Annotated in this window: 61 protein-coding genes (2 of these 61 running past the window's edge); 39 read left to right on the top strand and 22 right to left on the bottom strand. The window is 63.4% G+C overall.

Annotation, left to right across the window (positions count from 1 at the left end; all coding sequences use genetic code 11):
• The 3 genes from VKT51_10835 to VKT51_10825 form a co-directional block, all read right to left on the bottom strand.
• Positions 1–313, bottom strand: the start of a protein-coding gene (locus tag VKT51_10835; protein ID HLJ84658.1) for a DUF1326 domain-containing protein. It extends 332 nt beyond the left edge of the window; 313 of the gene's 645 nt are visible here — the first part of the coding sequence; the start codon lies at positions 311–313; its stop codon lies off the left edge, out of view.
• 177 nt (positions 314–490) lie between these two features.
• Positions 491–2,323: a serine hydrolase gene (locus VKT51_10830; GenBank protein ID HLJ84657.1), complete on the bottom strand. Its 1,833-nt coding sequence runs from the start codon at positions 2,321–2,323 to the stop codon at positions 491–493.
• A gap of 67 nt (positions 2,324–2,390) precedes the next feature.
• A complete protein-coding gene (locus tag VKT51_10825; GenBank protein HLJ84656.1) occupies positions 2,391–3,161 on the bottom strand; it encodes a hypothetical protein in 771 nt (256 codons plus the stop codon).
• A 72-nt stretch (positions 3,162–3,233) separates the two neighbouring features.
• On the opposite strand from VKT51_10825, the gene VKT51_10820 reads away from it, so the two are divergent.
• Together VKT51_10820 and VKT51_10815 are read left to right on the top strand one after the other, a co-directional pair.
• Complete coding sequence (locus VKT51_10820) at positions 3,234–3,638, top strand: cupin domain-containing protein (protein ID HLJ84655.1); 405 nt, start codon at positions 3,234–3,236, stop codon at positions 3,636–3,638.
• A gap of 18 nt (positions 3,639–3,656) precedes the next feature.
• The gene (locus tag VKT51_10815; GenBank protein HLJ84654.1) at positions 3,657–4,652 is read left to right on the top strand and encodes an aldo/keto reductase; all 996 of its coding nucleotides are present in this window, start codon (positions 3,657–3,659) and stop codon (positions 4,650–4,652) included.
• Between the two features lie 33 nt (positions 4,653–4,685).
• Here the strand turns inward: VKT51_10815 and VKT51_10810 are convergent, their stop codons facing one another.
• On the bottom strand, positions 4,686–5,459 hold the full coding sequence (locus VKT51_10810) for a VOC family protein (protein ID HLJ84653.1): 774 nt from the start codon (positions 5,457–5,459) through the stop codon (positions 4,686–4,688).
• 122 nt (positions 5,460–5,581) lie between these two features.
• Here VKT51_10810 and VKT51_10805 point away from each other — a divergent pair, with 122 nt between their 5' ends.
• On the top strand, positions 5,582–6,196 hold the full coding sequence (locus VKT51_10805; GenBank protein ID HLJ84652.1) for a carbonic anhydrase: 615 nt from the start codon (positions 5,582–5,584) through the stop codon (positions 6,194–6,196).
• On the opposite strand, the gene VKT51_10800 is transcribed toward VKT51_10805, so the two are convergent.
• Together VKT51_10800 and VKT51_10795 are read right to left on the bottom strand one after the other, a co-directional pair.
• The gene (locus VKT51_10800) at positions 6,193–6,543 is read right to left on the bottom strand and encodes a DUF5069 domain-containing protein (GenBank protein HLJ84651.1); all 351 of its coding nucleotides are present in this window, start codon (positions 6,541–6,543) and stop codon (positions 6,193–6,195) included. The genes VKT51_10805 and VKT51_10800 overlap by 4 nt on opposite strands.
• A gap of 12 nt (positions 6,544–6,555) precedes the next feature.
• Positions 6,556–7,368: an isocitrate lyase/phosphoenolpyruvate mutase family protein gene (locus VKT51_10795; protein ID HLJ84650.1), complete on the bottom strand. Its 813-nt coding sequence runs from the start codon at positions 7,366–7,368 to the stop codon at positions 6,556–6,558.
• Between the two features lie 138 nt (positions 7,369–7,506).
• Between VKT51_10795 and VKT51_10790 the strand changes: the two genes are divergently transcribed.
• From VKT51_10790 to VKT51_10775, 4 genes are all read left to right on the top strand, one after another.
• Positions 7,507–8,931 (top strand): alkaline phosphatase family protein, encoded by a 1,425-nt coding sequence (locus tag VKT51_10790; protein ID HLJ84649.1) that lies wholly within the window; start codon positions 7,507–7,509, stop codon positions 8,929–8,931.
• A gap of 44 nt (positions 8,932–8,975) precedes the next feature.
• Positions 8,976–9,812, top strand: a complete 837-nt coding sequence (gene rsmI / locus VKT51_10785; GenBank protein ID HLJ84648.1) for a 16S rRNA (cytidine(1402)-2'-O)-methyltransferase — start codon at positions 8,976–8,978, stop codon at positions 9,810–9,812.
• A gap of 86 nt (positions 9,813–9,898) precedes the next feature.
• Positions 9,899–11,437: a methionine--tRNA ligase gene (gene metG / locus VKT51_10780; GenBank protein HLJ84647.1), complete on the top strand. Its 1,539-nt coding sequence runs from the start codon at positions 9,899–9,901 to the stop codon at positions 11,435–11,437.
• The gene (locus tag VKT51_10775) at positions 11,434–12,216 is read left to right on the top strand and encodes a TatD family hydrolase (protein HLJ84646.1); all 783 of its coding nucleotides are present in this window, start codon (positions 11,434–11,436) and stop codon (positions 12,214–12,216) included. Before metG ends, VKT51_10775 begins: the two co-directional genes overlap by 4 nt.
• 76 nt (positions 12,217–12,292) lie before the next feature.
• Here the strand turns inward: VKT51_10775 and VKT51_10770 are convergent, their stop codons facing one another.
• Both VKT51_10770 and VKT51_10765 read right to left on the bottom strand, forming a co-directional pair.
• Positions 12,293–12,967 (bottom strand): ElyC/SanA/YdcF family protein, encoded by a 675-nt coding sequence (locus tag VKT51_10770; GenBank protein ID HLJ84645.1) that lies wholly within the window; start codon positions 12,965–12,967, stop codon positions 12,293–12,295.
• A gap of 73 nt (positions 12,968–13,040) precedes the next feature.
• The gene (locus tag VKT51_10765) at positions 13,041–13,862 is read right to left on the bottom strand and encodes a phospholipase D-like domain-containing protein (GenBank protein ID HLJ84644.1); all 822 of its coding nucleotides are present in this window, start codon (positions 13,860–13,862) and stop codon (positions 13,041–13,043) included.
• 94 nt (positions 13,863–13,956) lie between these two features.
• Between VKT51_10765 and ubiE the strand changes: the two genes are divergently transcribed.
• From ubiE to ccsB, 6 genes are all read left to right on the top strand, one after another.
• On the top strand, positions 13,957–14,694 hold the full coding sequence (gene ubiE / locus VKT51_10760) for a bifunctional demethylmenaquinone methyltransferase/2-methoxy-6-polyprenyl-1,4-benzoquinol methylase UbiE (protein ID HLJ84643.1): 738 nt from the start codon (positions 13,957–13,959) through the stop codon (positions 14,692–14,694).
• Positions 14,691–15,704: a polyprenyl synthetase family protein gene (locus tag VKT51_10755; GenBank protein ID HLJ84642.1), complete on the top strand. Its 1,014-nt coding sequence runs from the start codon at positions 14,691–14,693 to the stop codon at positions 15,702–15,704. The genes ubiE and VKT51_10755 overlap by 4 nt, the downstream gene beginning before the upstream one ends.
• A 79-nt stretch (positions 15,705–15,783) precedes the next feature.
• Complete coding sequence (locus VKT51_10750; protein ID HLJ84641.1) at positions 15,784–16,038, top strand: twin-arginine translocase TatA/TatE family subunit; 255 nt, start codon at positions 15,784–15,786, stop codon at positions 16,036–16,038.
• A gap of 9 nt (positions 16,039–16,047) precedes the next feature.
• A complete protein-coding gene (tatC, locus tag VKT51_10745; protein HLJ84640.1) occupies positions 16,048–16,788 on the top strand; it encodes a twin-arginine translocase subunit TatC in 741 nt (246 codons plus the stop codon).
• Positions 16,789–16,840: 52 nt separating this feature from the next.
• Positions 16,841–18,265 (top strand): cytochrome c biogenesis protein ResB, encoded by a 1,425-nt coding sequence (locus VKT51_10740; protein ID HLJ84639.1) that lies wholly within the window; start codon positions 16,841–16,843, stop codon positions 18,263–18,265.
• Positions 18,258–19,142, top strand: a complete 885-nt coding sequence (gene ccsB / locus VKT51_10735; GenBank protein ID HLJ84638.1) for a c-type cytochrome biogenesis protein CcsB — start codon at positions 18,258–18,260, stop codon at positions 19,140–19,142. Before VKT51_10740 ends, ccsB begins: the two co-directional genes overlap by 8 nt.
• Here the strand turns inward: ccsB and VKT51_10730 are convergent, their stop codons facing one another.
• A complete protein-coding gene (locus VKT51_10730; GenBank protein ID HLJ84637.1) occupies positions 19,143–20,288 on the bottom strand; it encodes a serine hydrolase domain-containing protein in 1,146 nt (381 codons plus the stop codon).
• Positions 20,289–20,301: 13 nt separating this feature from the next.
• Positions 20,302–21,912: a glycosyltransferase family 39 protein gene (locus tag VKT51_10725; GenBank protein HLJ84636.1), complete on the bottom strand. Its 1,611-nt coding sequence runs from the start codon at positions 21,910–21,912 to the stop codon at positions 20,302–20,304.
• 36 nt (positions 21,913–21,948) lie between these two features.
• Here VKT51_10725 and hemC point away from each other — a divergent pair, with 36 nt between their 5' ends.
• The 8 genes from hemC to VKT51_10685 all read left to right on the top strand — a co-directional run bounded on the left by hemC (position 21,949) and on the right by VKT51_10685 (position 29,495).
• Positions 21,949–22,962, top strand: coding sequence for a hydroxymethylbilane synthase (gene hemC, locus VKT51_10720; GenBank protein ID HLJ84635.1), 1,014 nt, complete (start codon positions 21,949–21,951; stop codon positions 22,960–22,962).
• Positions 22,949–23,944: a porphobilinogen synthase gene (gene hemB, locus VKT51_10715; GenBank protein ID HLJ84634.1), complete on the top strand. Its 996-nt coding sequence runs from the start codon at positions 22,949–22,951 to the stop codon at positions 23,942–23,944. The genes hemC and hemB overlap by 14 nt, the downstream gene beginning before the upstream one ends.
• A gap of 13 nt (positions 23,945–23,957) precedes the next feature.
• Positions 23,958–24,545, top strand: a complete 588-nt coding sequence (locus VKT51_10710; GenBank protein ID HLJ84633.1) for an NTP transferase domain-containing protein — start codon at positions 23,958–23,960, stop codon at positions 24,543–24,545.
• Positions 24,542–25,822: a glutamate-1-semialdehyde 2,1-aminomutase gene (gene hemL / locus VKT51_10705; GenBank protein HLJ84632.1), complete on the top strand. Its 1,281-nt coding sequence runs from the start codon at positions 24,542–24,544 to the stop codon at positions 25,820–25,822. The genes VKT51_10710 and hemL overlap by 4 nt, the downstream gene beginning before the upstream one ends.
• A gap of 65 nt (positions 25,823–25,887) precedes the next feature.
• Entirely contained in the window at positions 25,888–26,508 is a 621-nt protein-coding gene (locus tag VKT51_10700; protein HLJ84631.1) for a redox-sensing transcriptional repressor Rex, read from the top strand.
• A 62-nt stretch (positions 26,509–26,570) separates the two neighbouring features.
• The gene (gene hemA, locus VKT51_10695) at positions 26,571–27,902 is read left to right on the top strand and encodes a glutamyl-tRNA reductase (GenBank protein HLJ84630.1); all 1,332 of its coding nucleotides are present in this window, start codon (positions 26,571–26,573) and stop codon (positions 27,900–27,902) included.
• A gap of 25 nt (positions 27,903–27,927) precedes the next feature.
• Positions 27,928–28,656: a uroporphyrinogen-III synthase gene (locus VKT51_10690; GenBank protein HLJ84629.1), complete on the top strand. Its 729-nt coding sequence runs from the start codon at positions 27,928–27,930 to the stop codon at positions 28,654–28,656.
• Positions 28,653–29,495: a DUF92 domain-containing protein gene (locus VKT51_10685; GenBank protein HLJ84628.1), complete on the top strand. Its 843-nt coding sequence runs from the start codon at positions 28,653–28,655 to the stop codon at positions 29,493–29,495. The genes VKT51_10690 and VKT51_10685 overlap by 4 nt, the downstream gene beginning before the upstream one ends.
• A 132-nt stretch (positions 29,496–29,627) precedes the next feature.
• Here VKT51_10685 and VKT51_10680 read toward each other — a convergent pair whose 3' ends face one another.
• Genes VKT51_10680 through VKT51_10670 form a run of 3 tightly spaced genes read right to left on the bottom strand, consistent with a single transcriptional unit; the run spans position 29,628 to position 33,155 of the window.
• A complete protein-coding gene (locus VKT51_10680) occupies positions 29,628–30,800 on the bottom strand; it encodes a branched-chain amino acid ABC transporter substrate-binding protein (protein ID HLJ84627.1) in 1,173 nt (390 codons plus the stop codon).
• Positions 30,781–31,665, bottom strand: a complete 885-nt coding sequence (locus VKT51_10675) for a UbiA-like polyprenyltransferase (GenBank protein HLJ84626.1) — start codon at positions 31,663–31,665, stop codon at positions 30,781–30,783. Before VKT51_10675 ends, VKT51_10680 begins: the two co-directional genes overlap by 20 nt.
• Positions 31,662–33,155, bottom strand: a complete 1,494-nt coding sequence (locus VKT51_10670) for a menaquinone biosynthesis decarboxylase (protein ID HLJ84625.1) — start codon at positions 33,153–33,155, stop codon at positions 31,662–31,664. Before VKT51_10670 ends, VKT51_10675 begins: the two co-directional genes overlap by 4 nt.
• Positions 33,156–33,277: 122 nt before the next feature.
• On the opposite strand from VKT51_10670, the gene VKT51_10665 reads away from it, so the two are divergent.
• Genes VKT51_10665 through VKT51_10655 form a run of 3 tightly spaced genes read left to right on the top strand, consistent with a single transcriptional unit; the run spans position 33,278 to position 35,722 of the window.
• Positions 33,278–33,718 carry a hypothetical protein gene (locus VKT51_10665; protein ID HLJ84624.1) on the top strand — a complete coding sequence of 147 codons (441 nt, stop codon included), beginning with the start codon at positions 33,278–33,280 and terminating at the stop codon, positions 33,716–33,718.
• 53 nt (positions 33,719–33,771) lie between these two features.
• Positions 33,772–34,269: an STAS domain-containing protein gene (locus VKT51_10660; GenBank protein HLJ84623.1), complete on the top strand. Its 498-nt coding sequence runs from the start codon at positions 33,772–33,774 to the stop codon at positions 34,267–34,269.
• 40 nt (positions 34,270–34,309) lie between these two features.
• On the top strand, positions 34,310–35,722 hold the full coding sequence (locus VKT51_10655) for a TolC family protein (protein ID HLJ84622.1): 1,413 nt from the start codon (positions 34,310–34,312) through the stop codon (positions 35,720–35,722).
• Positions 35,723–35,836: 114 nt separating this feature from the next.
• On the opposite strand, the gene VKT51_10650 is transcribed toward VKT51_10655, so the two are convergent.
• The 4 genes from VKT51_10650 to VKT51_10635 form a co-directional block, all read right to left on the bottom strand.
• Complete coding sequence (locus VKT51_10650; GenBank protein ID HLJ84621.1) at positions 35,837–36,370, bottom strand: hypothetical protein; 534 nt, start codon at positions 36,368–36,370, stop codon at positions 35,837–35,839.
• Between the two features lie 120 nt (positions 36,371–36,490).
• The gene (pnp, locus tag VKT51_10645; protein HLJ84620.1) at positions 36,491–38,614 is read right to left on the bottom strand and encodes a polyribonucleotide nucleotidyltransferase; all 2,124 of its coding nucleotides are present in this window, start codon (positions 38,612–38,614) and stop codon (positions 36,491–36,493) included.
• Between the two features lie 147 nt (positions 38,615–38,761).
• Entirely contained in the window at positions 38,762–39,031 is a 270-nt protein-coding gene (gene rpsO / locus VKT51_10640; GenBank protein ID HLJ84619.1) for a 30S ribosomal protein S15, read from the bottom strand.
• A gap of 139 nt (positions 39,032–39,170) precedes the next feature.
• Entirely contained in the window at positions 39,171–39,464 is a 294-nt protein-coding gene (locus VKT51_10635) for a LysM peptidoglycan-binding domain-containing protein (protein ID HLJ84618.1), read from the bottom strand.
• Positions 39,465–39,684: 220 nt separating this feature from the next.
• Between VKT51_10635 and lexA the strand changes: the two genes are divergently transcribed.
• The 4 genes from lexA to VKT51_10615 all read left to right on the top strand — a co-directional run bounded on the left by lexA (position 39,685) and on the right by VKT51_10615 (position 43,714).
• Positions 39,685–40,302 carry a transcriptional repressor LexA gene (gene lexA / locus VKT51_10630; protein ID HLJ84617.1) on the top strand — a complete coding sequence of 206 codons (618 nt, stop codon included), beginning with the start codon at positions 39,685–39,687 and terminating at the stop codon, positions 40,300–40,302.
• An 81-nt stretch (positions 40,303–40,383) separates the two neighbouring features.
• A complete protein-coding gene (locus VKT51_10625) occupies positions 40,384–41,145 on the top strand; it encodes a gamma-glutamyl-gamma-aminobutyrate hydrolase family protein (protein HLJ84616.1) in 762 nt (253 codons plus the stop codon).
• A gap of 12 nt (positions 41,146–41,157) precedes the next feature.
• The gene (locus VKT51_10620) at positions 41,158–42,456 is read left to right on the top strand and encodes a PTS transporter subunit EIIC (protein ID HLJ84615.1); all 1,299 of its coding nucleotides are present in this window, start codon (positions 41,158–41,160) and stop codon (positions 42,454–42,456) included.
• On the top strand, positions 42,446–43,714 hold the full coding sequence (locus tag VKT51_10615) for a methionine gamma-lyase family protein (GenBank protein HLJ84614.1): 1,269 nt from the start codon (positions 42,446–42,448) through the stop codon (positions 43,712–43,714). The genes VKT51_10620 and VKT51_10615 overlap by 11 nt, the downstream gene beginning before the upstream one ends.
• Here the strand turns inward: VKT51_10615 and VKT51_10610 are convergent.
• Positions 43,711–44,136, bottom strand: coding sequence for a hypothetical protein (locus VKT51_10610; protein HLJ84613.1), 426 nt, complete (start codon positions 44,134–44,136; stop codon positions 43,711–43,713). The genes VKT51_10615 and VKT51_10610 overlap by 4 nt on opposite strands.
• Positions 44,137–44,188: 52 nt before the next feature.
• Between VKT51_10610 and VKT51_10605 the strand changes: the two genes are divergently transcribed.
• Positions 44,189–44,542 carry a PilZ domain-containing protein gene (locus tag VKT51_10605; protein HLJ84612.1) on the top strand — a complete coding sequence of 118 codons (354 nt, stop codon included), beginning with the start codon at positions 44,189–44,191 and terminating at the stop codon, positions 44,540–44,542.
• Positions 44,543–44,632: 90 nt separating this feature from the next.
• On the opposite strand, the gene VKT51_10600 is transcribed toward VKT51_10605, so the two are convergent.
• The gene (locus VKT51_10600; protein HLJ84611.1) at positions 44,633–44,842 is read right to left on the bottom strand and encodes a hypothetical protein; all 210 of its coding nucleotides are present in this window, start codon (positions 44,840–44,842) and stop codon (positions 44,633–44,635) included.
• Between the two features lie 153 nt (positions 44,843–44,995).
• Between VKT51_10600 and VKT51_10595 the strand changes: the two genes are divergently transcribed.
• The 7 genes from VKT51_10595 to VKT51_10565 are packed head-to-tail and all read left to right on the top strand — an operon-like array spanning position 44,996 to position 51,123.
• Positions 44,996–45,301, top strand: coding sequence for an FHA domain-containing protein (locus tag VKT51_10595; protein ID HLJ84610.1), 306 nt, complete (start codon positions 44,996–44,998; stop codon positions 45,299–45,301).
• Between the two features lie 7 nt (positions 45,302–45,308).
• Positions 45,309–46,160, top strand: a complete 852-nt coding sequence (gene panB, locus VKT51_10590; protein ID HLJ84609.1) for a 3-methyl-2-oxobutanoate hydroxymethyltransferase — start codon at positions 45,309–45,311, stop codon at positions 46,158–46,160.
• A 3-nt stretch (positions 46,161–46,163) separates the two neighbouring features.
• Positions 46,164–47,000, top strand: coding sequence for a pantoate--beta-alanine ligase (gene panC / locus VKT51_10585; GenBank protein HLJ84608.1), 837 nt, complete (start codon positions 46,164–46,166; stop codon positions 46,998–47,000).
• 42 nt (positions 47,001–47,042) lie between these two features.
• The gene (gene coaBC, locus VKT51_10580) at positions 47,043–48,266 is read left to right on the top strand and encodes a bifunctional phosphopantothenoylcysteine decarboxylase/phosphopantothenate--cysteine ligase CoaBC (protein ID HLJ84607.1); all 1,224 of its coding nucleotides are present in this window, start codon (positions 47,043–47,045) and stop codon (positions 48,264–48,266) included.
• 3 nt (positions 48,267–48,269) lie between these two features.
• On the top strand, positions 48,270–49,118 hold the full coding sequence (locus VKT51_10575) for a type III pantothenate kinase (GenBank protein ID HLJ84606.1): 849 nt from the start codon (positions 48,270–48,272) through the stop codon (positions 49,116–49,118).
• Positions 49,115–49,699: an NAD(P)H-dependent oxidoreductase gene (locus VKT51_10570; protein ID HLJ84605.1), complete on the top strand. Its 585-nt coding sequence runs from the start codon at positions 49,115–49,117 to the stop codon at positions 49,697–49,699. The genes VKT51_10575 and VKT51_10570 overlap by 4 nt, the downstream gene beginning before the upstream one ends.
• Positions 49,696–51,123: a CoA-acylating methylmalonate-semialdehyde dehydrogenase gene (locus VKT51_10565; GenBank protein HLJ84604.1), complete on the top strand. Its 1,428-nt coding sequence runs from the start codon at positions 49,696–49,698 to the stop codon at positions 51,121–51,123. The genes VKT51_10570 and VKT51_10565 overlap by 4 nt, the downstream gene beginning before the upstream one ends.
• 7 nt (positions 51,124–51,130) lie before the next feature.
• Here the strand turns inward: VKT51_10565 and VKT51_10560 are convergent, their stop codons facing one another.
• Positions 51,131–51,697 (bottom strand): hypothetical protein, encoded by a 567-nt coding sequence (locus VKT51_10560; GenBank protein HLJ84603.1) that lies wholly within the window; start codon positions 51,695–51,697, stop codon positions 51,131–51,133.
• Complete coding sequence (locus VKT51_10555; GenBank protein HLJ84602.1) at positions 51,694–52,878, bottom strand: M20 family metallopeptidase; 1,185 nt, start codon at positions 52,876–52,878, stop codon at positions 51,694–51,696. The genes VKT51_10560 and VKT51_10555 overlap by 4 nt, the downstream gene beginning before the upstream one ends.
• 101 nt (positions 52,879–52,979) lie before the next feature.
• Between VKT51_10555 and dusB the strand changes: the two genes are divergently transcribed.
• The 3 genes from dusB to VKT51_10540 all read left to right on the top strand — a co-directional run bounded on the left by dusB (position 52,980) and on the right by VKT51_10540 (position 56,074).
• Positions 52,980–54,005, top strand: coding sequence for a tRNA dihydrouridine synthase DusB (gene dusB, locus VKT51_10550; GenBank protein HLJ84601.1), 1,026 nt, complete (start codon positions 52,980–52,982; stop codon positions 54,003–54,005).
• A gap of 125 nt (positions 54,006–54,130) precedes the next feature.
• Positions 54,131–54,733 (top strand): hypothetical protein, encoded by a 603-nt coding sequence (locus VKT51_10545; GenBank protein HLJ84600.1) that lies wholly within the window; start codon positions 54,131–54,133, stop codon positions 54,731–54,733.
• 93 nt (positions 54,734–54,826) lie between these two features.
• On the top strand, positions 54,827–56,074 hold the full coding sequence (locus VKT51_10540) for an MFS transporter (protein HLJ84599.1): 1,248 nt from the start codon (positions 54,827–54,829) through the stop codon (positions 56,072–56,074).
• Here the strand turns inward: VKT51_10540 and VKT51_10535 are convergent.
• Positions 56,058–56,240: the 3' end of a hypothetical protein gene (locus VKT51_10535; protein HLJ84598.1), read on the bottom strand. It continues 1,443 nt past the right edge of the window; the window shows 183 of its 1,626 coding nt (coding positions 1,444–1,626); its start codon lies beyond the right edge, outside the window; it ends in the stop codon at positions 56,058–56,060. The two genes, VKT51_10540 and VKT51_10535, sit on opposite strands and share 17 nt — an antisense overlap.

Raw genomic sequence — 56,240 nt, 5'->3', positions numbered from 1 at the left:
CATCCAGCAGAGCTTGCTTCTGTTCCGGCGTCGCCGCGCCGTCGATGTACGTGACGCGAGTCCACGATTTCGGTACGAGGACGTTGCCCGGGATTTTCACCACTTGCACGTATGTGAGCCCGGAGACGTCGATGCCGTTGATCTCACCTTTGTCGATGTGGTATGCGTTGAATGCGTCGCACGAGCCGCCATCGGGGTCTTCGCCGATCCAGCATCGGCACAGCGTCTTGCACGAGCATGCCTCGAGCAGCGTGCCCTTCAGGGTGTATGTCTTGGCAGCAGTCTTTGACTGCGGTTGGGTCTGAGTAGCCACTTGATCATTTCCTCCGCGCATGGGAGCAATAAGGAATCAACGACCGGTCAGGCGCGCTCCCGAGTAAGTCACTCGCCTTGGTCAGTTGACTAAATACCACATTTACCGGCCCGTTGTCAAGTAGCTTCACTGAGCAGACACCGGCAGCCGGAGCAGTTCTCCGGCGCCGTTCTGCGGTCAGTGACGGATGGCGGGGATGATTCGCTCAGGCACCAAGCGGCTGCGGAATTGGCTCCATATGCCGCCCTGCCCGAAATTTCCGGCCGTGAACACGACAGTCATGTCGAGCTCCGGAACGACGATGAGCAGCTGACCGCCGTTGCCCGTGGCACCATATTCCCGATAACTATGACCGCCCGCATGCAGCCAGTCGAGATGCCACGCGAAGCCGTCGGCGCCTACGCCGTAGAAGTTAGGGAACTCGTCGGCGCTCAGACCGGTGGTCGCTGGGGTGATCGCTACGTGCTGCGACGTCGAGCTTGCGACCCACGCCGATGAGACGATGCGTTTACCGTTCCAGACGCCGCCATTCAAGTACAGCTGGCCGATCTTGAGCAGATCGCGAGGCCGCACGAAAGCGCCTCCGCCGAGGTATCCTTCGCCCGTCGGCATGAGGTTCCAGTAGTAGCGCCCGAAGTGGAGCGGCTGCGCGACAGTCCGGTCAAAATATTCCGGCAGCCATGTGTTCGTCGCTGTGGTGAGCGCCGCGCCCACGAGATTCATTCCGCCGGAGCAGTACGCATAGATCGCGCCAGGTTCGTGCGCCATCGGCAGATCGAGGGTATACTTCCACCAATCCGGCTGTGCCGTTTGGCCCTGCATTGCGTCCTCGCTGCCGGGCGAACGGTCGCTGTTGTCGTCACAGGCCAGACCGGAGGTGTGCGTCATGAGCTGTCCGATCGTGATCTCGTTCTTGCGCGCGTCCTGATGCGCGAACGGGCCCATGGCGGAGAGCAATGGGTAGATGTGCGTCTGCGCGCTCACACGAATGCCTTGCAACATCGCCGTCCCCAGCATGACCGCCGCAAAGGTCTTGCCTGCCGACCGCAAATCGTGCGGCTCATCGCGATCGAAGCCGAAGAAGTATTCCTCGAGCACGAGCTTGCCGTGCCTCGCCACGAGGAGAGAATGGATGAGGGCCGGGCGCCTAACGGAAGGATCGGACGCGGCCAACTGCTGCACGAGCTTCGCAAGCAGAGCTTCATCCATGCCCACGTCGCGCGCGCGGGCCGTCACCCATCCGTCGCCGATGTTCTGAGGCTCGCGGTAGCTGATCGGCGCTGAACCCGGCGGCCGCGGGTAAAATGCCGCTGCCTCTGCTTTCGAAAGCCGCTGTAACTGCAGCACGCTCGCCGCATCCGGCCAATAGATCTGAAGACGATCCGGCGCGCTGAGGAGATCAGCGCCAAGTCGGATCGGCGGCTGCGACGGATCGGGCTGTGCGGCGAAATGCACCACGCCGCCGGACTGTGTGACGCTGAACTGGCTCGCGCCGCCGCGAGAATTCATCTCGGGATTGCGAAATGCGCCGGTGAGCGAGCCATCGGCGTTGCGGAAGATCCTGAGATAAAGAGTGAAACGCCCATCGAGCGGACGTACGAAACCGCGCCAGACGTTAGAGGCCGAGCGCATGAGAACGACCGGAGACGCGAGCGCTTGGTTCGCGGCCGTCGCCGGTTGGCACCAGAAGCCGGCGATCGTCTTTCCATCCGGATTCACACGGCCGCGAAATTGACCCAGTCCGCTCGGGAATACAAATTGAATCCGATTGTCAGGCGAAGAAGCGGCCGCGCTCACGCCTGAGATGAGAGCTTTCCAATTCGCACCGGCGCGCGTCACCGTGAGCTCGCCGCGCAATGTCGGCATAGCAACGCTCGTGCTTCCCCAGATACCGACGAGCGAGACGCCCGCAGGCTGGGTTCGCGCCGCTTGGGGCGTTGCGCAGAGCGCGACGAACAGACAAAGACCGCTCAGTACGCGAGCCGAACGCGTGCTTTGAAGACGTGTCATCGAGCAAATCTTACGGCAGATCTGCAGAGGGTGCCTTTGCGAAGGCTACGACGCCTTCCGCGATTTTTCAGATTGCTTGGGCCGAGTCGTTCGAACGAGGTCGCCCGAGATACTCGGCGACCATCCACGTTGAGCCGGCGATGCCGAACGTCTCCACCGTTTCGGTCCAACTGAAAAAGTCATGGGGATTGGCGACAAGCGCCGGCGCCCAGACTATCAGCCCGAAACCGATGAGCATCGCAGTGGTCAATCCGGACGCGAGCCGCGCTTTCAACCCCGTGAGCAGCGCGACGGCGGCAAGCCCAAATGCGATGGTGGTCGCGATCGCCCAGAACATCTGTCCGGGCGGAATCCATTTCGGAACGAGACTTGCAGTGGGAGCAAGATAGAAAAGTTGTTCCAGCCCGAACGAGAGCACACAGAGGCCGAACGTGTAGTATCCGAACACCGTCAGTTTCGAATCGCGAGTCGCGGCGACCGGAGGGGAAATCGCGTAGAGGATTATAGCGCCCGCGACGAACGAGAATTGCTCGAAAAAGTTTCCGTAGCTATTGTAGACGAGCGGCTGCTTGATGATGAACGGTACCGTGAACAGTGCGAAGACGAAGTACATCGCACCGAGCACGATCGCGCCTGCCCGGGCCGTCCTCGGCCAAAGAACCGCTGCGCCTCCGAGTATCTCGATGATCGCCACGACGGAGGTGATGATCGTGTTGTGGGCAAGGTCGCCGGGCGCCTTGATTTGCAGCCAGTTGCTGATGTCATGCCAGACAAGGGCGCAGACGCCAAAGCCAATCGCCGCCACGCCATAGACGTAACGCCCCAGCGAATGTTTCATCATGGCCGCTTAGCGGTACACAGTTCAGATTCCTTAGCACGAACTGTCGAACTCAAGTCCGAAAGGAAGAAGATGGACATCAAGCGCGCAGGCTCGCAGCCTTCCGGTAAGGGACCGGCGGAATATTTCACTGGGACTGTCCGTATCGATCCACTTTTCGATAGGTCCGATCCGGCGCGCGTGAGCGGCGCGAGCGTCACGTTCGAGCCGGGCGCACGGACGGCGTGGCACACGCATCCGCTCGGGCAGACGCTGGTCGTGCTCGCCGGTTGCGGACGAGCGCAGCTTTGGGGCGGGCCCATCGAAGAAATTCGCCCAGGCGACGTCGTCGTGATCGCCCCAGGCGAGAAACATTGGCATGGTGCGGCTCATGCAACGGCTATGACGCATATCGCCATCCAAGAAAAGCTCGACGGCAAACAAGTCGAGTGGATGGAGAAGGTCAGCGACGAGCAGTATCAAGCAGCGATCGACTAGTCGAAACGGAGCGGCACCATGTTGAGCACTCGCAAACTCGGTTCAGAAGGCTTCACTGTTTCCGCGCTCGGCCTCGGATGCATGAGCATGAGCGCCTCCTACGGCAGCCCCGAGGAGCGAGACGAGCGCGAATCTGTTGCGACGCTTCATCGCGCGATCGAGCTCGGCGTGACACTCTTCGACACCGCGGAAGCGTACGGACCATATACCAACGAGGAGCTGATCGGTCGCGCACTGCACGGCCACCGAGATAAGGTCTTCATCGCCACGAAGTTCGGCTTCCGTTTCGGCGAGGAAGGTATCGTCGGCCAAGACAGCCGGCCAGAACATGTGCGCGAAGCCGTCGAAGGTTCATTGCGCCGGCTCGCCACGGATCGCATCGATCTTCTGTACCAACATCGCGTGGATCGCGCGGTTCCGATCGAGGAAACGGTCGGGGCGATGGCCGAGCTCGTGCGCGAAGGCAAGGTCCGCTTCCTCGGTCTATCGGAAGCCGGAGAGAACACGATCCGGCGCGCGCACGCCGTGCATCCGATAACCGCGCTGCAGAGCGAATACTCGCTGTGGGAGCGGAACCTCGAACCACGGATCATTCCGCTCTTGCGTGAATTGGGCATCGGCCTCGTGCCTTTTGCGCCGCTCGGCCGCGGTTTTCTCACGGGCTCGGCCAAGCGTGCGGAGGAGTTGGTCGACGGCGATTTCCGCCGCGACGACCCGCGCTACCAAGGCGCCAATTTCGACGCGAACATGCGAGCCGCGTCCACCGTGCGCGAACTTGCGGCGCGCAAGAACGCCACGCCCGCTCAGATCGCGCTCGCGTGGCTCCTGCATAAAGGCCCGGATATCGTTCCGATTCCGGGAACGAAGCGGCTACGTTACCTCGAGGAAAATGTCGCTGCGGAAACGGTGAAGATCACGTCTGAAGACATGACCGAACTTGAGACCGCGCTCTCGCCGGATAAGGTGGCCGGACCGCGATACAACGAGAGCCGCATGGCGCAGGTTGACCGCTAGTCCGGACAACTCGGCGCGACGACGCTCGGCGCGCTACTGCGGCTGCAGCACTCCGAACGCAGCGCCCTGCGGATCCTTTAATATGGCGAACGAAAGCATCTCTGGAACCACAGTCGTTCCCATCATCACTTTCGCGCCAAGGCGCTTGGCCTTGGCCACTGCCTTCGCGCAGTCAGCGACCTGAAAGTAGGTCACCCACGACGGAGGAAGGTTCTTCAGCGGGGTCGGCCACATGCCGCACTCGCGCGACTTGCCGATGACGAACATCGAGTACTTCATGCCGCCGGCTTCGGTGGTCGTCGTCTTCCATCCAAAAGTCTTCAAGTAGAATTTCGACGAGACGGCAGGCTTCGGCGTATTGAGATCTTGCCAACAGACCGTGCCGGGTTTGCCATCGATGCCGGCGCCCGGATTCTTGTCGGCTTGCCAGAGCGCGATCGCAGCGCCGGTCGGGTCGAGGAGAACGGCCATCTTGCCCATTTCCCCCATCTTCTCCGCGGGAACGATGACTTTTCCGCCCGCCGCTTTCGCCTTCTTGATCGTTGCGGCGATATTTCTTACGTTGACGTATGGAACCCACATGGGCGGCGCTTTCATCTTTTTCTGTTCGGCCGACATGGGATAAAAACCGCATACATCTTTGCCGCTCACGGTCGCGATCGTATACTTCCCGCCAGCGGGGGATGGATAATCGGTCAGCTTCCAACCGAGCAGGCCTTTGTAGAATTTTTTCGCGCCGGCAGTGCTTGTCGTTCCAAGATCGGTCCAGCAGATCTCGCCGGGCTTATAGTTCTTGACCGCAGCCATGTGAAGCTCTCCCTTTCACCTTCGAGCAAAACGCTCGGGGCACTTGACTCTGCCCAATGCACAATCCCTCCAGGGTCGAAGCCCCTTAAGCCGAATGGCCGCGGCGAGAAAGGACACGAAGCGTGTATCGAACCGTTTCGCCGGCAGACGCGTTGCAGCGGCTCATCGACGGCAATCGCAAGTATGCAGCCGATGTGGCGCCGGAAACCATGCACGCGCACGCTGTGAAGAGGCGGCATTTGATCGCCGAACAGCGACCGTTTGCGACGGTGCTCGGCTGCTCCGATTCGCGCGTGCCGATCGAGATCGTATTCAATCAAAGCCTCGGCGATCTGTTCGTCATCCGTGTCGCCGGCAACATCCTCAACGATCACGTCATCGGCTCGATCGAATACGCGGTCGAGACTTTCGGATGCTCGCTCGTGATGGTGCTAGGCCATTCGAACTGCGGCGCAGTCACCGCTGCGGTGGACGCGGTCGTGCATCAACGGACGGCCAAGTCCCGCATCGCGACGATCATCGACGCTATCCGGCCGAGCGTCGCGCGCGCGCAAGGCCGAGATGATCTGCTCCAAGCGGCGATCGAAGAAAACGTGCGCAGCGTGACGGCTGCTTTACAGCAGTCGGAGCCGATCGTCACCGCGGCGAGGTCCGAAGGCAGACTCGCGGTCGTCGGCGCGGAGTACCATCTTTCCACAGGTATCGTCTCCACGCTCTGCGGAGATCTCGTCGCCTAGCCGGTCACGCCTTCCTCGCGGTCCTGGCGATCGAGGTTCTCGATATACTCCGCCAACAGCCATGAATTCGCGGCATCGCGTTTGGCTTCGGGAATCGTCGCCTGCGCCCACGCGAGAACGGCAGCGTCGTCGGCGTTCGCGCTGAGCATCGCGTCGAATTGCGCAGGCTTCACGCCCCACTGCGCCATCATGCCGCGATCGATCGGACATGGATAGTAGTAATCGTGGAGCGTGCCGGCGGCCGACGCGCGGCCTTTGTCCGTCAGGCGGGCAAGCCAGTAGAATCCCCCGAGCGGCGTTCGCCCTCTGCGCGGGAATGTTCGTCCGTCGCGAAAGTCGGTCGACACGAGAGCCGTCTCCTATTGAAAGAGTGCGTTCATCTCGTCGTACGTCACGCCGCCCGGATGAGCGACCGCCTCGTCGCGCGATTCGTCGCGCATGAACGCGCGCGCCGCGGTGCGTGCAGCGCTCAGAGCGACTTCGGCAAGACGGCCACCCGCGCTCAAGCGGCGAACGCCGAGCTTATAGAGCGTATCCGTTGGCGCCAACCCCGGCCATACGAGCGCGTTCAGCGGCAGCGGGACCGACGAGGTTATCCGTTCGATCGCGCCGTTCTCGGTCAGAGCCGGTACGAAAAAACCGTCGGCGCCCGCATCTTGGAATCGCTTTCCTCGCTCGATCGTCTCGCGTACCGCATCCTCTCCGGCTGCGAGTTCGCGAAGATAGACGTCGGTACGCGCGTTGATGAAGATATCACCATGACCTGCGACAGCGCGCTTGATGGCGATGATCTTTTCGGCAGTCAGTTGTGGTCGATCGGCGCCGTCCTCGAGATTGATGCCTGCCACGCCGATCTCGCGCAGCTGCAAGACCGCGTCTGCGACGGCGCGCGGATCACTCGAATAACCGCTTTCGAAATCCACCGAGACGGGTGTGCCGCGCGCCACGCGACAGATCGCGCGAACGGCGAAGAGCATGCTGTCTTGCGGCAGCATATCGCCGTCCGGGTATCCGCATGACCAGGCGAGACCACAGCTCGTCGTGGCGATCGCCTGAGCGCCGGCGCTTTTGAACACGGCCGCCGAGGCCGCATCCCAAACATTGGGGATGACGAGAACACGGTCTTGGGCGTGCAGCGCCCGAAAGGCCGCGACGGAATCGGTCGAGTTCATCGCTCGTTCATTCTCCACGATCGCTTGTTTCGCGTCTCGGTTTGCGGCGCAGCGCACCGCGAACCTTCTGACGGTCAGCGGATTGCTCCAATCCGCCTTTCATCCCAAGTGCGGCAGTTTTGGCGTATAATGTCCATCATGCATGCTCGTCAATTTGCACCCATCACGCTTGCCGCCGTTCTGGCCGCCATTCAAGGCGGTGCCGCGCTCGCGCCGTCGTCCTCGGCATCGGCGGCGACCGACGCGGGCGGGATCCAAAAGATCAAGCATATCATCGTGATCATGCAAGAGAACCGCTCTTTCGATAGTTATTTCGGGACGTATCCCGGCGTCAACGGGATCCCGATGCGCAACGGGGTGCCGACCGTCTGTGTCACCGACCCGGCCAGAGGCAAATGCGTGGCGCCCTATCACGATTCAGCGGACATCAACTACGGCGGTCCGCACGGTCAGAAAGACGCCGTCGCCGACATCGATGGCGGACGGATGGACGGCTTCATCGACCGATCGGAACACGGCGACATCAAGTGCAAGGGCTTGAGTCACGATCCGCGTTGCCAAGGCGCGACGGTTCCGGACGTCATGGGCTACCACGATCGTCGCGAGCTGCCGAACTATTGGGACTATGCGGACAATTTTGTTCTGCAAGACGCGATGTTCGAGCCGAACGCGTCGTGGAGCTTGCCGGAACATCTGTTCATGGTCTCCGAGTGGTCGGCGCATTGCGCCGTGCCCGACGATCCTTCATCGTGCACGAACGCGTTGCAGAGTCCGGGCATGCCGCCGGACTTCGGACCGCCGCGGCTGCGCACGCATGCGCCGCCCAACTATGCGTGGACCGATCTCACGTACCTGCTGCACGCACACGGCGTGAGCTGGGCGTACTACATATTCGCGGGATCCGAGCCGGACACAGAAGATGATTCGCTGACCGGCCGGCAAGGCCGGCTCGGCGCGCGCACGCCCGGCATCTGGAACCCCCTGCCGTTTTTCACGACCGTCCGCCAAGATGGTCAGCTGAGCAACATCGAGAGCATCGACGAGTTCTACGCGGCGGCCAAGAACGGAACGCTTCCGTCGGTCGTGTGGATCTGCCCGAACAGCCGCGTGAGCGAACATCCGCCGGCAGCGGTCAGCGCGGGGCAACAGTATGTCACGGGCGTCATCAACGCAGTCATGCAAGGGCCGGATTGGAAATCGAGCGCCATCTTTCTGGCCTGGGATGATTGGGGCGGCTTCTACGACCACGTCAAGCCGCCGACCGTCGATCAGAACGGCTATGGGTTGCGCGTGCCGGCGCTCGTGATCAGCCCGTATGCGCGACGTGGCTATATCGACCACCAGACGCTCTCGTTCGACGCGTACGTCAAATTCATCGAGGACGATTTCCTTAGCAGCGAGCGCATCGACCCAAAGACCGATGGCCGTCCGGATCCTCGACCCGACGTGCGCGAGAACCAGCCGATCCTCGGTGACCTGCGCAACGATTTCGACTTCAGCCAGGAACCGCGCGCACCGCTCATCCTCGATCCGTCAAAGGCCTTGGTGAACTCGGGCGGCTAGCGCGCAAGAGCGATTCGCCGGCTGCCCGCGGAATGCACCGCGCTATGGCCGGACGTTTGGTTCTTTGCCCGACACCGCTCGGCAATCTGGAAGATATCACGCTGCGCGTCTTGCGGACGCTGCGTGAATGCGACGTGATCTTCGCGGAAGATACGCGCGTCAGCGCTGTGCTGCTGCGCGCGCACAACATCGACAAGCCGGTGCAGTCATTCCACGAACGCGTGGCGGCACGCAGGATCGATGCGCTCCGTACACTGCTGGCTGCAGGGAAGACCGTGGCCATGGTGAGCGATGCCGGCATGCCCGGCATCTCCGATCCGGGCATCGAGATGATCCGCGCCGCGCGCGCGGCGGGTGCCGCAATTGAAGTGCTTCCCGGTCCAAGCGCGGTCCCGAGCGCGGTTGTCCTCTCGGGGTTTGACGCGTCGCGTTTCCGCTTCGACGGTTTCCCGCCGCGCAAGCCGGGACCGCGTGCCGCCTACCTCGCCGGCCTCGTTCGAGAGCCCGCATGCACGGTGCTGTACGAAGCGCCCGTCCGCATGCGCGCGCTGCTCGACGATATCGAGCGCGAACTGGGCGACCGGCGGATATTCGTCCTTCGCGAATACACCAAAAAATTCGAGCAGCAAGTGCTCGGCAGCGCAGCCGAAGCTCGCGCAGCGATCTCGTGGCCGGCGCGCGGCGAGTTCACGGTTGTGATCGAAGGCGCGCCGAACGACGCGCCATCCGCGGAAATATCGCCCGCGATACGGTCGGCGGTGCGCGCGCTTCTCGCCGGCGGCGCGAGCGTGAGCGCGGTCGCTCGAGCGCTGCACGGCATCACGAGCGTTTCGAAACGCGCACTGTACGAGCTCGCGCAGGAAGAAGCAGATCGCGAATAGGGTGGGCCGACTGACGTCGGCCCCTTCGAATAGCATCGCGCCGACGCGGCAGGGGTTTTGGCGTCTCCGAACGCACATGAGCGGATATGGCCAAGGATACTTTTTACCTCACGACGCCGCTGTACTATACGAACAGCACACCGCATATCGGCCACGCGTACAGCACGATCGCCGCAGACGTGCTGGCGCGGTACCATCGCGTCGCCGGGAAGGGCAAATCGCATTTCCTGACCGGCACGGATGAGCACGGGCAGCGCATCGCCGACGTCGCGGCGGCGGCGGGCATGACGCCCAAAGCGTTCTGCGATCAGATCGTCGAGCGCTGGAAACAGCAGTGGCGGGATATCGATATCTCGTACGACCAATTCATCCGCACGACCGATCCGGATCACGAAAAGGCCGTCCAGCGCATCTTCACGATGCTGCGCGAGAAAGGCGACATCGTGCCCGGGCGCTACGAAGGTTGGTATTGCCGCAACGATGAGACGTTCTGGCCGGAGAGCAAACTCATCGACGGCCGCTGTCCGAATCCCGAGTGCAGGCGAGAAGTGGAGTGGGTTTCCGAAGACGCGCTGTTCTTCAAGCTCTCGGCGTACCGCGATCGCCTGATCGCGCACTTCCGCGACAATCCTGGTTGGGTGCGCCCGCAAAGCGCATATAATGAGATGTTCTCGCTCCTCGAAGGCGGCTTGGAAGATCTCTGCGTGTCGCGCGCGACGGTTGGTTGGGGTGTGCCTCTGCCGGGCGGCGGCGGAACGATCTATGTCTGGGTAGATGCGATCTGCAACTATATCACCGCTGCCGGCTACCCGCTCGATCTCGATCGGTTCTCGCATCTCTGGCCGGCCGACGTGCATCTCATCGGCAAAGAGATCCTCCGCTTCCACACGATCATCTGGCCGGCACTGCTCATGGCGCTCGAACTTCCGCTGCCCGCGCTCGTCTTCGCCAACGGCTGGATCACAATGGAAGGCGAGAAGATGAGCAAGAGCAAGGGCACCGTGGTCCGGCCCGCCGACCTGATCGCGCAGTTCGGCGTCGACGCTATGCGCTACGTCCTCTTCGCGCAAGCGACGTTCGGATCCGACTTCGGATTCAGCGAAGAGCAGACGCTGCGGCGCTACAATGCGGACCTCGCAAACGACCTCGGCAATCTCGTGCAGCGGACGCTTTCGATGCTAGCACGCTACCGCGATGGCGTCGTGCCCGAATCGCACGTCAACGATTCGTTGTCTGCGGCCTTCGACGACGCGCGGGCGGCGTACGAAGACGCTCTCGCTCGCGTGGATTTCCGGGGCGCGCTGAGTAGCGCTTGGGAGCGGGTGCGCGCGCTTAACCTGTACGTGGAACAGACGAAGCCGTGGGAGTTGGCGAAAAAAGCAGACCGGGCTGAGCTCGACCGGGTCCTGTACGATCTATGCGAAGGGTTGCGCTGGATCGCGGCATTCGTGTATCCGTTCATGCCGACGAGCGCCGACGTCATGTGGTCCTCGCTCGGCCTGACGGGCGTTCCGGGTGCGCCGTGGACCGATACGCTCCGCTGGGGCGCGCTTCCCACGGGTTCGCATACGACGGTGCCTCCTGCGCTCTTCCCTCGGGTTGAAGCCGCCGCTGCCGCGTCGTGACGCTCGATCTCGTCGACACGCACGCGCACCTCGATGGCGAAGCGTTTGTCGAAGATCTTGACGCCGTGCTCGACCGGGCCATGCAAGCCGGAGTGCGCCGCATCGTCTCCGCCGGACAGGACGAGGCGACGAGCGCCGCGACGATCGCTCTTGCCGCGGCTCACCCAGCGCTTGCGCCGGCCGTCGGCGTTCATCCGCACGAAGCCAAGAACGCGGGCGATCTCACGTGGCTTGCGGCAGCGGCACAGAATCCGGCCGTGGTCGCCGTCGGCGAAATGGGTCTCGATTATCACTACGATTTCTCCGAGCGTTCGATTCAGCGCGATGTGTTCGCGCGCCAGCTCGATCTCGCTGCGCGGCTCGATCTGCCGGCCATCATCCACTGCCGCGAGGCGGAAGACGACGTCGCCCTGCTGCTGCGCGAACACTTCGATCGCAGCCGCCGCGCCGTGATCCACTGTTGGACGGGCGATTGGACGAGTGCCAAGGCGTTTATCGATGAATTCGACGTGTATCTGGGCATCGGCGGCGCTGCCACGTTCAAGAACGCCCTGCAACTGCACGACACCATCGCGCGCGCGCCGCTCGATCGCCTCGTGCTGGAAACCGATTGCCCGTACATGACGCCGACGCCGTTTCGCGGCAAGCGCAACGAGCCGGCGCATCTCGCGTTGACCTGTAGCAGAGTGGCAGAACTGCGCGGCTCGAGTGAAGCCGAGATCGCCGCCGCCACGACCGCGAATGCAGCGCGCCTCTTCCCCCGATTATCGCCGCCCTAGTAGCGCAAGCATCGCGTAAGAACCGACCGAAAGGGTAAGAACGGACCGAAGGGGCCGACGCCAGTCGGCCCGCGCCTCAATGCATTCCGAGGTAGGCTCCCGTCAGCGTAGCTGGGCGGTGGCTTACGTTTATGTCCCAGAGCGATTTGACATCGGCGACAGTCTCGCGTACTTCATAACCCGCCATCATGCTATCGCCGTAGGCGCCCCAATCGGGCGTTCCCACGCCGACCGCGTCGATGCCGAGCATCGTGCAGTCATACACCGCGCGCGGCAGATGATAGCGCTGCGTCACGAGTATCGCCGAAGTCACACCGAATATCGCGTGTGCGCGATAGCAGCTGTCATACGTGTCGAATCCCGCGTAGTCGAGCGTGATCGCGGATCCCGGAACACCGCGTTCAACCGCGTACTTGAACATCGCGCCGACTTCATTATATTCCGGCCGGCTATTGTCACCGGAAAATAACAGTTCCATAACTTTTCCCGCGCGATAGAGTTCCACCGCCGCATCGACCCGGTCCGCCAACATCGGTGTCGGCGAACCATCGGGAAGCAATCCGGCGCCGAAGACGAGAGCTACGTGGCGCGCGGGCACGGTTGCAATGACGACGTAGCGGCGCTGCGACGTAACCGCCGAGATATAGAGCCGCGCGCACAGCGGCGCGATGCAAGCGAGCGATACAAAAGCCGCGAGAACCCAGACTAGACGGATGTTACGAACTGTGCGAACTCGACGTGTTATCCGCATGTCGGCGCACGCTTCCACCTCGCGCGCGGGCGCACCCGCGAGAAAAAACCCAGGCGGACCATAAAGGTCCGCCCTACACAGGGGACGAGGAGGACCAGAGCGCGTCGAAATTCGCGCGCAATCGGGCGGCGCCGATTCCGAAGTCGCCGGCGGGCGCTACCACGCCGATCTCTCGGCCCTCGTCGAGCCCGTTGCGCGTGAGGTTGGCTGAGCCGATGTAGATGCGATCGCCATCGTCGACGTATTTCTCGTGCATGTACGCGTCGACCGGCGCGCGTACGGCGATGCCGGCGCCATTGAGCCGGCAAACGGTTCTCCGTTCTTCGCGGCTGAGCGCGCCTCGTTCATTGATCAGCACGCGATCGTGACGGCCTGCGGCGCGGCGGGCGATCAACGCTTCCACAACACTTTCGTCGGAGAGATCTTCCGATGCGATGCGCAAGTCGGAAGATGAACTGAGGAGCGTTGCGATGGAAGCGCGCAGAGACGAGCCAGGACCAGCCGCGATTCTTTCGTCGGGCAATGCCGGATCGGGGAAACCGGCGATCGCGGCGGAAAGCGCGCGAACGTCGTCCGGCCGATGATCGACCACGCACACTTCGCCGGGTGAGTCGAAGCCGGAACGCGTAACATTGGCAGTGGTGATGATCGCCGTGCGTCCGTCGACGACTGCGGCTTTTGCATGCAGGACGGCATGCGAAGTGAACGCGTGGCGATGGTGCTCGGTGCGGACATCGACGGCGACGCCGCGCGCTCGCGCGCGGGCAAGAGCTGCTCTGACGGCGCCATCTTTCAGGTCGTAGAATTCTGCGCAGATCGATTTCGTGGCGTGGTCGAACGCTTGGCAGATGACGACACGCGCGGCAGGTCCGAAGCAGACGGCAAGATCGCTCATGCCTCATCCTCACCGCTCCCTCCATGCGAGTCTAGTTGACCGGCGCGAAGCCGTTCCCAGGAATCGTTTTCCGGCCATCCGAAGCGCGAAACACATGGACAAAGGCGGCGTCGTGCGCGAGATGTTCGATCGCATCGCGCGGCGATACGATCTCACCAACTCCGTGATGACCGCGGGTATCGATGCATCGTGGCGCCGCAAGGCGATCGACATGCTCGCGCCCGCGAACGATGCGCGCCTTCTCGACCTCTGCTGCGGCACCGGCGTGATGACGCGCGATCTCGCACGGCGCGTCCCAAATGGCCGTGTCACCGGCGTGGATTTCAGCCCCGTTATGCTCGAGGTCGCCCGAGCAAAGAACGCGGCGCCGAACATTGAGTTCGTTCAGGCAGATGCGCTGCGTCTGCCGTTCGAGGACGCGAGTTTTAGCGGCGCGACGATGGGTTTTTCCATGCGAAATCTCGTTGACGTCGCCGCTGGTCTCCGAGAGATCTGGCGCGTCCTTCGACCAGGGGCGTCGTTCGTCAACCTCGAGATCTCAAAACCGCCGAATCCGTTGTGGCGGAAAATGTTCTATCTTCACTTCTACGGCGTCGTGCCGCTGCTCGGCCGGATCGTCGGCGGCGATGCGGCTGCGTATCGCTATCTCCCGCAGTCGCTCGTCAACTTTCCCGACGCGGATAGGCTGGCCGGCATTTTCGCAGCTGCCGGTTTTGAACATGCGCGCTACGTCCGGCTCCTCGGCGGCATCGTGACGATCCATTCCGGAACGCGGCCGTCGACCGCGGTGACGGCGGACAGCGGCCGGCTCGAGCAGGCGGGTGTCGCGTGATCACGAGTTCGCCGCAGTCCGCGATTCAATCCGTCGTCGAAGAATTCGTCCGCGAAGAACTGTCGGCCGAGAACGCGCACATCGCCGGTGCGGTCTGGAACATGTTGGATGCCGGCGGAAAGCGGCTGCGGCCGCGGATCACGATGCTCGCGGCGCGCGCGTGCGTCGCCGCTGCCACCGAAGACCCGGTCCTCGCGTCGTACATGGAGCTCATCCACGTCGCCACGCTCATCCACGACGACGTGCTGGACAACGCCGACATCCGCCGCGGCCGCGAATCCACAAACCACGCCCTCGGCAATCGTTTCTCTGTCCTCGCCGGGGATTATCTCTTCTCATGGGTCTTCAAGAAGGTGACCCAAGGTTACCAAAATCCGGTCCCGACGATACTCGCTGCGATGCTCGCCGAGATCTGCAACGGCGAGGTGAAGCAGCTGCGGGCCGCCGGCAATCCGGATCTCGCACCCGACGTATATTTCGATATCATAGGAAAGAAGACGGCGGAGCTGTTCGCTGCATGTGCCGAATGCGGCGCGATCGCTGCGTTGCTCCAGACAGGCTCGACCGCAGGTCCGCAACTGCGCGAGTCGCCCGCGGTGCAAACGCTTCGCGAATTCGGACGGTCGTTCGGCATGGCGTTCCAGATCCGCGACGACATATTGGATTATACCGCGACGGAGGCGGAACTCGGTAAGCCGGCCGGCTCCGACCTTCGCGAAAAGAAGATGACGCTGCCATTGATCTACGCGCTTGGCGGCGGTCAAAGCGCGCTTCGGCCGGCAATCGCAGAGCTCTTCGCGTTTGACGATCCCGACACAGTTGAAGCGGTCGCACAGCGTCACCGCACGATCGACCTCGTGCGCACGAGCGGCGGCATCGAACGGGCAGCCGCCAAAGCCGCCGAGTTCGCCGCGCATGCCGAGTCTGCTCTCGGTCGTCTTCCGGCCACGCCCGGGCGCGACGAACTGCAGCGCATCACGCGCGGTTTTACGGGATTTTCATCGGTCTAAAGCAGGGCGCGAGCGGAGTTGCCGCAATAGGTACAGAGACCTAAACGGCCGCCTGCGCCGGATAAGGAGCCAACGCTCGATGATACCGGTTTTCGCCATCCTTGACACGCCCATCATTCTCGCGATCGTCGGTGTGGTCGTGCTGCTTTTCGGCGCGGACCGACTCCCGAAACTCGCGCGTTCGATGGGCCTTGCGAAGAAAGAATTCGATACCGCACTCCATCCGACGGCAAGCGTGGCCGAACCGCAGCCTCCGGCAGAACCGCCGCCGCTACCGCCGCCGCCGCAAACCCCGACCGCCCCGCATCAGAACCCGCCTCCAGGCCAGACGTAAGCGGGTCAGTTGCCCGACGACGTTCGCGACGACGATGTAGAGATGACGTTCACGCAGCACCTCGCGGAGCTGCGTAACCGTCTGCTCATCTCGATCGCCGCCGTGGTGGTCGTCTCAGCCGCAGCGTTCCCATTGATGCCGCGGCTGTTGGCATGGGTGCAGATCCACTTCCTCAACGGCATCCAACTGCACGTCTTCTCACCCGCCGAGGTGATCACCGTCGAGATTAAACTCTCGTTGCTGAGCGGTATCGTCATCGGCATGCCCATCGTTCTCTATCAGGCGTATGCGTTCGTCGCGCCGGCGCTGGACAAACGCGTGCGCAAGAAGATCGGCTGGTATGTGATCCCATCCTTCGCGATGTCCGCAGCCGGCATTGCGTTCTGCGGTTTTATCATCTTGCCGTTCGTGCTGCACGCGCTCTTCGGTCTGACGCAGTCGGCAGGTCTCGTCGGGACGTATCAGCTCGATCCGACCATCGGCTTCGTCGCGATCTTGCTCGCGATCTTCGCCGTGATGTTCCAGCTGCCGATCGTGCTGTCGATCCTCGCGAGCGTGGGCTTGGTCAACGCGAAGATGCTGGCAGATAAATGGCGCCACGCGACCGTGGTCATCTGCGTGCTGGCCGGCGTGGCGGCGCCCGACGGCAACCCGCTGACGATGGCGCTGCTGGCGCTGCCGCTGGTCGGCCTCTATCTCGCGAGCATCGTCGTCGTGCGCCTCACTCAGCCGAAAATCGCAGCGGCGTGAACAGGCGGTCTAGGTATGCGCGAAAACGCACAAGAAGCGCGCGCACGAAGACATGAGCACGACAGTTCGCGGCCGCCCACAAAAACCGATCGTCGACGAGATCCTCGACGTCTTGAGCAACGTGCTCTTCCCAGTCGGAGTTTTCTGCGTCTGGGCGGCGGCGACGACCATCGGCACGATCATAGACCAGAATCAGACGGCCGACCACTACTACGCCGAGTACCCGGCGCCGGTCGCCAATCTCATCGTGCGCCTGCATCTAGACGGCGTCTTCCACTCCGTGCCGTACATCGCTCTCGTCGTGCTGCTGCTCATCTCGATGACGGTGTGCACGTTCCGCCGCGTCATTCCGAAGCGATTCCCGCCGGATCGCGCGGTACCGATCGATCATTTCGCGCTCCACGCGAGCTTCTCGACATCTCAGCCACGAGAAGATGCGGCGCGCGCGTCGGATTCGTACCTGCGCAAGCGCGGTTTCGTCATCCGCACGCAAGAGATCGACGGTGCGCACTGGACGTTCGCGCACTCGAGGAAATGGGCGCGATACGGCGTTTTGATCGCACACCTCGGCTTCGTCGTGCTCTGCCTCGGCGTGTTCCTCGGCTGGCGCTACGGATATCGCGGCGCGATTCAGGTCTTCGAAGGTCAGACGCTTGCGATCGAGCACACGCCGGTTCAGCTCACGCTCGATAAGTTCACCGCCGAATTCGAGCCGGTCCGCACACCGACCGGTGTTCTCTATCAAGCATCGAAATTTGAATCCGACGTGACGGTGGCCGGCCCCAACGACCACGCGGCGCCGAAGATCATCGTGAATCATCCGTACGTCACAAGCGGCGGCGTCTATATCTACCAAGCGTCGTATGGCTTTGCAGGCCGCATGGCCGTGACGCATAACGGACGAGCGGTCGCTTTGGACGGTACGCAGCGGCTCATGCCGCAAGATGAACTGCTCTTCCCCGGCACGAGCCGCGGGTTCCAGTATATGACCATGGCCGGCCCGAGCGACCCCTCGCAGGTTCCACCCGGCGCGCCGCTGCCGGCACACGATGAATATATCTTCTGGGCATTTCACGATAACATCCCCACGACCGACAAGCCGATCTTCTTGCCCGTGGGGAAGAGCGTCGATGTCGGCGATGGTTACCGTCTGACCGCGCTCTCGCCGATCGCGTGGTCCGGTCTCACGTATAGAAGCGATCCGGGAGAATCGTTCGTCGGCGCCGGCGTCGCGATACTCATCGCGGGATTCGTGATCTCATTGTTCTTTCTGCCGGTCAAGTTATATGCTCGCATCCGCGACGGTGTGCCGGGCACGCTAGCGGACGTCGCCGTCACGACCACGAAGGGGAACGCGATGTATGAAGACGAGTTCGCCGACCTCGTCGCGGGTTGGCGCTCAGTGCTCTCGGCTGACGCGCCGACCCTGACGGCACATGCGCAGCCCGGCGTGAAAGCGGTGAACGCAAATGTCTGACGGGGGCGCATACTCTCAGTACAATTCAAACGCCGCGGCTGCGCTGAGCGCGCACTCGCTGCAATACATGGAGTGGTACCTCGCGGCCGTCATCATCTACGTGTTCGCGTTCGCGATCTTCGTCGGTTGGCTGTTCTTCCGCAATCGAGCCGTGCTGATCGGCGGCGTCGCGCTCGCAAGCGTGGGCGCCCTGTGCCAAGTCGTCAGCTTGAGTCTCCGCTGGTTTTACAGCGGCCACGTGCCGTGGAACGATCTCTACGGGTCGCTCTCCGTGGTGGTGCTCTGGACGGTCGTGCTCTTTCTGATCTTCGGCGCGCGTTTTTCGATATGGTATGCAGGCCCGATCGTCTTCGCAGTCGCCGACGCGCTGCTCGCATACGCGAGCGGCTGGAACAAGGGTCTCGAACCGCTCGTCCCTTCGCTCAAGTCGTATTGGATCGTCTACCACGTTCCGATCGTGCTCGCCGCGTACGCAGCGTTCTTGATCTCGTTCGCGACCAGCGTCCTCTACTTATACAAGAGGCGCGCTGAGCGAGCCGGCACCACGCCGCGCTGGCTGGCCGACGTTCCGCCATCTGCGAAATTGGACGTCGTGACCTATCGCGTGGTCGCGGTCGGCGAGATACTGCTCACGATCGGCATCGTGCTTGGCGCGCTCTGGGCGCACGACGCGTGGGGCTCGTATTGGCAGTGGGATCCGAAGGAGACCGCAGCGCTGGCGTCATGGCTCGTCTATGCGGCGTACCTGCACATGCACACGCGCCCGTCTTGGCAGGGGTTCAACTCAGCGGTCACGTCGATCGTGGGCTTTGCCAGCATCTTGTTCTGCTATTTCGGCGTCAACATCTGGATCAGCGGCCTGCACTCCTATAAGTGATCAGCGCAGCGCATCCACCGCGATCACGAGATGGTTCCAGATGGCGGCAGCCGGATCGTTGTTGTCCGTGCGATTCGTCAACACCGTGACCGTCATGCGACGCGAGAAATCGTAGAACGTCTCTGTCGTGAATCCTGAGTAGAACCCGTCGTGGCCTTGCCACGTGTGGCCGTCGAAGCGCAAGCGCAGGGTGCCGAGCCCGTACGAACCGTCGGGACCGGCCCGCAGCATCTGCGCAAGCGTGGCGGCCCGTAAAATCCTTCCTCCGTATAGCGCGTCAGTGAACCGAGCAACGCCCGCCGCGCTGGCCACGATGCCGCCGTCCGTCCATACCGGTCCCCAGTCGCCCGTCGGAACGCCGAGGTCGCGGGCGCCGCTGAACGTGTCGAGGAGCTTATTGTTCTCGACGTCGTACCCGTGCGCGATGCGCGGCGCGAAGCGCGCGAGCCGGGCAAAATCCGCGTCGCCTTCTAGTGCAAGCGGCTTCGCGATCAGCCGATCGAACAGCACGTCGACGGTCGTGCCGCCGGCGTGTTCGAGCACCGCGCCCAACATGACGTAGTTCGTGTTCGAATATTCGAATTTGGAACCGGGTTTGAAATGCACCGGCTTGACGCGGCGCAGCACGATGTCCCTGCGCCAGTGAAAGTTCGGATCGTTGAGCATGCGGATGATGTCTGGATATCCTTCGACGTCATCGTAACCGCTCGTGTGGCCAAGCAGTTCGCGGATCGTGACTCTGTCCGTGCTCGGGATGTACGACGGCACGTAGGCTTCGATCGGGTCGTCAAGTCTGAGATCGCCTCTTTCGTAGAGCCGGAGGACCATCGTGGAGACGAACATCTTCGTCACGCTTGCCAGCGAATAGAGCGTTCCCGCCACGATGGGCTGACGGCGGCCCGAATCGGCGTATCCGCTTTGACCTTGCCAGACGACGTGCCCGTCGACCATCACGGCCGCACTCACTCCTGGCGTGCCGGTTTTGCGCCGGCTCTCGTCGAGCACCGCTTGCAGCTTGTCCGACGCCGCTCGATCGATCGTCGGCGCCCCTGCGGCTCGCGCGGATGCCTGTGCGTGCAGCACACATGCGACGGCTGATGCAGCGGCGAGAAGCCAAAGGCTTGACGGGAGCCGGCGAACGTTCATGAGCGTCGTTCCTTCATCGCCGCGCGGCGACCAATACCATTTTTGGATCGCGTGCGATCGGGGTGAGCCGAATGTCCGCTCGTTGCAGATCGGCGAAGCGTGAAGGCGCCACGACGCACAATGCGCGCCGTCCGCCCGCGAAATAGCGTGCCGGGAGCACGTCGGTCGGGTTCGTTCCCACCGACGTGACCGGCCCGGCCTCGGTATAGAAGAGCAGAGAAAAGCCGCCGCTCACGCCGTCGAAGCAGACGCTTTCATCGTCGCGCCGCGCCGCCATGAGCCGTTCGGCCATGCCCTTCATGGGTTTGAGCGCGTCGATCTGCGGCAAGACGAAGAAAGCCAGCGCGACGATAAAGCCCGTCATCGCTGTGATTAGTCCTACGGGTGCGAACCACGCGCGAGGCGAGACGACCGCCATGAGCGCGAATATCGCGCACGGCAGGCCCGTGAACACGGCAAGCAGCGCGAGCGACGGCGACAACGCACGCAGTTCGCCGCTCAAATGCGGTGGCACGGCGATGGCTGCAGCTGCAAGAATGATCCCAAGCACAGCAACGGTGGAGATATACGCCCAGCGGACGCGCCGAGCATCATCCGATTGGATCGCGGGCGCAAGCGCGCGGCCGACGAGCACGCCGAGCGCAGGGAACATGACGGCGATGTAGTTGGGCAGCTTCGTCTGGGCTATGGTGAAGAAGACGAACGGCAGCACCGCGAAGAGCAGCAAGAAAAGTTCGTCATCGCCGCGCTCGCGCCACGCGTCACGCAACGCCTGCGGCACAAATGCGATGAACGGAAAGAATCCCACGAGCAGTACGGGCACGTAATACCAAACCGGCCCCGGCTGGTTCTCAAAGGGGTGCAGGTATCTCCCGACGTTGGAAGTTCCGAAATAGTCCACAAGAAATGCGGGGCCGAACTTCACGGTTGCAGCTGCGAACCACGATCCGGCCAGCAGCATATAGGCGATCGCCGCGCCGATGATCGGCACGTTCGTCAGCGCGCTCCACCGGCCCGTCCACGCGAGCCACACGACGATGATGAGCAGCGGAAGCGCGATCGCGATCGGTCCCTTCGTCAACGTTCCGAGCGCAGCCGCGACCGCCGCGATCCATAGCGCGCGCCGATCGGCGTCGCGCACCGCGAAGTACGTCCAGAACGTCGCTACCGTCGTAAAGAAGATCAGCATCGTCTCCATCATCGCCAGTCGCGAAAGAACGATCATCTCCAGGCTGACGCCGCTTGCGAGCGCCGCGATGAGTCCGGCCGCGTCGCCGTAGAGTCGTTTCCCGGCGCGATACGTCACATAGGCCGTTGCCAAGCCGAAGACCGCGCTGGGCAAGCGGAGCGCGAATTCATTGAGGCCGAGCGCGCCGACGAACGCGCCCGCAGTCCAGAACCAGAGCGGCGGATGCGTATCCCAGGGCGCGAAGTTCAAGTGCAGCGTCAGCCAGTCGCCGGTGCGGAAGAGCTCTTTGACGATCTCGCCGTATGTCGGCTCGCTATTGTCCCAAAGAGAACCCGCGCCGATGCGAAGGAGATACAGCCCGGCGAGCAGCGCGAAACTCACATACTTCAATGAGGGCGCGACGGACGCCCCGCGTGAGACGAAGGAGCCGTTCACGCGGACGGGGTTGCGAACGTCGCATCGCATACCCTCTTGCCCGTATGGCTCGTGGGAGCCGGCCGTACGGCGGGCGAACAGCGACGCGACATGGCGGCAACGCGCACGGCAGAGCTTCGCATCGCAACACGCTCGAGCAGACTCGCGCTTGTTCAGGCCGGCATCGTCGCCGATGCGCTCAGACGCAGAGCGGACGTCTCACCTTCGATCGTCGAGATCAGCACAAAAGGCGATGCCGCACCCAACCGCTCGATCGCTGCGATCGGCGGCGACGGCGTGTTCGTCAAAGAGCTGGAAGCGGCGCTCCTCGACGATCGAGCAGACATCGCGGTGCACTCGCTCAAGGATCTCCCGACGCAACGCACGCCGGGCGTCGACGCGGGGGTCACGCTCGAGCGCGCAGACGCGCGCGACGTCCTCGTCTCGCGCGACAATCGTTTCGCCACGGTCGCGGATCTGCCGGCCGGCGCGGTCGTCGGTACGAGTTCGCTGCGAAGGCGGGCGCAGCTCGCCAACGTGCGTCCTGACCTCGACATCCGCGAGATCCGCGGCAACGTGGATACTCGCGTCCGCAAAGTGCTCGACGGGGAATTCGACGCAGCGCTGCTCGCGTATGCCGGCATGGAACGCATTGGGCTGCTCGATCTCGTCGGCGGGGGCGCACCGCTTGAGCTCGATCTCTTCGTTCCGGCAGCCGGCCAAGGGGCGATCTTCGTCCAGCGGCGCGCGCACGACGAGCGCTGTGCCGAACTGATCGCGCCGCTCGATCACGCGCCGACAACTCTTGCGACGACGCTCGAACGCATATTTTTGCGCGCCGTCGGCGGCGGCTGTCTCGCACCGGTCGGGGTGCACGCGGCCGCCGATGCGGAAGGCGGGCTCATCACGATCCACGCGTTTATCGGCTCATCGGAAGGCGACGTCGCCATTCGCCTGTCGTGCACGGTCGCCGCGCGCGACGCAGAGATGCGTGCTGCAACGATGGCGGAAGAGATGCTCGCGGCCGGCGGTCGCGAGATCATCGCGAGCCACCGGGATGCGGGAGCGTAGCGCGATGGACCTGTCGCAGCGGCCGCGCCGCCTACGCGTGAATCCGGCGATGCGCGCGCTCGTCGCCGAACATGCCGTGCGCGTTGAGAATCTCATCGAGCCGCTGTTCGTCGTGCCCGGCTCGGGGGTGCGCGAAGAGATCGCATCTATGCCGGGCGTGTGCCGTCTCTCGGTGGATGAGCTTGTCGAAGATGCGAAGAGAATCGCGGCGCTCGGCATCCCCGCGATACTGCTCTTCGGCATTCCGCCGGAAAAGGACGATGCCGCATCCTGGCTCGCGCGCGACGACGGCCCCGTGCAGCGGGCGATCGTCGCCGTCAAGCAAGCGTTGCCCAAGATGCTCGTCGTGACCGATCTGTGCGCATGCGAGTACACGTCGCACGGCCACTGCGGCGTCGTGCGCGAAGACGGCACGATCGACAACGACCGCAGCGTCGAACTGCTCGTGGGCGGTGCGCTGTCGTACGCGCGATGCGGCGCGGACATCATCGCCCCGTCGGATATGATGGACGGCCGAGTCGGAGCGATCCGCGCGGGACTGGACGCCGGCGGCTTTGTCGACACAGCGATCATGTCGTATGCCGCAAAATATGCGTCCGCGTTCTACGGACCGTTTCGCCATGCCGCTGGATCGACGCCGGCGTTCGGCGACCGGCGGACGCACCAGATGGATGCGCCGAACGCGCGCGAGGCGGTCAAGGAAGCGCTGCTCGATGCATCCGAGGGCGCCGATATCATCATGGTCAAGCCGGCGCTCGCGTATCTGGACATCGTGCGGGCGGTTCGCGACGCCGTGAACCTGCCTGTCGCCGTCTTCAACGTGAGCGGTGAGTACGCGATGTTGAAAGCCGCCGCCCGCGAAGGCTGGATCGATGAAGAGGGTGCAGTCGACGAAGCTCTCGTCTCGTTCAAGCGCGCCGGCGCAGATATCATCATCACCTATTTCGCCCGCTCGTATGCCGCCCGCGTCGCCCGGCGCTGAGCCGCGCGTCACCGTGATCATCGTGGCGGGCGGCGAGGCAAGCCGCCTGCCGCGCAAGCTCGAATTGCCCGTTCTCGGGATTCCGATGATCGTTCGCGTGCGGCGGGCGCTCGCGCCCATCGGCGCATGCATCGTGGCGGCGCGCGAGCCGTTCGCGCAATCGATCGCGGCGGCGATCGACGCGCGCGTCGTCCTCGATGACCGGCCGGGCGAAGGGCCGCTTGCGGCGCTTGTGACGGCCGCGTCGTTTGTTGAGACGCCGTACTTCTTCGCGGCCGCGGGCGACATGCCGGGTCTTGACGCCTCCTTTGCCGCTCGCATCGTGAAGGCCGCATCCGATGCATCCTGGCCGGACGCAGTTGTGCCGCGATGGCCGGACGGAACGCTGGAACCGCTCGCCGCACTCTATGCGACAGCGCCATGGTCGGCCGCGGCGGCGGCTGCGTTGCGCGCCGGCCGCCGCAACGTCACCGCTGCGCTGCACGGCTTACGCATCGCGCACTATCCGCTTGAGACGGGGGACGCTGCGACGCTGGCCAACGTCAACACTCCGGAGGATTACCGCCGCGCGCTCGCCAGCGTCGCGGCGGACGCGCGATGAACACCCGGCCACGGTCAGCGGCCCTCTTCGAAGCCGCCAACAAAGTGATTCCAGGCGGCGTGAATTCGCCGGTCCGCGCATTTCGCGCGGTCGGCGGAACGCCGCTGTTCATCGCGCGCGGCCAAGGCTCGCGCATTTTTGACGAAGACGGCCGCGAGTACCTCGACTACGTCGGATCGTGGGGCCCGCTGATCTTGGGGCACGCCGATCAAGCCGTGGTGCAGGCCATCGAAAACGCTGCGCGCATGGGCACGTCGTTCGGAGCGCCGACGGCGGCTGAGGTGACGCTTGCAGAACTCGTTCGACTCGCGTTTCCGTCCATCGAACGCGTGCGCTTCGTCAACTCGGGGACAGAAGCGTGCATGAGCGCGCTGCGACTCGCGCGCGCATACACGAAACGCGAGAAGATCGTCAAGTGCGCGGGCTGCTATCACGGGCACGCGGACGGTCTGCTCGTCGCTGCCGGGTCGGGCGCGCTGACGCTCGGCATCCCGAATTCTCCCGGCGTGACGAAAGCGCAGGCAGCCGACACGATCGTCGTGCCGTACAACGATGCCGCGGCTCTTGGCGAAGCGTTCGCGCGCTACCCTGAGCAGATCGCCGCGGTGATCGTCGAACCCGTCGCGGGCAACATGGGACTCATCCCTCCGCTGCCGGGCTATCTGCAAAAGGTGCGCGACATCTGCACGCGCGCCGGCTCGATCTTGATCTTCGACGAAGTCATGACCGGATTCCGCGTCGCGTTGGGCGGTGCGCAAAACGCGTTCGGCATCACGCCCGATCTCACAGTGCTCGGCAAGATCATCGGCGCCGGTCTTCCGGTCGGCGCGTTCGGCGGAAGAGCGGCCATCATGGATCGCCTCGCTCCGGCGGGCGACGTCTATCAAGCAGGCACGTTATCGGGAAACCCGCTCGCCATGGCAGCAGGCATCGCGCAGCTCCGCGAACTCATGCTCCCCGGCGTTTACGAGATGTTAGACGAGAAGACGGAGATGCTCGTCAGCGGCTTGCGCTCGGCGTTTTCCGGCGCGGGGGTCGCGGCGCAATTCGCGCGCGCGGGCTCGATGTGGGGCCTATTCTTCAGCGCCGCGCCCGTCACGGATCTCGCCTCCGCACAAGCCGCCGACACCAAGGCGTACGCGGCATTCTTCCACGCGATGCTCGATCGAGGCGTGTATCTCGCGCCGTCGCAGTTCGAAGCCGCCTTCGTCTCGACGGCGCATAGCCCCGACGATATACGATTCACGATCGAAAGCGCGCGCGCGGCGCTCGCATGAGGAGCGCACGCAAGCCGGCTGCAGCTCGTCCGACGCGTCGCGTTCTTCGGCCGGAAGGCGCCGCCGTGATCAACTTGCCGCGATTGTTCCTCTATCATCGCGGACTCGAAGACAGCGTGCGCGAAGGCGTCACGCTGCTGACGTCTGAGGATCTCTCCGCGCGAGTCGGTCGCGGCATCTCATCAGCGCAGGTGCGCAAGGATCTATCGCGGCTGGGGCCGCTGGGGCGCCGCGGTCAAGGCTACAACGTCATCGGGCTCATGCGAAAACTCGGCCGCCTGCTCGGACTCGATCGCGACTGGCGCATCGCGATCGTGGGGTTCGGCTACCTCGGTCACGCGCTCGCGGGTTTTCTTGAGTATCGCGAGGAGAAATTTCATATCGGGGGCATTTTTGACAGCGATCCTTCGCTCGTCGGCACTCGATGGCACGGCGTGCGCATCAGTCACGTGGACGACATGGAGAAAGTGCTTCCGGCGCTGGAGTGCTCCATGGGAGTCGTGACGGTTCCACCCGATGCGGCGCAGTCGGTCGCCGAGCGGCTGACCGCGTGCGGCATCGGCGCGCTGCTCAATTTCGCTCCCACAAAACTGAAACTGCCGGCGCGCATCGCCGTGCGCACGATCGATCTGGCGTCCGAGCTCTCGATTCTCACCCATCATCTGCGTCGCGGCCTGCGCGATTAGTCAAACTGTCCCGCTCTTTCTCGCGAGGGTTGACTTCGGACCGCGAGAACGCTTCACGCACTGTGCCTATCGTCATGCTTGGTCTGAGTCACCGCACCGCGCCGCCCCATATCCGCGACCGGCACTCGTTTCCGCCTGAGCGGGTGGTCGAAGCGCTTGGCGCGCTCCACGACTATCCGGAAATCCGCGAAGCGGCGATCGTCGCCACGTGCAATAGGCTCGAGATCTATGCGGAAGTCCACGAACTCGAGGACGGCGTCGCGCAGATCAAAGAATTCCTGACCACGTACCGTTCGATGCGCGTCGAGGATTTCGACAAGTATCTCTATACAATGCTCGGTGCGGAAGCCGTCGAGCAGCTGCTTCGAGTCTCGTGCGGACTCGATTCAATGCTGGTCGGAGAAGCCGAGATCCTCGCCCAAGTCAAGTCGGCATTGCGCGCCGCGCAGCACGCCGGCACCGCCGGAAGCATCATGGAGCGGCTGTTCCGCAAAGGGCTGGAGTCGGGCAAGCGCGCGCGCACCGAGACGGGCATCGGCGGGGATGCGGTTTCGCTCGGTTCTGCCGCAGTCGAACTCGCGGCGCGGCACATCGATCTGCGTTCGGCGCGCGCCCTCGTGGTGGGCGCCGGCAAAATGGGTTCGATCGTCGCGCGGCATCTGCGCGCTCGCAACGTCGCCGACCTCGTCATCGCCAATCGCACGATAGCACGAGCCAAACAGCTCGCTGCGGAACTAGCGGGTCACGCGGCCGAGCTGAGTGCGCTTCCGGCTCTCCTCGCAGATGCGGATCTCGTGATCAGCGCGATCGGCGCCGGCACGACACAGATCTCAAGCCACGCCTTGACCGAGCGGATGCGTGCGCGCAAGAATGCTCCGCTGCTCATCATCGACGTCGCGACGCCGCGTGACGTCGAGCCGGAGGCAGGCGAGATAGAGGGCGTATCGCTGTACGAGCTGTCCGATCTGCGCACTGTCGTCGAGATGCATCTCAAACGGCGGCGCGCGCACATGCCCGCGGTCGAAGCCATCGTGGCCGAGAACACCCGCGCGTTCATGCGCTGGTACCGCTCCCGGGCGGCTGCTCCGCTGATCGCCGACTTGCGGCGGCGCGCGGAATCCGTGCGCGCCGCCGAGATCCAAAAACTTTTCGAGCGTCTGCCCGAGCTGCACGAGCGAGAACGCGCACTTATCGAATCGACAAGTCTCGCGATCGTCAACCGCTTGCTGCATGCGCCGGTCACAAAGCTGCGCGAGAGCCTCGCCGATCGAGCCGAGGAGCAAACCGAGACCGCGACACTCCAGGCGCTGCTCGATTTGGACGGGCTGCACCGCAGCCTCGAGCGCGGGCTGCGTGAGACGCTCGCGCCTCCGCCGGAGCCGTCAGACGCCTGACACTTCTCCGTTGCGCGGGCTACGCGTGCTGCTGACGCGCGCTTCGGCCGCCGGCGATCGGACGGAATCCGATCTTCGAGAGCTCGGTGCTTCCGTCGTGACGATGCCGCTCGTGCGCATCTCGCCGCCCGCGGATACGCAGCCGCTCGCAAGCGCAGCCGAGCGCGCCGACTCATTCGATTGGATCGCCTTCACGAGCGTCAACGGAGTTGAAGGATTTGCGCGAGCTCGCGGATCGGCACAGCCGCCGCGCGCGCGCATCGCGGCTGTCGGAGACGCGACGGCGCGCGCGGTGACGCGGCTCCTCGGCCGCACTCCCGATCTCGTGCCCGGTACCTTCACGGCGGCCGCTCTCGGCAAGGCGCTCGCGGAGAGTGTCCGTGACGGCGAGGCGGTGCTCATCGTTCAGGCGGCGGATGCGCGACCGGATCTCGCTCGCGCGCTTTCCCATCTCACGCCGGCTCCACGAGTCGTCGCAGCGTACGAGACGATTCCGGTCGTTGCGCCACAGAGCCGTGCCGCGGTCGCGGAAGCAGACATCATCATCTTGGCGTCTGGGAGCGCCGCGCGCAGTCTCGCCGCGGCTCTATCACCGTCGCCGGTCGACGCGCTCTCCGACAAAATCATCGCCTGCATCGGGCCGGTCACGGCCGACGAGGCTCGGCAGAGCGGTATCCCAGTGTCGATCGTCGCGCGCGAATCGACGATGCGAGGCGTGATCGAAGCGCTTGTCGAGCACGTAACCGCATCGTGACCGAACTCGCGGGGGCTGATACCAGCGGCATCGCAGCGCGCGCCGTCGTCGGACTGATCGTCGCGGCGCTCATCGCGCTTGCGGGGCTGCGCACGCGCGCGCTGACCGGATCGGGCGCGGTCGCCGCCGTATTCGTCGGTTCGGCTGTCTACGCCGGAGCCGGGCTCGCGTGCGCGGCGGCACTCATCATGTTCTTTGCGACCGGCAGCGCGCTCTCTCATGCCGGCGCCGACGTCGCGGGCAGCGGCGCGAAACGAGACGCGCGTCAAGTTCTGGCGAATGGCGGGGTCGCCGCGCTGTGCGCACTTGCGAGCGCTGCATTCCAATGGCTCGGATCACCGTTCGCTGCGGACGGTCTTGCGCTTGCCGCGATCATCTCGATCGCCGGCTCGGCCGGAGACACGTGGGCGTCGGAAATCGGTTCACGAGCCGGCGGGCGGCCGCGGCTGATCACGACCTTCGCCGAAGTGCCGCCGCGAACGGACGGTGCCGTTACTTGGCTTGGAAGCGCCGCGGCGGTCGTCGGCGGAGCGCTCGTCGGCCTTACCGGCGGATTCTTCGGCTTTGGCGGGGCCGTCTTTTGGGGCGCCGCGATCGGGGCCATATCCGGGCTTGTCGGTTCGACGATCGACTCGCTGCTCGGCGCGACCGTTCAGTCGACTTGGTACTGTCGCGCGTGTGATGAGTCGAGCGAAGCAACGCCGCATTCGTGCGGCGCGACTGCGGCCCACGTGCGCGGTATCATCGGCGTGGACAACGACGGGGTGAACGCATTGACTTCAGCGTGCCTTGCCGGCCTCGCCGCCGCGGCGTGGTTCTTGTTCGCTCGGATCATGTAGGGCGGACCTTGATGGTCCGCCGGGCAAGCGATGCTTGCCCTACTACGAAACGTCCGCCCTCGGATCATGTAGGGCGGACCTTGATGGTCCGCCGGGCAAGCGATGCTTGCCCTATTACGAAACGTCCGCCTATCAATGCACGATCAGCGGATTGGGGTACTCCGATGACGAGTAGGTCAGCGCGCTGTTCTTATACTGATAGAAGTAGACATCAGCTCCGAGCGCGTCGCCGGACGGTTGGAACGAGTATGGGCCGAGGACGGTGCTGAACGTGCCGACCGACAGCGCGCGATCCAGCATCCGCCGCTCGGTGCTATGCGCCGTGCGCGCAGCCGCGATATCGATCTGCGCTGCGACGTATCCGAATAGCGAAAACGACGAGAGACGGCCGAATCGCTGCTGGTAACGCGTGACGAACGTGGTGGCGGTCGGCATGAATTGCACCGGCGGCACGCATGAGCTGATCGTCATGCCGTCGGCGCCGGAGGCGAGGTTTTTCAACAGCGTGTCGTTGTAGAAGCCTTGCGTCGCCAGGAACGGCACCGTGATGCCAGCGCTGCGGATAGCCGGAACGACTTTTTGCATGTCGGTTCCCGAGCCGCTCAGGAAGATGAGATCCGGCGCCCAGTCCTTTAAGGCGGCGACCTGTGCCTTGAGCGTCTTGAAGTCGACGTCGAGCGGGAAATCTTTCTCCGCGATCTTCGTCGCGGCCAAGTAGTTCACAAATCCTTGACCCGCATCCGCGCCGTAATCGTTCTGCTCGTAGACGACCGCGACGCGCTTCGATCCGAGCGTGCGGTCGGCATAGCGAGCGTCGGCGCGGCCCTCTTCGACGTCGGTCGGGCACAGACGGAAGACGTCATCGTATCCGGTCTGCGTGAGCGCTGCGTACGGCGAGGTCGGGATGATGACGGGCACTTCGTTCTGATGGTAGACGGGCAAGGCCAGCGCGGTCTCCTGGCCGCCGATATGTCCGATGATGAACGTCGTGGCGGGATCGACGAGCGCGAACTGCGCTTGCTGCTGCGCGATGCCCGGGTCGGCTTGATCGTCGAAGCTGTGCATGACCCAACCATAGTCGGCGATACCGCGCGCATCGTTGGCTTCGTCGACTGCCTCTTGCACGCCGTTGGAAAGGTCGATGCCGAACTGCTTCTGATCGCCCGAGAGGGGCGCCACCACCACGATCGATACGACCTTAGCGTACGGCGGAAAATCCGCAAGCGCAAGACCGCTCGAGCGGACGATGAGGGCGCTCGCGCAGGCGGCGGCGATGAGCGCAATTCTAGAGCTGCGAGAAGGCATGCGAGGTTTCTCCGGCGGCGATCGAAGCCAGCGTCGTGCAGAGGAAGATGACCGAGAAGAGCATGTTCGCGTTGAATACCGCGGCGTTGAGCGAGAAGACGTCGCGTCGGGACCGGATCAGGGACCATTCGAAGATACACAGCAAGAGCGCCGCCCCGACTCCGGCCCAGTACCATCCGGCGGCGCCCACGGCGACCCCGAGCAGAGCCAGCAATCCCGCGACTCCGAGATGCAAGAGTTGCGGCACGATGCGCCCACTCCCTTCGCCGAAGCGCGCGGGAATCGATGCGATGCGTTCTCGGAGGTCAAAATCGCGATCCATGAGCGCGTAGAGGATGTCGAAACCGGCCACCCACAACGTGACGGCGCCGAAAAGCAGCCATGCGCCCGTCTCAAATCTTCCGGAGATCGCGATCCAGGCGCCGAGCGGCGCCAGCGCATCGACCGCGCCGAGGAAGAAGTGCACTCCCCAGCCGACGCGTTTCATATATGGATAGATAACGAGGCCGAGAGCGGCGAGCGGCACGAGCGCCAGGCAGAGCGGGTTGAGTTCGAACGCCGCGACGACGAGTGCGACGAGACCGAGCACGATCGCCCACACCATGACCGAGGGAGCAAGTTTGCCGGATGCCACAGCGCGCGCGGCAGTGCGCGGATTCTTCGCGTCCATGCGCGCGTCGATGAGACGATTCGCGGCCATCGCAGCTGTCCGAGCTCCGGCGACCGCGACCGTGATCCAGATGAGCGCGCCCCACGACGGAAAACCGCCCCGAGCGAGCAGCGCGCCGACATACGCAAACGGCAGCGCGAACAGCGTGTGTTCGATCTTGATCTCGTCGAGGAACAATCGCAAGTTTGCGATCATGATCCGCCCGCAGGCGGGAATCCGAATTCGACCCAGCGCCGGTCTATTTCGTCTTTGACCGCGGCTGACATGATGATGTCCGGCGGCCACTCGCGTTCGTAGCCTTCTTGCGCCGACTTTCGCGTTGCGTCGATGCCGAGTTTCGTGCCGAGCAGCGGCAGCGGACCTGCGTGATCGAGGACGTCGACAGGACCAGGCGCGAAGACGAGGTCGCGCCCGGCGTCTACGTTGTTCAGCGCGAACCACGCGACGTCGCGCGGATTATGGACGTCGACATCGTGGTCGACGACGAGGATCGTGCGCGTCAGCATCATCATGTGGCCGAGGCCCCAGAGCGCGTACATGACTTTTTTCGCCTGACCCGGATAGCGCTTCTTGATCGAGACGATGGCGAGATTATGAAAACCGCCCTCGACCGGCAGATCGTAGTCGACGATCTCCGGCACGACCTGCCGCAGGAGCGGAAGAAAGAATCGTTCGGTCGCCTTACCGAGCCACGCGTCCTCCATCGGCGGTTTGCCCACGATCGTGGTCCAATAGATCGGATCGCGCTTGCGGGTGATGCACGTGACGTGAAAAACCGGATAGTCGTCGGCGAGTGAGTAGACGCCCGTGTGATCACCGAACGGCCCCTCGCGGCGCAGTTCGGAATTGTCCACGTAGCCTTCGAGCACGAACTCGGCGTCTGCCGGCACCTTGAGATCCACCGTACGGCACTGCACCATCCGCACGCCCTGGCCGCGCAAGAATCCCGCAAGGAGCATTTCATCGACGCCCGCCGGCAAAGGCGCGGATGCCGAGTAGACCACCGCCGGATCTGCGCCGATGACGGCCGCCACCGGCATGCGCGCGCTCGGGCCCGCGGCGTCCTGATGTTCGCGGCCGTGTTTGTGCCGCTGCCAATGCATGCCGGTGGTATTGCGATCGTAGACCTGCATGCGGTAGATGCCGATATTCTGCGCGCCGGTCGCCGGGTTTTTCGTGAAGACGAGCGGGAGCGTGATGAACGGGCCGGCGTCGAGCGGCCAACACGTGATCACCGGAATCGTGGAAAGATCGACGTCGGCACCTTCCGCGATGACTTCCTGGCACGCGCCTGAGCGCACGGTCTTAGGAAAGATCGATGCGAGGTCTTTGAGCCCGAGCAGCAGACCGAATTTGTCATCGAGCGCGCCCGGCTGCACGAATTTCAAAAGACCGCTGACCTTGCCGGCAAGCTCGTCGAGCGCTTGCACGCCAAGGGCAAGTGCCATGCGGCGCTCGCTTGCGAACGCGTTGATGAGAACGGGGTAGCGTGAACCGACGACGTTCGTGAACAAAAGCGCGGGACCACCGCCGGCGCTCTTCACACATCGGTCGGCGATCTCGGTGATCTCGTAACGCGGATCGATGCGCGCGGATATCTCGCGCAGTTCACCGTCGCGGCGCAAGCGATCGACGAACTCTCCGAGGTTGTTATACACGGCTTCGCCCGTTCTCATCGCAAACATGGAAAGCCTCGGCGCAGCGGGATTGCGCGCGCCGCGACTGTTGGAACTATCGCAAAGATGGGTACGTTATACTATCGTCTCACCGCAGAACGCCGCGAGGTTGCAGCGTTCAGAGGAGTATCATGAACAGAAAGACCATCGCAGCCGCACTCGTCGCGACCGCGATCGCAACCGCGCCCTTCGCGATGTCGGCGCGCGCGGACAATTTGCTCAACAGCGTTGTGAAAGGCGCCGCGGGCGTCTTTGCCGTGAAGGCGGTCGCCGGTCCGCTCGACCATTTCATCAACAGCATCATGCTCGCGAACAACGTGGGAAACCAAGATAAGACGAAGGTTGTGCCCATCATAGAAACCGGCTCCGCCACCTACGTCGGCGCCGCACAGGTAACCGGTCCGCAGTCCGCGATCGACCAAGTGCAAGCCGTCGGCGCGTTCGCCGCGCAGTGGAACAACGGCGTCTGGCAGGTCCGGGCCCTCATCCCGATCGATAATTTGAACGTCTTGAAGGGGTTCAAGCGGGTCTACGGGGTGGGCGTCGACGCCGTGATCAACGCCCGGCTCTAAGAAATCCCAGGCTACCGGCCGATCCAAATCGGTTTCAAAGAGCCACCCAACGGGTGGCTCTTTCTATTGCGGGACAGAACGGAAAACAACAAACAGTTAAGAAGGAGATGGTAAAGCGGTTAACAATATACGTCGTAACAATTAACCAGCACATCATTTGCGACAATATCGCGAAATCGGAGATGGACAAAATGGGCGTCGATATTGCAGTCGCCAAGAACTTTTCGCTCGACCTGGATCCCGGCGAGGTCCTCGTCACGGTCGAGGGTGACCTGAGCGGCGTTTCGGGCAGGGAGATCCGGCGGAAACTCGCGGACCTCTTAAAAGAAGGCGCCGCGTCAAGAATCGCCCTCGATCTCGGCGCCGTGAGCGGGCTCGATTCCTCCGGCTTGGCAGCGCTCATCGGCATACTGCGGCTTGTCCGCGAGCGCGGCGGCGACGTGCGCGTAATCGCAGCGAACGATCCGGTGCGCCGGATATTCGAGATAACTGCCCTGGCGCGGGTATTCAAGTATCGTCCGGCGCATTTGGCCAACGCGTCGGCTGCTTGAGGCGGGCTGCGCCCGCCCGCCGCGTGAAAGGTCAGTGTTCGTGAACGTATGTCGACTCGCCGCGTCAGCGGCAATCGCGGCTGCAGCGTTGCTGAACGCCGGCGTGAGTGCGCAAGCGGCGCCGGCTGCACCCGCCACGTCAGCGCCGGCTGCACCGGCCACGCCGGCAGCACCGTCCGCCGCGCCTTCAACCGCAAGCCCAGCGCCGCAGATGAAGTTGACGCTCGCAGACGCGCTTCAGATCGCGCAGACGAATAATCTCTCATATCAAGCGGCGGCTCAGGATGTCCAAGCAGCAGCGGCCCGGGTCATACAAGCCGGTGCCGGGCGCGTGCCCTCGCTTTCCGCGGACTATTCATTCGTGCACACGCAGAACGCGGCGTTTTTCATTTTTCAGTCGCCCGGACCGGGCGGAAAACTTGTCTCGAAAAAACTCTTCTTCTCTGCGACCGACCTCAACAACGTCAATGCGACGCTGAGCTATGCGATCTTCAGCGGAGGCGCGGTGCAGGCCGCGGTCGGCCAGGCCGCCGCAGGACTATCGTCTGCTGAGAGTTCGCTGGACGCAGAACATGCCGACGTGATCCGCGACGTGACCAACGCATATTTTGGCCTCATCGAGGCGCGGCAGTCTGCCGCGATTGCAAATCAGACGGTGTCCGTCGCGCAACAGAATCTCGGAATCGCGAACGACGGATACAAAGCCGGCACGCTCGCCAAGGCCGACGTATTGCGAGAACAGGTCGTGCTTTCGAACGCGCAAGTGCGAGACATCCAGGCCAACGCAACGGCGGCGCTCGACAACGCGACGCTTGCCAATCTGTTGAACGTCGATCTCAACAGCATCATCGAGCCGACCGAATCGTTGGGCGCTGCCACGCCGTCATTCACGCTGGAAGGCGTCACCGCCGACGCGCAATCGCGGCGCCCGGAACTCGGCGCTGCGCGCGCGGCTGTGGAGCTCGCGGACGAATCCGTGAAAGCCGCTAGAGCGGGGTCGCTTCCGAATATCGGTCTCGAAATCTCCGACGCGAGCAGCAAACCCAATTTCGAAAACGTGCCCCAACCGCAGCTCTCGGAGACGCTCGCGGTCACGTGGAAACTTTTTGACGGCGGCCTGACGCATGGAAAAGTCGCCGAAGCCAAAGCCGACGTCGCGAAGGCGAAGATCGACTTGAAGCAGCTCGGCAATTCGGTGGATCTAGAGGCGCGACAGGCCTACTTCAATTATGCCGCCGCTCAGGCCGAAGTCGGCGCTGCTAAATCAGCACAGGATTCGGCGGATGAAAGCTTACGTGTCAGCCAGCTTCGGTTTCGCTCCGGCGTCGGCACGTCGCTCGAACTCTCCGACGCGCTGCTCGCCGACGAACAAGCACAAACCCAATATGTGAGCGCACAAGCCGACCTTCGCATCGCCTTGACGGCACTCCAACGCGCCGCCGGACTATTGTAACGCCACGTTTTGTGAAGAAGGGGCCGACGTCAGTCGGCCCAGCAATAAGTTCCGAAGGGGCCGACGTCAGTCGGCCCACGCGTTTTATCGGGCGGGCAAGCTATGCTTGCCCTACTACGGATTTGTCCGGGCTGCTATGTCCATGCGATCGCACTCGCGTGCCGGATTCGGGCTCGCGCACTCCACGAATATCATCCCTTTGCTATCGGGCACGGCGCGACCCAACTCCGCGCTCGTAAAGGCGCGCTCTTGGTATTTCGAGCCCACGACTTTGTCGCCGGCGTCGGCGGCGTCGGGCGGGAGGTACGGTGCGATCAGCGCATATGCCGTCGCCGGGTCTTTGCCTTCATAAAAGTCGAGCGATAGCGACCGCGCGATCGCCGGCGGTTTGCGGTCGTACTTCACGGTGAGATAGCCGTGCTCGGTCGTGTAGATCGCCGTGCCGGGCGGCGGCGACGGAAGCGGATGGTACTTCGAACTTTGCGGCGGAGAAGGTGAGCCGAGGACGGCTTCGACCTGCGCCCGAGTGTAGCCAAGCGTTGCGCAGCATGCCGGTGGCGCTTTGCTCGCGCACGCGCCGATGGCAACTGCGGCTGATACCAAGAAAAGTACCGCTGCGTGGCGCATCGCGTGCCGAAAGTCTGTCACGGATGACAAATTACGCGTATGCGGCGGGAGAGTCATGCAAAAAAAAGAGGGCCGACTGGCGTCGGCCCCTTCGGACAAGAGGGCCGACTGGCGTCGGCCCCTTCAGATAAGGGTTCGGTGTTAATGCGAGTGCGAGTTCTCGCCCGTCAGCACGCGCGAAAGATTCACGCGTCCTTGGCTGTCGATCTCGCGGACCTTGACGGTCAGCGTGTCGCCTAAGTTGACTTCGTCTTCCACGCGGTTGACGCGATGTTCCGCCAACTGCGAGATATGCACGAGGCCTTCTTTGCCGGGCAGTATTTGTACGAACGCACCGAAGTTCATGATGCGCTTCACCACGCCGGTGTAGACCGCTCCGACCTCGACGTCGCGGACGAGATCCTCGACGATCTTCTTGGCCTTCTCGCCGCTCTCGCCATCGGGCGCCGCGATGAAGACCCGGCCGTCGTTTTCGATATCGATCTTCACGCCGGTATCGGCGACGATCTTATTGATGACTTTGCCGCCTGGCCCGATGACGTCTTTGATCTTCTCGGGATTGATCTCGAGCACGTACATGCGCGGTGCGAACGCGGAGAGACCGCGCCGCGGCTGAGCGATCGTCTCGCGCAGCTTGCCGATGATGAAGATGCGTCCGTCGCGCGCCTGCTCCATCGCGCGGCGCATGACATCGATCGTGATGCCTTGCACCTTGATGTCCATCTGCACGGCGGTGATGCCGTCGACGGTGCCGGCGACTTTGAAGTCCATCTCGCCGAGCGCGTCCTCGAGCCCCTGGATGTCCGAGAGAATACCAGCGCGTCCATCTTTGAGGATGAGACCCATCGCGATGCCGCCCACGTGTTTCGGCAGCGGCACACCGGCATCCATGAGCGCGAGCGTGCTCGCGCACACCGAGCCCATCGACGACGATCCGTTTGACTCAAACGTCTCCGATACGAGTCGAAGCGTGTATGGGAACTGATCCGGCGGCGGGAGGAGCGGAACGAGCGCGCGCTCAGCGAGGTGGCCGTGTCCGATCTCGCGGCGGCCGGGTCCGCGCATCGGGCGCGTCTCACCGACCGAGTACGGCGGGAAATTGTAGTGATGCATGTAGCGTTTGAACGTCTGTGGGCCTAGCCCATCGATGCGCTGTTCGTCTGAAATGGAGCCGAGGGTCGCAGCCGTGAATATCTGCGTTTCGCCTCGCGTGAACAGCCCGGAGCCGTGCGTGCGCGGCACGATCGTGGTGCGGCACGTGATCGGGCGGATCTCATTCAAGCGGCGTCCGTCCGGCCGAACACCTTCGTCCACGACCATGACGCGCAGCTCGTCTTCCTCGCGCGCCTTGACGCACTTGTCGAATTCCTGGTTCTTCGGATCTTCGAGCAGCGGTCGCAGTTCGTGTTCCAGCGGGTGGCCGACGATCCGGCGCTTCGCTTCGTCGCGCGTGATCGAGTCGAACGCGCGTTGACGATCGGCTTTGCCGGTGACGCGCATAGCGCGGGAGATCTCTGCCCCGAAGACCTCATCGACGAAACGGCGCAGCGATGGCGACGGCACGAACAATTTGAACGCGCGTTTCGGTTTGCCGGCGCGGCGCGCCAACTCGTTGATGACTCGCACGATCTCTTTGATGCGCTCGTGGCCGAATTCGACCGCGCCGAGAAACTGGTCCTCGGAGATCTCTTTCGCTCCGCCCTCGACCATCATCACGGCGTCAGACGTGCCGGCCATGATCATGTCGAGCGTGCTCGAATCCATCAACGATTTCGACGGATTCACGACGTACTCGCCGTCGACGATGCCGACGCGCACGCCGGCGACGTTGAACTCAAACGGAATGTCGGACACGGCGAGCGCTGCGCCCGCGCCGACCATGGCGACGACGTCCGGATCCACTTCCGGGTCGACCGAGAGCACCGTGCAGATGATATGGACGTCGTTGCGGAAGCCGTCCGGGAAGAGCGGGCGGATCGGCCGGTCGATGAGGCGCGCGGTCAGCGTCGCTTTTTCTGACGGCCGTCCTTCACGCTTGATGAAGCCGCCCGGTATTTTTCCTGCGGCGTACATGCGCTCTTCATAGTCGCATGTGAGGGGAAAGAAATCGATGCCTTCGCGGGGGTTTGCGCTTGCGGTGGCGGCGGCTAGGATACAGGTGTCGCCGTAGCGCACAAATGCGGAGCCGCTGGCTTGGCGCGCGAGTTCACCGGTTTCAATGGTGAGTGTGCGGCCGCCCAGCTCCAGGCTGACGGACTCTGGCAAAAGGGGTTCCTCCTAGATTCTTATCAATAACATCTATATTCGACGATTGCTTGTTCTCAAGCACCCAGGGGTATACCTGGATATGGAAAGCGCGCCGCGCCCGACGTTACGAGGGCGAGACGCGCGCGATCATGCGTATTTCAGATACTAATGGCGCAATCCGAGTTTTGCCACAATGGCGCGATAACGCTCGAGATCGCTTCGCTCGAGATAGCGCAGCAAACTGCGCCGCTTACCCACTTTGATGAGCAATCCGCGTCGGCTCGCGTGATCTTTCTTGTGAGTCTTGAAGTGTTCGGTCAGCTCGTTGATGGACTCGGTGAGAAGCGCGATCTGCACTTCCGGTGAACCCGTGTCTTCTTTTTTTCGCTGATGTTTATCTATGACCGCAGTTTTGCGATCTTTACTAAGTGCCACGGTGTGATAGGCTCCTTCCGAATTCGCGCACGGCCGCAGCACCGCATCGATTGCGGGCCGCAGTGCCGACGTAGCAAGGCACCGTCACAGGATACCATGCGCGGCGATTTGCGGTCAAACCGAAGGAGCGATAAATCCGCTATCTTGGGATGAGGAGGATCTGTCCGGCGTGGAGCTTGCTTTTCGGGTTCAAGTGGTTGATTTGCGACACGCGATACGCTGATTCGGCGATATCGCTGCCCGGCGCCGCCGATCGGGCGACGAGGCCCCAGACGGTGTCGCCTGACGCCACGGTCACGTGCGCGTAGCTCACCTGCGTGGACGTGTAGACGCGAGCTCCCCAGACCACGGGCAGGGCGAAGATCACGACGAGGGAGAGAAACTGGATGAGCGGAATCAGGGTCGTCCGCGACGAGTTGTGGCGTTGTAGCATGGAAGCCGTTCCCTCCGGCAAGGCCGATACGAACATACGTTTGTCGGCCTAATCTTATCGCCGGGTGGGGAAGCTGTCAAGAATTATTCGAACAAATGTTTGCAAAATCTGACCCTGTATGGTACGATGCTCTGTGCGCGACGGTCGGCCTAGCGACCGCCGTACAATATCGTCACCCTCTGTCCCGTTTGGCGACAAGGTGAGAAGGCGGTAGATATTCGTGGATCGCAAGACGACGCCGCGTCAACAAGCCATCCTAGACACCATTCGTGATTTTCGCCGCGAGCACGGCTACCCGCCGTCAGTACGTGAGATCGGTGAGCGCGTCGGCCTCTCATCCAGCAGCACCGTGCAATGCCACCTCCGCACGCTCGAGAAGAAAGGTCTGATCAAGCGCGATCCGACCAAGCCCCGCGCACTCGTCTCAGGCAATGAGTCGCGAGAAGAAACGCTGTCTCTGCCTGTCGTCGGCCGCGTCGCCGCCGGCTGGAACTACGAAGCCATTCAAAACGTCGACGAGCGCATCAGCGTGCCGGCGCACTTCGCAAAGAATTCGGGATCGTTCATGCTCCGCGTCAAGGGCGACTCCATGGTAGACGCGGCCATCCTCGACGGCGACCTCGTCGTCGTCAACCCGCAGCCGGTCGCGGAGAACGGCGACATCGTCGTCGCGTATCCCGACGACACGCAAGGCGGCGACTGGGAAGCCACCATCAAGACATTCTATCTGGAAAATGGCAGAGTGCGTCTCCAGCCCGAGAACAAATTTATGGAGCCGGTGTACACCACGAAGGCCAAAATCGTCGGCAAAGTGACGGCGCTCATCCGCAAATTGTAAATCGGTCGTAGCAGGGCAAGCATCGCTTGCCCTCTATAATATAAAGGTCCGCCCTATATTTTCCCTGGAATCCCTCGCTCGATGAAACCATCAATCGCGATCACCGTCGGCATGGATGAAGCCGCGGCGCGCGACCATTGGGCCACCTATCGCCACGCCGTCGAACAAGCCGGCGGAGAACCGACGCTCGTCTACGGAAATTTCACGCCCGAACAAATCGCGACGATCATCTCGGAGTACGACGGCTTGCTGCTTCCGGGCGGCGGCGACGTTTCGCCGGATGAATACGGCGGCCGGCCGCATCCGTCGATCGATCAATCGTCTGCCGATCGAGACACGCTCGAGCTGGAGGCGGCTCGCGTCGCAAAGCGCGAGGGCATACCGACGCTTGCGATCTGCCGCGGCTGCCAAGTGGTCAACGTCGCGCTCGGCGGCACGCTTTTTGAAGACATCGAAGATCTTTACGACTCCGCGGACGGCCACGCGGTCGAACATCAGCAGACTCCCGGTCACTCGCGCCAGGAACCCACGCATCCCGTCGATATCCAGACGAACTCCGCGCTCGCGCAGGTCGTCGACGCCGTTTGCATCGAGACGAATACGATGCACCATCAAGCGTTGCGCCGCGTCGCGTACGGGTTGCGCGTCGTCGCCAAAGCGCGCGACGGCACGATCGAAGGCGTCGAAGCGGACGGACATCCTTTTTACGTCGGCGTGCAGTGGCATCCAGAGGAACTCGTCGGACGCGACGAGCCGAGCCGGCGTCTGTTCCGCGCGCTGGTCGAGCACGCGGCCGAGCGCGCTCGGGTGCGCGCCAAAACAACCACCGCCGGGTCCGCGTAGGACCGTCGCGCATTGAGCGTCGGCCGCATCGGCCGATTCGAGCAGGCGGTGGCCGCGCTAGAGCAGCGGTTCTTTCCCGCGCTTCGCCGCGCCGCCGACGAGCCGCACATGGCGGCCGTGCGCGAGGCGATCGGCCCGTCGTTTGCCGCCCTCGTCGCGGTGACGGCGGTCGCTTGGGGAGTTGGGCACGGAGCAGACCTCACGACGTCGTTCTTCGCGGCATACCGCGCAGGTTTCGGCGCGATGGGAGTGGCGCTCGCCGCTTTTCTCGCCGAACGTCTCGCGCGCACATTCGGCTACGATCGCGCTCTCGCCGTCGTCCTGAGCTTAGGCGCGTTCTACATCTCGTTGCCGGCGGAATCGAGGCTGCATCCGTGGACTGCGATCGTGCAGATCGCGTCGACGAGCATTTTCCTCGGGCTCATCGTGGCGCTCGTAACCGCTCAATGCCTGCGCATCGCCTATGGGCTGCTGCCGCGCTTCGAGGCGGCGGCGGCGGCGACCGCAGCATCTGCAGCCTTATTCGTTCTGCCGGCAGCGGCAGGCTTCAGTCTTGCCAACTTGCTCTTGCCGATCATCAAGCCGTTGGTCGCGGTCGGCGACACGTTACCCGGGCTCCTCATCGTCGTGCTGCTGCAAACGCTGCTCTGGTGCGCCGGCGTGCATGGTCCCGCGTTTCTTTCGGCGATCATCACGCCGGTGTATCTGCATGCGCTCGATCAGAACAGCCAAGCATACTTGAACCATCAGACGCCCCCGCACATCGTCACGATCGCGCTCGCGGTATTCTATTTCCCGGGCGGATCGGGCGCGACGCTTTCACTGGCGCTGCTCATGCTGCGTTCACGCGTCGCCCGGCTCCGCAAGCTCGCGCTGGCCTCGCTCGTTCCGTCGCTCGCTAACATCAATGAGCCGCTGATCTTCGGCATGCCGCTCGTCATGAATCCAACCCTCGCGTTGCCGTTCGTCGGAGTGCCGCTCATCCTCGCCACGTTGACGTACGCCGCGATGGCGTTCGGATTCGTCGACAAGACGGTCTTCTGGATACCGCCCATCAATCTGCTGCCGGCATTCGTCAGCGCATGGATTCTGACCGGGCGCGACTGGCGCGCCGTCGTCTTGATCGCGGTGAACGTCATCATCGGCGCGATCGCGTACGCGCCGTTTCTGCGCTCGTTCGAATCATCCATCAGCCGCGAACCGGAACAAGCCGAAGAACTCGTCCGTTCGGCCACGGCGATCCGCGAGCACGAGCTCGAAGTGGAGCGCCATCCCGAACGGCTTCTCGGCGACACCCACGATGATCGATAGGCTCCGCGCCGCGATTGCCGATCTCGACGTCGGCAAACGGGTCGGCAATGCGGCGGAAGCGGCAATCGAGCGCGCGCTCCCGGCGTGGCGCGAACGCGAAGAACAAGCATTCGCCGTATTTTCGAAAGTGCGGCGCGCGTTTGCCAAAGCCGATCTGCACGACGGTCACTTGGCGGGCACGACCGGTTACGGTTATCACGATCGCGGACGAGAAGCGTATGAGCGGCTTCTAGCGGACGTCATGGATGCTGAAACCGCGCTCGCGCGCATTCAGCTTGCAAGCGGCACGCAGGCGATCGTCGCCACGCTCGCCGCCTTGCTCGCACCGGGCATGCGGTTGCTCAGCGCGACGGGCCGACCTTACGATACGCTGCGGATGTCGCTCGTCGATCATCCGCGCGGCCTGTGCAGCCAGGGGATCAGCTATGACGAGGCGCCGTGGACATCGGGAGCACGGCCCGCGACCGCCGATCTCGTCGCCGCCCTCGATCGCGCGCCTGACGTCGTCTTCGTGCAGCGATCGCGCGGCTACGCCGTCCGTCCGTCGCTCGACATCGCTTCGATCGAATGGCTCGTACACTCCATCCGTGAGCGTGCGCCGAACGCCGCTGTCATCGTTGACAATTGTTACGGCGAACTTGTGGAGCCGCTCGAACCGTGCGCAGTCGGCGCCGATGCCGTGGTCGGCTCGCTTATCAAGAACCCCGGCGGCGGTTTAGCGGAATCCGGGGCCTATGTAGCCGGCTCGAGAGCGATCGTCGATCGCGTCGCCGAGCGCGTTTTCGCGCCGGGCTTGGGCGCAGCCGTGGGACCGACCTTGGGCGCGATCCGCTCGCTGCTCGCCGGACTTCACCGTGCCCCGCGCGCAGTCGCCGAGAGTTTGAAGATCATGGACTTCATCGCCGCCTTGTTCGCCGAGTTGGGCTACAGTGTGGATCCCGAATGCGGCGCGACGCGCACAGACACGATCCAAGCGCTGCGGCTGGGCTCACCGGAAAAACTGTCGGCGTTCGCGCGCGGTCTGCAGCGCATGTTGCCCGTCAACGCGCGCGTTACGCCCGTGCCTGGCGCGGTGCCCGGTTATGCAGATCCGGTGCTGATGGCCGACGGCGCTTTCGTCTCGGGCTCAACGATGGAGCTGTCGTGCGATGCGCCGGTGCGCGAACCTTTTGAAGTGTATGTGCAGGGCGGCCTGGATTCAAGCCACGGACTTCTCGCAGCGATAAGCGCCGCCAACGAAGTTGAAGCGACCGGTTAAAGTTCCGGCCGCTGCGCAGATGCTTCGAAGGGCTGCATGATCCGGCCGCGCGGAGGTCCCTCGCATCGCGGCGGTTGCGGCTCAGTGCCCCCGCCGCCTCGATATTCGCGCTGCAGCTGGTCGATCTCGTTCTGCTGCCGAGCGAGCTGCCTTTGGAGCGCGGCGATTTCCGAGTCGTCTTGATCGCCGAAACAATAGTTGGAATCCGGCGTTTGGAAGGCGACCGGCTGCGTTGCCTCATCGCTCAGCGGCCAGGCAGATGACTGCGACGCAAACGGGTCTTCTTGCTCCAACGCGCCATAGCCCGAGTAGCCCGAAGTGCTGTCGATCGGCGATGTGAAGTCCATCATAGTGATGCGGTCACTCCCGTACGTTTTGTGCTGATCGTTTGGCGCTATCACCTGCGTATTCGCGCTGGGCAAGTGGCGGCCTAAACGGCAGGCGCTTGCGGCCATCGCGAGAATACTAGGCCGCATGAACGGTGAGCTGAGCAGGCGCCAATACGTCCGCGTGGCCGTCTCATTGCCGGTCGAATTTTCGCTTGAGGGAGAGCCGCAGCCGCACGACGGTTCGGTGTTCGACCTCGGCGCAGGCGGCATGCGCCTCGTAGCATCGTACGATCTGCCGCCAAGAGCGGCGGTCGGCCTCAAATTCCACCTCCCCGGAACTGAACGCACGGTGCAGGCCAAGGGCCGAGTCGTCTTGAGTTTCTTCGCGCGCAACGAGCAGAAGTTCCATCACGGCATCGCGTTCACGTCCATCGATCCGGGCGATCGAAGCGCGATCGCCGGATTTGTCGAGACCCAAGACTCGCAGCGCCGCGCGTAGATCGTAAACGACGTTAACGAGGGCCGACTGGCGTCGGCCCCCTTCAATAAAAAAGGCGGACCATAAAGGTCCGCCCTACATTTGTGTTGGTCAGTCGCCGCGCGATTCACCCATAAAGCCGTAGAAGTAGTATTCGCAGCCGTCGGTCATCGTGACGACAACCCGCGTCTCTTCGTATGATGCGCGCACGACTTGTTTGCCGGCCATCGTGTCGAGGATGCCCTGCGCAAAAACGCGCTCAGCTTCCCGAAGCGCTTCCGGATCTATTTCCAGTATGTCGGATTCGTGAATCTGGCTCACGCTCGGGTCATCCACAGCAATATACAACTCCGGCGCTTCAGGTGGTCGCCTTCTCTATACAGTTTCGGCCGCTTCGGACGATAAACTTAGGCTCGTCACCGAATAAGACAGCCGCGGGAGGCAGGCTGCAACCCACCGAAATCGCAGGTCCGTATGTATGAGCTCGAAGCGATGAACGGCCCACAGGACGGCAAACGGTGGCCGTTTTCCCGGGACATCATTATCGGCCGCGACGCCGAAGGCGCCGCGCTGCCGACCGATCGTGCGGCATCTCGGTCTCACGCTCGCGTCAGCATTGAAGATGAGAACCTCGTCGTAGCGGATCTCGGCAGCCGCAACGGCACAATCGTGGACGGGGCCGCGATCGAGTCCGCCACGCGCATCGCGCTGGGCCAGCCGTTCATCGTAGGCCGAACGATGCTCTGCATCCGCAAGTCAACCGACGACCTGAAAGCGTAGTCCACAAATGCCCGTCACCATCAACACGTTTTTCGAGAAGAAGAAGCGCCGCGAGAAGATCGCCGTGCTCACCGCGTACGACGCCCTCGTGGCGGCGATGGTGCACGCGGCGGGCGCAGATGCGATCCTCGTCGGCGATTCGGCCGGCATGGTGTTCGGCGGCCACGATACGACGCTGCCGGTGACGATGGACGAGATGCTCTATCACACGCGGTCGGTCGTGCGCGGAGCGCGAGGAGCATTCGTCATCGCCGACATGCCGTTTCTCTCCTATCAATGCGGGCACGACGACGCGGTGCGCAATGCCGGTATGTTTCTCAAAGAGGCCGGCGCGCATGCCGTCAAGATCGAGGGCGGCAGTGATCCGGCGTTGGTAGCACGTCTCGTGGCGACAGGCATACCCGTGATGGGGCACCTCGGCCTGACACCCCAGTCCGTCCACGCTCTTGGAGGCTTCCGCGCGCAGGCCAAGACCGCCACGGCGGCGGCAACGCTCATCGAAAACGCGCGCGCGATCGCCGATGCGGGATGTTTCGCGATCGTCTTGGAGTGCGTGCCCAGTGCCGTCGCCGAGTGCGTGACGGAAGCGGTCGCATGCCCCACGATCGGCATCGGCGCAGGCGCAGGCTGCGACGGCCAGGTGAGCGTGATCAACGATCTGCTCGGTTTGTCGACCGGATATCTGCCCAGACATGCCAAGCGCTACGCGCATTTCTACGATGACGGTCTCAAAGCGTTGCGACAGTACATAACGGACGTTCGCAGCCTCGCCTTCCCGGGCCCGGAAAACGAAGTGGAAACGGCGCAGCAACGCACGCAAAAGACGAAGAGCGTGTCCGTCGACCCCTCGACGCCATAGCGCGTGAAGGTCGCTCGTTCCGTCGCGCAGGCGCGCGCCGAGCGCGCCGATTTGCGCGCGCCAGTCGGGTTCGTGCCCACGATGGGTGCGCTGCACGCCGGCCACACGTCGCTTGTGGAGCGCGCGCGCGCCGAATGCGAATCCGTCGTTGTTTCGCTCTACGTCAACCCGTTGCAGTTCGCGCCCGGCGAAGATTTCTCGCGCTATCCGCGCACGTTCGAACGCGATGCCGCTCTGTTGGAAGCTGCGGGCGCGGATCTTTTGTTCGCACCATCGGACGAAGAACTCGTCGGAGCTAACGCGCCAACGGCTGTGGAGGTCGGCGCGATCGCCGCTCATCTGGAAGGCGAGCGCCGCCCCGGTCATTTTCGCGGCGTGGCCACCATCGTGCACAAACTCTTCGATGTCATCAGGCCGCAACGCGCGTACTTCGGTCAGAAGGACGCACAGCAGCTTGCCGTTGTGCGTCGCATGACAGCCGAGATGGATCTGCCGGTCGAGATCGTCCAGTGCCCGATCGTGCGCGACTCCGACGGTCTCGCACTCTCATCGCGCAATGCCTATCTAAGCGATGAGGAGCGCCGCGAAGCGGTGCGGCTCTCGCGCGTTCTTCGTACGATCGCAGATGGTCTTCGCGACGGACGGCGCGACATCGCCGCGCTCATCCGCGAATCGCTCCCCGATTTGGCGCCGCTGCGAAACGACTACGTGGCGGTCGTGGATTCCGGCGCATTCGAACCGCTTGAGTTCGCGCCCGCCGGCGCGGAGCTGCTTGTCGTCGGTGCAGCCTACTGCGGTGCGACGCGTCTCATCGATAACATGGAAGTGCGTACGCCGTAGGAGGGCCGGTCTGATGGGCCGACTAAGCAACCGCACCCACCCATGAGCACACCTGAAAAAAAAACCAGCCTCGCCGGCCGGACCATCCTCGTCGGCGTTTGCGGCGGTATCGCCGCTTACAAATGCGCTGGAGTGGTCAGCAAGCTGCGCCAGGCGGGCGCCGACGTCCACGTGATCCTGACCGACCCGGCGCGCAAGTTCGTCACGCCGCTTACGTTTCAGGCCGTCTCCGGCAATGATGTCCACACTGAGATGTTCGACGCGGGGACGGCGTGGCAGGTCGCTCACATCACGCTGGTGCGCAAATCGGAACTCTTCCTCGTCCTCAATGCCACGGCGAACACGCTGGCCAAGCTTGCCCACGGCATCGCCGACAATCTGCTCACGACGTGCGCGCTCGCGACGCGCAATCCCATCCTTGTGGCACACGCGATGAACACGGCCATGCTCGAGGCCGAGGCCACCCAGAATAATCTTGCGACTCTTGCCAAGCGAGGCGTGGAGTTCGTCATGCCGGCCGCCGGATTCTTGGCGTGCGGCGAGTTCGGCGACGGTCGCCTCGCGGATGAAGATGCGATAGTACGCGCCGCGATTCGCGTCCTCGGGCGCGGCGCGAGCATGACGGGGGAGCGCGTGCTGATCACGGCCGGGCCGACGCGCGAGTTCCTCGACCCGGCGCGCTTCCTGTCCAATTCCTCCACCGGCAGGATGGGATACGCGCTTGCGGATGAAGCGCGCCGACGCGGCGCTGCCGTCACGCTTGTGAGCGGGCCGACGGAGATCCGCGTTCCGCCGGAGGTACGGATCGTGCGCGTCGTCTCGGCGCGCGAGATGCATGCGGCAGTCCTCGAAAGCTTGCCCGATTCGTCGTTGTTCATCGGCGCCGCGGCTGTGGCGGATTTCCGGCCGGCGATCGAATCAGCGGAAAAGGCGAAAAAGCGCGACGCAGACCTGCATGTGGAGCTCGCGTCGAATCCGGATGTCATCGCCGACGTCGCGCAACGGCGGCCGCCGGGCTGCTTCGTCGTCGGATTCGCCGCCGAGACAGACGATCTCGAGAACAACGCGCGCGAGAAGCTTGCTCGCAAAAAGTTGGATTGCATCGTCGTGAACCGCATCGGACGCAACGGCGGTGCGTTTGCCTCTACGGAGAACGAAGTAAGGATTTTTTGGCCGGGCGGCGAGCAGGACGTGCCGCGCGCGTCAAAGGCGGACGTCGCGGGAACGATCCTCGATCGCATCGTCGCTCTTCGGCGTCGCGGCTGATCCGTGCTGCTCACGCTCGACATCGGGAACTCGAATATCAAGTTCGGCCTCTTCGAGAGCGAAGGCGAGCACGCGGGCGCGCTTGCTCACACGTGGCGCTCCGTCACCGATCCGCGTCAGACGGGCGACGAACTCGCCGCACTCGTGTACGGCATGCTTGCCGTGCGCGGCGTGCAGCCGTCTGTGGTCGAACGTGTCGTGGTCGCGAGCGTCGTGCCCGAGCTCTATCGCGCGGTTTCCGGCGTGGCCCAAAGCTATTTCCACTGCCGCGCGGAGTTCATCTCGGCGGCGCGGCAGTCTATCGTGCCGGTGCGAACGCAGCGCCCCGCCGAGCTCGGCGCCGATCTCATCGCCAATGCGATAGCCGCGCTGCGCAAATACGGCGCGCCGCACATCGTGGTCGGCTTCGGCACCGCGACGACGTACTCAGGGGTGGATTCGAACGGCGCTTTTGCGGGCGCTGCGATAGCGGCCGGCATCGAGGTCTCGGTCGACGCGCTCGTCGCGCGAGCGGCGAAATTGATGAGCGTTCCGCTCGTACGGCCGGCCGCTGCGCTCGGCACGGACACTTCGTCGGCGCTGCAGTCGGGCATCATCTTCGGCTTTGTCGGACAGACGGAGTACCTCGTCGCGAAGATCGCCGCCGAGCTCGGCGGCAAGCCGACGGTCATCGCGACCGGCGGGCTGGCAGAGCTCGTCGCGACGAACACGAAGTGCATCGACCACGTGGATGAAAGCCTGAGCCTCCACGGTCTCTACATCTGGGCTACAACCGGATCTTCTCAACGGGCTTCTGAAGGGGCCGACGCTAGTCGGCCCAACCATGCGAAAGCTTTGGAAAGAACTGAATGAGTTCACAGAAAGTCTCCATCGCGGCGTTCGCCGGTTCGCTGCGCAAGAAATCGTTCAATCGAGGTTTGCTGCGCGCCGTTGTCGCGCTTGCGCCCGCGGATGTCGAGATCCGCGTCATCGACATCGACGACGTACCGCTTTTCAACGCGGATCTGGAGAGCGAGACGAATCCGCTCCCGCCCGTGAAGCGCTTGTGCGATGCGATCAAAGATGCCGACGCGCTGCTCGTCGTATCGCCGGAATACAATTATTCGATGCCGGCCGTCACAAAAAACGTCTTGGACTGGGCGTCTCGAACCGACGGCGTGCTCGACGATAAGCCCACCGCGCTCATGGGCGCGTCGCCAGGCCAATTCGGTACGGTGCGCTGTCAGCTTCACCTGCGGCAGGTCGCCGTCGAAAATAACATGCACGTGCTCAACGAACCCGAACTCTACATAATGCGGGCTCGGACCAAATTCGACGAGAACGGCGACCTGACGGACGAGGAGACGAAGCAGCGCGTCGTCGCGCTGCTCGAAGCGCTGGCCGCATTTGCGCGCCGGCTGAACCCGGGCAAAGGGCAAAGCGCCCCTTCGTGATCCCTGTATTGATCGGTGCGAAGTGGGAGCGCTTGCAGCGAGAGACGTTGCCGGTCTTTAATCCCGCCACGGCCGAGGAGATCGAACGGGTGCCTTTGAGCACCGGCGCGGACGTGGATCGCGCGGTCGCTGCGGCTGCAGCAGCATTCGAAGATTGGAGCCGCACGACGGTCATGGACCGCCAGCGGCTGATGTTCGCCTACAAAGCACTGCTCGAAAAGCATGTGGACGAACTTGCCGCCATCATCACGCGGCATCACGGCAAGACGCTTGCCGAAGCGCGCGGCGAAGTTCGGCGCGGCATCGAAGTCGTGGATTTTGCCTGCGCGGCGACGACGATTTTGCAGGGCCGAACGTTGCGCGAAGTCGGCGCCGGCGTGGATCAGGACTGCTATCGCTATCCGGTCGGCGTCGTCGCGGGGATCACGCCGTTCAATTTTCCGGTGATGATTCCACTGTGGATGTTTCCGCTCGCGGTGGTGTGCGGCAACACGTTTGTGCTCAAGCCGTCGGAACGGACGCCTCTCGGCGCCGTACGTCTAGCGGAACTCTTCTCGCAGGCCGGCTTTCCTGACGGCGTGCTCAACGTCGTTCATGGCACGTCCGAATGCGTCAACGCGCTGATCACGCACGACAGAGTTGCCGCCGTTTCGTTCGTCGGATCCGAAGCCGTCGCATCGCACGTGTACCGCGAAGCGGCGCGAACCGGCAAGCGCGTGCAGTCGGCCGGCGGCGCGAAGAACCACATCTTCGTGATGCCGGATGCGGACATCGCAAGCGCGATTCCGTCCATATTGAACTCGGCGTTCGGCAACGCGGGAGAGCGATGTCTTGCGGGCAGCGTCGCTGTGGCCATCGGTTCTTCCGGCAAGCCGCTTCTTGCGGCGTTGACGGAAAGCGCGGAAAAACTTGTCGTGGGTCCGGGCGATCGCGAAGGCGTGGACATCGGCCCGCTCATCCGCGACGAGCACCGCACCCGCGTCCTGGACCACATCGCCAAAGGCGTCTCAGACGGCGCGCGCATTCCGGTGGACGGCCGCGGCTACGTCCAGCAGCCCGGTTACTTCGTGGGACCGACGGTTCTCGATGGCGTCACCCACGAGATGGCGGCCGGACGCGATGAGATCTTCGGCCCCGTTCTCTCGGTCGCGTATGCCGATTCGCTCGACGAGGCGATCGCGCTCGCCAACACATCGGCATACGGCAACATGTCGGCGATCTTCACATCCAGCGGCGCGTCGGCGCGGCGCTTTCGCGATACGGTGCAGGCCGGCATGGTCGGCGTCAACGTCGGCACGGCGCAGCCGTTCGGCTTCTATCCGTTTTCGGGCTGGAAGGGCTCGTTCTACGGCGACCTGCACATGCAAGGTCAGGACGCTGTGGAATTTTACACGCGCAAGAAGATGGTCATTTCACGCTGGTAGCACTACGTTATGGGGATGAGATGCACGCTACGGCCGGCTTCTCACCGAACTTCGCACCGAGATCCGTGAGGTACGTGCGAATCGAACCGGAGTAGCCGAACACGTACTTCGTCAGAAACCTGAACACCGGATTGTAAATGTGGCCTTGTTCGTTGATCGCGACTCGCGTTTTGTTTTCGCCGCGTTGTCCGGATTTGCCCACATTAAATACCCAGTTGCCGTCGAATCCGAGTCGAGGATCGAACGGGATGTCGCGGACTAGCTGTCTACCTGAGGCGTAACCCAACCTGTTCGTGTACAGGGTCAGTTCCTGGCCGCTCTTGTATGTCTCGCGCCAAACCGTGGTGGGTCCGGAACCCGAGACGAGCGTGACGCTCCGTAGCTCCGGCCGCCATGACGCAGACGATCCGTCGTCTGCGATAGCGCCGAAGAGGGCGTCGGACGGCGCAGCGATGTCGGCCGCGCACTTGGTCGAATGCCAGATGGGAATGGTCGTGCCGATCCCCGCCACAGTCAAAAATACGAACGCGAAAAAAAAGAACAGGGTCCCGACCCAGCGCCAGAATGTCTTCACTCAGGCTTGATCTGCGGCGCATCCAAGGCGATCGCCGTCATCATGCGCACGCCGGCTTCGAGGCAGCGTTCGTCGATCGCGAAACGCGCATTATGGTGAGCGACCGCCGTTTCGGGTCCGCTTTGCGATCCGAGGAAGAAGAAGCAGCCGGGCCGCTGCTCGAGCATGAACGAGAAATCCTCAGCGCCCATCGTCGGCTCGAACGGCACGGATCTCGATTCGCCTAACGTGCGCGCTGCAAGATCGCGGATGTATGCGGCCTCCGTCGCGTCGTTGACGGTGACGGGATAGCGCCACAGGTACTCGTAGTCGTACGTGGCCCCGGCGCCCTCGCAGCAGCCCTTGAGGACGCGTTCGATCTTCGGCTTCATCTGAGCGCGAACGTCGGCGTCAAAAGCCCTTACGGTGCCCAACAGTCTGACATTATCGGGGATGACGTTGTGAATGGTGCCGCCGTTGATCGCGCCGATCGTCACCACCGCTGGCTGGATCGGATCCACGCTCCGGCTGACAATCGATTGAACGCTCGTGACGAATTGCGCGGCGGTCAAGACCGGGTCCACCGTCTGGTGCGGTGCAGCACCATGACCTCCGCGCCCGTGAATCGTGATCTCGATCGAATCGCTCGACGCCATCGCCGGACCCGGTTTCACAGCGACGACTCCCACCGGATATAAGGAAGCAAGATGGAGACCGTAGACGCGTTCGATATGCGGGTCGGCAAGCACGCCGTCTTCGATCATCGCCTTCGCGCCGCCGCGGCCTTCTTCAGCCGGCTGGAAGCAGAGCACGATCGTGCCGCACAAAAGATCGCGGCGTTCCATGATCATCTCGGCCGCGCCCAGCAGTATCGCCACGTGTCCGTCGTGGCCGCAGGCGTGCATGGTTCCGCGATTGACGGAAGCAAAGCCCACCTCGCTTCGCTCTTCCACCGGCAGACCGTCCATGTCCGCGCGCAGCAAGATCGTGCGCCCTGGTTTGCGCGTGCGAAGTATACCGACCACGCCGGTCCGACCGATGCCGGTCCGGACTTCGTATCCGAGCGCCTTGAGCCGCTCGGCGACGATGCCCGCGGTCCGAACTTCTTCGAATCCCAACTCGGGATGCATGTGGAGATCGCGGCGCACCGAGACGACGTCATCCATCAGACGCGCGGGTACGTCGAGCACGTCGCTCGGCATCACGTTATCCTTTCCGTGCCCTCAAGGCAGCGCAACTTCGCAGTCGCCCGGCGCGCATCATGCCAGGCGGCCAGATGGTCAAAGCCGAAACGGCGAATATCATGAAACCCGCTCCGCCGCTGCGCATTGCCGGCATCGAGATGTCGCCGCCGATCGCGCTCGCTCCCATGGCGGGCGTCACAAACGCGCTCTTCCGCAAATTGTTCAAACCGTTCGGCTTTGGATTGACGGTGAGCGAGTTCGTCTCGGCTCAGTCGCTCGTGCGCATGAACAAGCGCACGCTCGAGATGATCGACGTCTATCCCGAAGAGCGCCCGACTTCGGTGCAGCTCCACGGCAATGATCCAGCGGTGATGGCGCAGGCTGCGGCCTTTGTCGAGGAGTGCGGTGCGGACATCGTCGACATCAACTTCGGCTGCCCTGCGCCGAAGATCGTGAAAGGCGGCGACGGCGCCGCGATCCTGCGCGATCCCGATCTTGCCGTCGCGATCTGCGCCGCGGTTCGCAAGGCCGTCAAGCGCGTACCCGTCACGGTGAAGATGCGCCTGGGCTGGGAGCGCGACAACTTTACGTACTTGGAGATCGCAAAACGAGCCGAGGCAGTCGGCATCGATGCGTTCACGCTCCACGGGCGCTACGGCAAACAATTCTACAAACCGTCGGCGGACTGGTCGTACATAACGCGTTTGAAAGAGACCGTGAGCGTGCCGGTGATCGGCAACGGCGACATCGCAAGCGCCGCGGACGCGCTGCGCTGCTATGAAGAATCCGGCGTCGACGCGGTGATGATCGGCAGAGCCGCGCTCGGCAACCCATGGCTCATCCGCGGTATCGCCGCTGCGATGGCGGGGGAACCGCTGCCCGGACCGCCGTCCGTCGAAGAGCGGATCGATTTCGCGCGCGCACACCTCGACGCGATGGTCGAGCGGTACGGCGAGAAGTCCGGCGTGTTCCAAATGCGCAAACATTTGGCGTGGTACATCCGCGGCATCGCTGGTGCGTCGGCCCTGCGCGAGCAGATCAATCATACGCCCGACGCGGACTCCGTGCGCGAATTGCTCGCGACGGCGCGGACGCGGCCAGCGGTGACGGTCGGCACTGAGGACGCGATGGAGGTCGCCGTGTAGCCGTTGCGGTAGGCATTCGTCCCGCGGTGAGCAGCGAGTGTAACAAGCAGGACCGCACTTCGATATACGTACCTGACCGCGCAAAAGCAAGCTGGTACTAGCGATAGGAGCTCGAAAAGTCGATCATGGATATCAATCCGGTTCCCTTGCCTCCGGGTTCGCCTACCGTCTCAACGACGACGACCGGCACGCCGCCTCCCGCACCTGGTCCGCTCGGTCATCCGGCGACCGTCGGCGAAGCGCTCAACAATCTCGCGATGCACATACCGGGCTTTGCGGGATACAAGGCTGCAGAAGATCGCCGCATCGCCGACAAACAGATGCGCGCCGTCATCGGCGAGCATATCAGCGCGGTCAAAGACCGCCTCGATCGAGTCGTCGATGCACTATCGCGTTCGGGAAAACTCGACAGCCTCGCGCTCATCGATCAGAGCAGCCGCAAGCTCGAGCGTCTCGCGGATCAAATGCGCTTCGCCGACTACGGTTATAACGCCGTGTTCGACCACGTGCAGATCGGCGATGCTCAGCTCATCCAGATCTACCAATACGACGCCGCGATCATGAACGAAGTCTCGAAATTCGACGGCGCCGCGACGGCCGTGGAGACGGCCGGTACCGACCCGGATCGCCTGCGCGCCGCATTGACGTCGCTCGATGCGCTCACGGCCGATTTCGACCGGCGTTTCCAAGGACGCAAGCACCTGTTCGACGGCCTTCCGACTCCGTAACCGCCGTAGTTCGCTGTTCAGAAGGGGCCGACTGGCGTCGGCCCCTTCTTATCGTAGAGGTCGGGCCTACATCATACGCATAACGAGCGCGGCATGACCGCTCTCGCGATGCTGCGCTCACTCACAGGCGATCAGCGCAAGACGTTCACGGCGAGCTTTCTCGGGTGGACGCTCGACGCATTCGACTTCTTCCTTGTCACGTTTGTCGTCGCGCGCATCGCCGGCGACTTCGGCCGATCAATCCCCGAGATCGCTTTTGCGATCACGATAACGCTGATGCTGCGGCCGCTCGGTGCGCTCATCTTCGGCTGGTTCGCGGACCGTTTCGGGCGACGCATGCCGCTGATGATCGACATCGGCCTGTATTCGCTGCTCGAACTCCTGACTGCGTTCGCGCCGAACTACTGGGCATTCATCGGTCTGCGTGCGCTCTACGGCATCGCGATGGGCGGCGAATGGGGCGTCGGCGCCGCGCTAGCGATGGAGGCGCTGCCCGCGAAATCGCGCGGCTTCTTCTCGGGCGTCTTGCAACAGGGCTACGCGACGGGATACCTCATCGCCGCGATCGTCTACTTTCTTGTCTTTCCGCATTTCGGCTGGCGCGGCATGTTCATCGTGGGGACGCTGCCGGCGCTTCTGATCTTCTACATCCGCGCGCACGTGCCGGAATCGGCGGTGTGGAAGGAGGGCGTGGCGCGCGTCGGACCGACGGCGGGCCTTTGGCGGAGCGCCCTCGCCAACGCACCGCTCTTCTTATACGCGATCGTCTTGATGGCGGCGTTCAACTTCATGTCGCACGGCACGCAGGATCTCTATCCGACCTTCCTCGAGAAGCAACGTGGCTTCAGCGTCGGACAAGTCTCGCTCCTCACGATCATCATGAACGTCGGCGCGATCCTGGGCGGCACGCTTTTTGGCGGTCTATCGCAGCGTTTGGGCCGACGATATTCGATCGTCATCGCGGTCGCGCTTGGCGCGTGCGTCATTCCGCTATGGGCCTTTGCGCCGAGCGCGGCGTTGCTCGGCGTGGGCGGATTCTGCATGCAGTTCATGGTGCAAGGCGCGTGGGGGATCGTGCCCGCGCACCTCAACGAACTCTCGCCTCCCACGGTGCGCGGTACGTTTCCCGGTTTCACCTATCAAATGGGGAATCTCATCTCCGCCGGGGCTGCGCAGTGGCAAGCGATGCTCGCTGCGCGCTTTCCATCAGCTGGCGGCGGGGCAGACTACGCGCGCGTGCTTGCGATCGTCGCGCTCGCCGTCTTCGTCGCCGTCGGTGTGCTTACGGCCGTTGGGCCCGAGGCCAAAGATCGAGAGTTCGCCGCTAGAACAGAACGTTAGCGACCGTAGCGACCCCGCCATCGAGCGACATCCGGCGTAGCGCATTGTTGCCGCCGTCGATCACGAAGATGGAATCGCTCTTGGGATCAAACGCAAGCGCTGTTGGATAACAGAACGACGCGGCCGACCCCACGCCGTCCTTCAAACCGCATGAACCGTTTCCCGC

The sequence above is a fragment of the Candidatus Eremiobacteraceae bacterium genome (assembly GCA_035295225.1).
Lineage (GTDB): Bacteria > Vulcanimicrobiota > Vulcanimicrobiia > Eremiobacterales > Eremiobacteraceae > JABCYQ01.
This window is presented reverse-complemented; position numbering and strand designations above follow the sequence as displayed.

What these genes read in the sequence shown, in the direction of transcription:
- VKT51_10820 (HLJ84655.1), top strand. Translation starts at nt 3,234, where the DNA reads ATGGACATCAAGCGCGCAGGCTCGCAGCCTTCCGGTAAGGGACCGGCG.
- coaBC (HLJ84607.1), top strand. Translation starts at nt 47,043, where the DNA reads ATGAGCACACCTGAAAAAAAAACCAGCCTCGCCGGCCGGACCATCCTC.
- VKT51_10790 (HLJ84649.1), top strand. Translation starts at nt 7,507, where the DNA reads ATGCATGCTCGTCAATTTGCACCCATCACGCTTGCCGCCGTTCTGGCC.
- VKT51_10665 (HLJ84624.1), top strand. Translation starts at nt 33,278, where the DNA reads ATGAACAGAAAGACCATCGCAGCCGCACTCGTCGCGACCGCGATCGCA.
- rsmI (HLJ84648.1), top strand. Translation starts at nt 8,976, where the DNA reads ATGGCCGGACGTTTGGTTCTTTGCCCGACACCGCTCGGCAATCTGGAA.
- VKT51_10605 (HLJ84612.1), top strand. Translation starts at nt 44,189, where the DNA reads ATGAACGGTGAGCTGAGCAGGCGCCAATACGTCCGCGTGGCCGTCTCA.
- VKT51_10795 (HLJ84650.1), bottom strand. Translation starts at nt 7,368, where the DNA reads ATGAACTCGACCGATTCCGTCGCGGCCTTTCGGGCGCTGCACGCCCAA.
- VKT51_10765 (HLJ84644.1), bottom strand. Translation starts at nt 13,862, where the DNA reads ATGAGCGATCTTGCCGTCTGCTTCGGACCTGCCGCGCGTGTCGTCATC.
- VKT51_10545 (HLJ84600.1), top strand. Translation starts at nt 54,131, where the DNA reads ATGGATATCAATCCGGTTCCCTTGCCTCCGGGTTCGCCTACCGTCTCA.
- hemL (HLJ84632.1), top strand. Translation starts at nt 24,542, where the DNA reads ATGAACACCCGGCCACGGTCAGCGGCCCTCTTCGAAGCCGCCAACAAA.
- ubiE (HLJ84643.1), top strand. Translation starts at nt 13,957, where the DNA reads ATGGACAAAGGCGGCGTCGTGCGCGAGATGTTCGATCGCATCGCGCGG.
- hemB (HLJ84634.1), top strand. Translation starts at nt 22,949, where the DNA reads ATGCGGGAGCGTAGCGCGATGGACCTGTCGCAGCGGCCGCGCCGCCTA.
- VKT51_10625 (HLJ84616.1), top strand. Translation starts at nt 40,384, where the DNA reads ATGAAACCATCAATCGCGATCACCGTCGGCATGGATGAAGCCGCGGCG.
- metG (HLJ84647.1), top strand. Translation starts at nt 9,899, where the DNA reads ATGGCCAAGGATACTTTTTACCTCACGACGCCGCTGTACTATACGAAC.
- dusB (HLJ84601.1), top strand. Translation starts at nt 52,980, where the DNA reads ATGAAACCCGCTCCGCCGCTGCGCATTGCCGGCATCGAGATGTCGCCG.
- VKT51_10615 (HLJ84614.1), top strand. Translation starts at nt 42,446, where the DNA reads ATGATCGATAGGCTCCGCGCCGCGATTGCCGATCTCGACGTCGGCAAA.
- VKT51_10635 (HLJ84618.1), bottom strand. Translation starts at nt 39,464, where the DNA reads ATGCTACAACGCCACAACTCGTCGCGGACGACCCTGATTCCGCTCATC.
- VKT51_10540 (HLJ84599.1), top strand. Translation starts at nt 54,827, where the DNA reads ATGACCGCTCTCGCGATGCTGCGCTCACTCACAGGCGATCAGCGCAAG.
- VKT51_10570 (HLJ84605.1), top strand. Translation starts at nt 49,115, where the DNA reads ATGAGTTCACAGAAAGTCTCCATCGCGGCGTTCGCCGGTTCGCTGCGC.
- VKT51_10595 (HLJ84610.1), top strand. Translation starts at nt 44,996, where the DNA reads ATGTATGAGCTCGAAGCGATGAACGGCCCACAGGACGGCAAACGGTGG.
- ccsB (HLJ84638.1), top strand. Translation starts at nt 18,258, where the DNA reads ATGTCTGACGGGGGCGCATACTCTCAGTACAATTCAAACGCCGCGGCT.
- VKT51_10815 (HLJ84654.1), top strand. Translation starts at nt 3,657, where the DNA reads ATGTTGAGCACTCGCAAACTCGGTTCAGAAGGCTTCACTGTTTCCGCG.
- VKT51_10825 (HLJ84656.1), bottom strand. Translation starts at nt 3,161, where the DNA reads ATGAAACATTCGCTGGGGCGTTACGTCTATGGCGTGGCGGCGATTGGC.
- VKT51_10675 (HLJ84626.1), bottom strand. Translation starts at nt 31,665, where the DNA reads ATGATCGCAAACTTGCGATTGTTCCTCGACGAGATCAAGATCGAACAC.
- VKT51_10750 (HLJ84641.1), top strand. Translation starts at nt 15,784, where the DNA reads ATGATACCGGTTTTCGCCATCCTTGACACGCCCATCATTCTCGCGATC.
- VKT51_10680 (HLJ84627.1), bottom strand. Translation starts at nt 30,800, where the DNA reads ATGCCTTCTCGCAGCTCTAGAATTGCGCTCATCGCCGCCGCCTGCGCG.
- panB (HLJ84609.1), top strand. Translation starts at nt 45,309, where the DNA reads ATGCCCGTCACCATCAACACGTTTTTCGAGAAGAAGAAGCGCCGCGAG.
- VKT51_10670 (HLJ84625.1), bottom strand. Translation starts at nt 33,155, where the DNA reads ATGTTTGCGATGAGAACGGGCGAAGCCGTGTATAACAACCTCGGAGAG.
- VKT51_10555 (HLJ84602.1), bottom strand. Translation starts at nt 52,878, where the DNA reads ATGCCGAGCGACGTGCTCGACGTACCCGCGCGTCTGATGGATGACGTC.
- VKT51_10810 (HLJ84653.1), bottom strand. Translation starts at nt 5,459, where the DNA reads ATGGCTGCGGTCAAGAACTATAAGCCCGGCGAGATCTGCTGGACCGAT.
- VKT51_10830 (HLJ84657.1), bottom strand. Translation starts at nt 2,323, where the DNA reads ATGACACGTCTTCAAAGCACGCGTTCGGCTCGCGTACTGAGCGGTCTT.
- VKT51_10730 (HLJ84637.1), bottom strand. Translation starts at nt 20,288, where the DNA reads ATGAACGTTCGCCGGCTCCCGTCAAGCCTTTGGCTTCTCGCCGCTGCA.
- VKT51_10740 (HLJ84639.1), top strand. Translation starts at nt 16,841, where the DNA reads ATGAGCACGACAGTTCGCGGCCGCCCACAAAAACCGATCGTCGACGAG.
- VKT51_10770 (HLJ84645.1), bottom strand. Translation starts at nt 12,967, where the DNA reads ATGCGGATAACACGTCGAGTTCGCACAGTTCGTAACATCCGTCTAGTC.